The sequence below is a fragment of the Arthrobacter castelli DSM 16402 genome (genome assembly GCF_000430705.1).
Taxonomy (GTDB): Bacteria; Actinomycetota; Actinomycetes; order Actinomycetales; family Micrococcaceae; genus Arthrobacter_C; species Arthrobacter_C castelli.
The window spans coordinates 114270-171088 of record NZ_AUMN01000005.1 but is presented as its reverse complement, the minus strand read 5'-3'; the positions used below and the strand labels follow the sequence as shown (position 1 = coordinate 171088).

Annotated in this window: 58 protein-coding genes, 1 pseudogene and 1 riboswitch (2 of these 60 cut by a window edge); of the genes and pseudogenes, 33 read left to right on the top strand and 26 right to left on the bottom strand. The window is 63.7% G+C overall.

Annotated features, from left to right (window positions below; genetic code table 11):
- From H535_RS24190 to H535_RS0107940, 3 genes are all read left to right on the top strand, one after another.
- On the top strand, positions 1-45 hold the final stretch of the coding sequence (locus H535_RS24190) for a glycoside hydrolase family 3 protein (protein WP_245580221.1). 1824 nt of this gene lie to the left of the window's left edge; the window shows 45 of its 1869 coding nt (coding positions 1825-1869); the start codon falls outside the window, past its left edge; it ends in the stop codon at positions 43-45.
- A gap of 81 nt (positions 46-126) precedes the next feature.
- Positions 127-1401, top strand: coding sequence for an exo-beta-N-acetylmuramidase NamZ family protein (locus tag H535_RS0107945; protein WP_245580219.1), 1275 nt, complete (start codon positions 127-129; stop codon positions 1399-1401).
- A gap of 41 nt (positions 1402-1442) precedes the next feature.
- Positions 1443-3206, top strand: coding sequence for a serine hydrolase domain-containing protein (locus tag H535_RS0107940; protein ID WP_211236552.1), 1764 nt, complete (start codon positions 1443-1445; stop codon positions 3204-3206).
- A 230-nt stretch (positions 3207-3436) separates the two neighbouring features.
- On the opposite strand, the gene H535_RS24185 is transcribed toward H535_RS0107940, so the two are convergent.
- Positions 3437-4681 (bottom strand): acyl-CoA dehydrogenase family protein, encoded by a 1245-nt coding sequence (locus tag H535_RS24185; RefSeq protein ID WP_245580218.1) that lies wholly within the window; start codon positions 4679-4681, stop codon positions 3437-3439.
- Between the two features lie 51 nt (positions 4682-4732).
- A riboswitch (SAM riboswitch) is annotated at positions 4733-4846 on the bottom strand.
- 216 nt (positions 4847-5062) lie between these two features.
- Between H535_RS24185 and H535_RS0107930 the strand changes: the two genes are divergently transcribed.
- From H535_RS0107930 to H535_RS24175, 5 genes and pseudogenes are all read left to right on the top strand, one after another.
- The gene (locus H535_RS0107930; protein WP_211236551.1) at positions 5063-5416 is read left to right on the top strand and encodes an MFS transporter; all 354 of its coding nucleotides are present in this window, start codon (positions 5063-5065) and stop codon (positions 5414-5416) included.
- Between the two features lie 7 nt (positions 5417-5423).
- Positions 5424-5603: pseudogene (locus H535_RS0107925) on the top strand (acyl-CoA dehydrogenase family protein); the annotation flags it as partial.
- 87 nt (positions 5604-5690) lie between these two features.
- Entirely contained in the window at positions 5691-6245 is a 555-nt protein-coding gene (locus H535_RS27695; RefSeq protein ID WP_026819128.1) for a sigma factor-like helix-turn-helix DNA-binding protein, read from the top strand.
- A complete protein-coding gene (locus H535_RS0107915; protein WP_026819127.1) occupies positions 6232-6786 on the top strand; it encodes a DUF6036 family nucleotidyltransferase in 555 nt (184 codons plus the stop codon). The genes H535_RS27695 and H535_RS0107915 overlap by 14 nt, the downstream gene beginning before the upstream one ends.
- A 168-nt stretch (positions 6787-6954) precedes the next feature.
- The gene (locus tag H535_RS24175) at positions 6955-7365 is read left to right on the top strand and encodes a helix-turn-helix domain-containing protein (RefSeq protein WP_051298793.1); all 411 of its coding nucleotides are present in this window, start codon (positions 6955-6957) and stop codon (positions 7363-7365) included.
- A gap of 65 nt (positions 7366-7430) precedes the next feature.
- Here the strand turns inward: H535_RS24175 and H535_RS0107900 are convergent, their stop codons facing one another.
- Both H535_RS0107900 and H535_RS0107895 read right to left on the bottom strand, forming a co-directional pair.
- Positions 7431-8546, bottom strand: coding sequence for a serine hydrolase domain-containing protein (locus H535_RS0107900; RefSeq protein ID WP_051298791.1), 1116 nt, complete (start codon positions 8544-8546; stop codon positions 7431-7433).
- Positions 8527-9447, bottom strand: coding sequence for a LysR family transcriptional regulator (locus H535_RS0107895; RefSeq protein ID WP_035768813.1), 921 nt, complete (start codon positions 9445-9447; stop codon positions 8527-8529). Before H535_RS0107895 ends, H535_RS0107900 begins: the two co-directional genes overlap by 20 nt.
- 138 nt (positions 9448-9585) lie before the next feature.
- On the opposite strand from H535_RS0107895, the gene H535_RS0107890 reads away from it, so the two are divergent.
- The gene (locus H535_RS0107890; RefSeq protein WP_026819123.1) at positions 9586-10971 is read left to right on the top strand and encodes an MFS transporter; all 1386 of its coding nucleotides are present in this window, start codon (positions 9586-9588) and stop codon (positions 10969-10971) included.
- Entirely contained in the window at positions 10968-11738 is a 771-nt protein-coding gene (locus tag H535_RS0107885; protein ID WP_169728264.1) for a 3-hydroxybutyrate dehydrogenase, read from the top strand. The genes H535_RS0107890 and H535_RS0107885 overlap by 4 nt, the downstream gene beginning before the upstream one ends.
- Before the next feature lie 669 nt (positions 11739-12407).
- On the opposite strand, the gene H535_RS0107880 is transcribed toward H535_RS0107885, so the two are convergent.
- On the bottom strand, positions 12408-13151 hold the full coding sequence (locus H535_RS0107880) for an NADPH-dependent F420 reductase (protein ID WP_026819121.1): 744 nt from the start codon (positions 13149-13151) through the stop codon (positions 12408-12410).
- A gap of 90 nt (positions 13152-13241) precedes the next feature.
- Here H535_RS0107880 and H535_RS0107875 point away from each other — a divergent pair, with 90 nt between their 5' ends.
- Positions 13242-13631, top strand: a complete 390-nt coding sequence (locus H535_RS0107875; protein ID WP_026819120.1) for a MerR family transcriptional regulator — start codon at positions 13242-13244, stop codon at positions 13629-13631.
- 426 nt (positions 13632-14057) lie between these two features.
- Here H535_RS0107875 and H535_RS0107870 read toward each other — a convergent pair whose 3' ends face one another.
- Both H535_RS0107870 and H535_RS0107865 read right to left on the bottom strand, forming a co-directional pair.
- Positions 14058-14441, bottom strand: a complete 384-nt coding sequence (locus H535_RS0107870) for a type II toxin-antitoxin system VapC family toxin (RefSeq protein WP_026819119.1) — start codon at positions 14439-14441, stop codon at positions 14058-14060.
- Positions 14438-14677: a FitA-like ribbon-helix-helix domain-containing protein gene (locus H535_RS0107865; protein ID WP_026819118.1), complete on the bottom strand. Its 240-nt coding sequence runs from the start codon at positions 14675-14677 to the stop codon at positions 14438-14440. Before H535_RS0107865 ends, H535_RS0107870 begins: the two co-directional genes overlap by 4 nt.
- A gap of 444 nt (positions 14678-15121) precedes the next feature.
- Here H535_RS0107865 and H535_RS0107860 point away from each other — a divergent pair, with 444 nt between their 5' ends.
- The 4 genes from H535_RS0107860 (at position 15122) to H535_RS0107845 (ending at position 19858) form a co-directional block, all read left to right on the top strand.
- Complete coding sequence (locus H535_RS0107860) at positions 15122-16588, top strand: amidase (RefSeq protein ID WP_026819117.1); 1467 nt, start codon at positions 15122-15124, stop codon at positions 16586-16588.
- A gap of 168 nt (positions 16589-16756) precedes the next feature.
- Complete coding sequence (locus H535_RS29340) at positions 16757-16936, top strand: hypothetical protein (protein WP_211236550.1); 180 nt, start codon at positions 16757-16759, stop codon at positions 16934-16936.
- The gene (locus tag H535_RS0107850; protein WP_026819115.1) at positions 16936-18417 is read left to right on the top strand and encodes a sodium:solute symporter family protein; all 1482 of its coding nucleotides are present in this window, start codon (positions 16936-16938) and stop codon (positions 18415-18417) included. Before H535_RS29340 ends, H535_RS0107850 begins: the two co-directional genes overlap by 1 nt.
- 103 nt (positions 18418-18520) lie before the next feature.
- Positions 18521-19858, top strand: coding sequence for a hemolysin family protein (locus H535_RS0107845; RefSeq protein WP_026819114.1), 1338 nt, complete (start codon positions 18521-18523; stop codon positions 19856-19858).
- Between the two features lie 15 nt (positions 19859-19873).
- Here H535_RS0107845 and H535_RS24170 read toward each other — a convergent pair whose 3' ends face one another.
- Positions 19874-21208: an MFS transporter gene (locus H535_RS24170; RefSeq protein ID WP_035768747.1), complete on the bottom strand. Its 1335-nt coding sequence runs from the start codon at positions 21206-21208 to the stop codon at positions 19874-19876.
- 233 nt (positions 21209-21441) lie between these two features.
- Between H535_RS24170 and H535_RS0107835 the strand changes: the two genes are divergently transcribed.
- From H535_RS0107835 to H535_RS0107820, 4 genes are all read left to right on the top strand, one after another.
- Positions 21442-22323 carry an Lrp/AsnC family transcriptional regulator gene (locus H535_RS0107835; RefSeq protein WP_026819113.1) on the top strand — a complete coding sequence of 294 codons (882 nt, stop codon included), beginning with the start codon at positions 21442-21444 and terminating at the stop codon, positions 22321-22323.
- Positions 22324-22501: 178 nt separating this feature from the next.
- Positions 22502-24088 (top strand): zinc-binding metallopeptidase family protein, encoded by a 1587-nt coding sequence (locus H535_RS0107830; protein WP_035768746.1) that lies wholly within the window; start codon positions 22502-22504, stop codon positions 24086-24088.
- Position 24089: 1 nt separating this feature from the next.
- Positions 24090-25688: a thiamine pyrophosphate-dependent enzyme gene (locus tag H535_RS0107825; protein ID WP_035768743.1), complete on the top strand. Its 1599-nt coding sequence runs from the start codon at positions 24090-24092 to the stop codon at positions 25686-25688.
- 61 nt (positions 25689-25749) lie between these two features.
- Positions 25750-27420: an amidohydrolase gene (locus H535_RS0107820; protein ID WP_026819110.1), complete on the top strand. Its 1671-nt coding sequence runs from the start codon at positions 25750-25752 to the stop codon at positions 27418-27420.
- Here H535_RS0107820 and vapC read toward each other — a convergent pair.
- The 5 genes from vapC to H535_RS0107795 form a co-directional block, all read right to left on the bottom strand.
- A complete protein-coding gene (gene vapC, locus H535_RS0107815) occupies positions 27417-27827 on the bottom strand; it encodes a type II toxin-antitoxin system tRNA(fMet)-specific endonuclease VapC (protein WP_026819109.1) in 411 nt (136 codons plus the stop codon). The genes H535_RS0107820 and vapC overlap by 4 nt on opposite strands.
- Positions 27827-28051, bottom strand: coding sequence for a type II toxin-antitoxin system VapB family antitoxin (vapB, locus tag H535_RS0107810; protein ID WP_026819108.1), 225 nt, complete (start codon positions 28049-28051; stop codon positions 27827-27829). Before vapB ends, vapC begins: the two co-directional genes overlap by 1 nt.
- Positions 28052-28146: 95 nt before the next feature.
- The gene (locus H535_RS0107805; RefSeq protein WP_026819107.1) at positions 28147-28716 is read right to left on the bottom strand and encodes a DapH/DapD/GlmU-related protein; all 570 of its coding nucleotides are present in this window, start codon (positions 28714-28716) and stop codon (positions 28147-28149) included.
- A gap of 44 nt (positions 28717-28760) precedes the next feature.
- Positions 28761-29783, bottom strand: coding sequence for a zinc-dependent alcohol dehydrogenase family protein (locus H535_RS0107800; RefSeq protein WP_026819106.1), 1023 nt, complete (start codon positions 29781-29783; stop codon positions 28761-28763).
- A gap of 107 nt (positions 29784-29890) precedes the next feature.
- Complete coding sequence (locus H535_RS0107795; protein WP_026819105.1) at positions 29891-30790, bottom strand: helix-turn-helix transcriptional regulator; 900 nt, start codon at positions 30788-30790, stop codon at positions 29891-29893.
- Between the two features lie 205 nt (positions 30791-30995).
- On the opposite strand from H535_RS0107795, the gene H535_RS24165 reads away from it, so the two are divergent.
- Positions 30996-31472 carry a UPF0158 family protein gene (locus H535_RS24165; RefSeq protein WP_051298789.1) on the top strand — a complete coding sequence of 159 codons (477 nt, stop codon included), beginning with the start codon at positions 30996-30998 and terminating at the stop codon, positions 31470-31472.
- A gap of 55 nt (positions 31473-31527) precedes the next feature.
- Here H535_RS24165 and H535_RS0107785 read toward each other — a convergent pair whose 3' ends face one another.
- On the bottom strand, positions 31528-32781 hold the full coding sequence (locus tag H535_RS0107785; protein ID WP_162144867.1) for a plasmid pRiA4b ORF-3 family protein: 1254 nt from the start codon (positions 32779-32781) through the stop codon (positions 31528-31530).
- 161 nt (positions 32782-32942) lie between these two features.
- On the opposite strand from H535_RS0107785, the gene H535_RS24160 reads away from it, so the two are divergent.
- Positions 32943-34394 (top strand): APC family permease, encoded by a 1452-nt coding sequence (locus H535_RS24160; RefSeq protein ID WP_051298787.1) that lies wholly within the window; start codon positions 32943-32945, stop codon positions 34392-34394.
- Positions 34395-34418: 24 nt separating this feature from the next.
- On the opposite strand, the gene H535_RS0107775 is transcribed toward H535_RS24160, so the two are convergent.
- From H535_RS0107775 to H535_RS0107745, 7 genes are all read right to left on the bottom strand, one after another.
- On the bottom strand, positions 34419-35063 hold the full coding sequence (locus tag H535_RS0107775) for a hypothetical protein (RefSeq protein WP_035768736.1): 645 nt from the start codon (positions 35061-35063) through the stop codon (positions 34419-34421).
- A gap of 149 nt (positions 35064-35212) precedes the next feature.
- Entirely contained in the window at positions 35213-35647 is a 435-nt protein-coding gene (locus tag H535_RS0107770; RefSeq protein ID WP_026819102.1) for a GreA/GreB family elongation factor, read from the bottom strand.
- Positions 35648-36159: 512 nt separating this feature from the next.
- Positions 36160-36636 carry a hypothetical protein gene (locus H535_RS0107765; RefSeq protein ID WP_026819101.1) on the bottom strand — a complete coding sequence of 159 codons (477 nt, stop codon included), beginning with the start codon at positions 36634-36636 and terminating at the stop codon, positions 36160-36162.
- Positions 36637-36714: 78 nt separating this feature from the next.
- Complete coding sequence (locus tag H535_RS0107760; RefSeq protein ID WP_026819100.1) at positions 36715-39894, bottom strand: glycoside hydrolase family 2 TIM barrel-domain containing protein; 3180 nt, start codon at positions 39892-39894, stop codon at positions 36715-36717.
- Positions 39891-40811, bottom strand: a complete 921-nt coding sequence (locus tag H535_RS0107755; RefSeq protein WP_026819099.1) for a carbohydrate ABC transporter permease — start codon at positions 40809-40811, stop codon at positions 39891-39893. The genes H535_RS0107760 and H535_RS0107755 overlap by 4 nt, the downstream gene beginning before the upstream one ends.
- Entirely contained in the window at positions 40808-41692 is an 885-nt protein-coding gene (locus H535_RS0107750) for a carbohydrate ABC transporter permease (protein WP_026819098.1), read from the bottom strand. Before H535_RS0107750 ends, H535_RS0107755 begins: the two co-directional genes overlap by 4 nt.
- Positions 41689-43029, bottom strand: a complete 1341-nt coding sequence (locus H535_RS0107745; protein ID WP_026819097.1) for an ABC transporter substrate-binding protein — start codon at positions 43027-43029, stop codon at positions 41689-41691. Before H535_RS0107745 ends, H535_RS0107750 begins: the two co-directional genes overlap by 4 nt.
- A 153-nt stretch (positions 43030-43182) precedes the next feature.
- Here H535_RS0107745 and H535_RS24155 point away from each other — a divergent pair, with 153 nt between their 5' ends.
- From H535_RS24155 to H535_RS24145, 9 genes are all read left to right on the top strand, one after another.
- Entirely contained in the window at positions 43183-43803 is a 621-nt protein-coding gene (locus H535_RS24155; RefSeq protein ID WP_035768807.1) for a TetR/AcrR family transcriptional regulator, read from the top strand.
- Positions 43804-43834: 31 nt separating this feature from the next.
- The gene (locus tag H535_RS0107735; protein ID WP_026819096.1) at positions 43835-44668 is read left to right on the top strand and encodes an aldo/keto reductase; all 834 of its coding nucleotides are present in this window, start codon (positions 43835-43837) and stop codon (positions 44666-44668) included.
- Between the two features lie 93 nt (positions 44669-44761).
- Positions 44762-45031 (top strand): type II toxin-antitoxin system Phd/YefM family antitoxin, encoded by a 270-nt coding sequence (locus H535_RS0107730; RefSeq protein WP_026819095.1) that lies wholly within the window; start codon positions 44762-44764, stop codon positions 45029-45031.
- Between the two features lie 8 nt (positions 45032-45039).
- Positions 45040-45423, top strand: coding sequence for a type II toxin-antitoxin system VapC family toxin (locus H535_RS0107725; RefSeq protein ID WP_245580216.1), 384 nt, complete (start codon positions 45040-45042; stop codon positions 45421-45423).
- A 12-nt stretch (positions 45424-45435) separates the two neighbouring features.
- Positions 45436-45759: a PIN domain-containing protein gene (locus tag H535_RS30280; protein ID WP_342667722.1), complete on the top strand. Its 324-nt coding sequence runs from the start codon at positions 45436-45438 to the stop codon at positions 45757-45759.
- A gap of 78 nt (positions 45760-45837) precedes the next feature.
- Positions 45838-46407, top strand: a complete 570-nt coding sequence (locus H535_RS0107715) for a dihydrofolate reductase family protein (protein ID WP_026819093.1) — start codon at positions 45838-45840, stop codon at positions 46405-46407.
- A 123-nt stretch (positions 46408-46530) separates the two neighbouring features.
- Entirely contained in the window at positions 46531-46932 is a 402-nt protein-coding gene (locus H535_RS24150; protein ID WP_035768734.1) for a glyoxalase superfamily protein, read from the top strand.
- A gap of 31 nt (positions 46933-46963) precedes the next feature.
- Complete coding sequence (locus H535_RS0107705; protein WP_051298785.1) at positions 46964-48493, top strand: flavin-containing monooxygenase; 1530 nt, start codon at positions 46964-46966, stop codon at positions 48491-48493.
- Positions 48490-49368, top strand: a complete 879-nt coding sequence (locus H535_RS24145; protein WP_035768732.1) for an alpha/beta fold hydrolase — start codon at positions 48490-48492, stop codon at positions 49366-49368. The genes H535_RS0107705 and H535_RS24145 overlap by 4 nt, the downstream gene beginning before the upstream one ends.
- 3 nt (positions 49369-49371) lie before the next feature.
- On the opposite strand, the gene H535_RS0107695 is transcribed toward H535_RS24145, so the two are convergent.
- From H535_RS0107695 to H535_RS0107680, 4 genes are all read right to left on the bottom strand, one after another.
- Positions 49372-49917, bottom strand: a complete 546-nt coding sequence (locus H535_RS0107695; protein ID WP_026819091.1) for a dihydrofolate reductase family protein — start codon at positions 49915-49917, stop codon at positions 49372-49374.
- A gap of 9 nt (positions 49918-49926) precedes the next feature.
- Positions 49927-50901: a D-isomer specific 2-hydroxyacid dehydrogenase family protein gene (locus H535_RS0107690; protein WP_245580215.1), complete on the bottom strand. Its 975-nt coding sequence runs from the start codon at positions 50899-50901 to the stop codon at positions 49927-49929.
- A gap of 55 nt (positions 50902-50956) precedes the next feature.
- On the bottom strand, positions 50957-51277 hold the full coding sequence (locus H535_RS0107685; protein ID WP_026819089.1) for a putative quinol monooxygenase: 321 nt from the start codon (positions 51275-51277) through the stop codon (positions 50957-50959).
- A gap of 179 nt (positions 51278-51456) precedes the next feature.
- Entirely contained in the window at positions 51457-52296 is an 840-nt protein-coding gene (locus H535_RS0107680; protein WP_026819088.1) for a helix-turn-helix transcriptional regulator, read from the bottom strand.
- A 189-nt stretch (positions 52297-52485) separates the two neighbouring features.
- Between H535_RS0107680 and H535_RS0107675 the strand changes: the two genes are divergently transcribed.
- The 3 genes from H535_RS0107675 (at position 52486) to H535_RS0107665 (ending at position 55790) form a co-directional block, all read left to right on the top strand.
- Positions 52486-53229 (top strand): SDR family oxidoreductase, encoded by a 744-nt coding sequence (locus tag H535_RS0107675; protein WP_026819087.1) that lies wholly within the window; start codon positions 52486-52488, stop codon positions 53227-53229.
- Positions 53230-53411: 182 nt separating this feature from the next.
- Entirely contained in the window at positions 53412-55187 is a 1776-nt protein-coding gene (locus H535_RS0107670; RefSeq protein ID WP_026819086.1) for an HNH endonuclease, read from the top strand.
- A gap of 159 nt (positions 55188-55346) precedes the next feature.
- Positions 55347-55790: a DoxX family protein gene (locus H535_RS0107665; RefSeq protein WP_051298783.1), complete on the top strand. Its 444-nt coding sequence runs from the start codon at positions 55347-55349 to the stop codon at positions 55788-55790.
- A gap of 29 nt (positions 55791-55819) precedes the next feature.
- On the opposite strand, the gene H535_RS0107660 is transcribed toward H535_RS0107665, so the two are convergent.
- Positions 55820-56308 (bottom strand): acyl-CoA thioesterase, encoded by a 489-nt coding sequence (locus H535_RS0107660; RefSeq protein ID WP_051298781.1) that lies wholly within the window; start codon positions 56306-56308, stop codon positions 55820-55822.
- A gap of 116 nt (positions 56309-56424) precedes the next feature.
- A protein-coding gene (narI, locus tag H535_RS0107655; RefSeq protein WP_026819083.1) for a respiratory nitrate reductase subunit gamma crosses the window boundary here: on the bottom strand, positions 56425-56819 show its 3' portion. 358 nt of this gene lie beyond the right edge of the window; 395 of the gene's 753 nt are visible here — the last part of the coding sequence; its start codon lies beyond the right edge, outside the window — the gene reads right to left on this strand; its stop codon occupies positions 56425-56427.

Sequence of the window (56819 nt, the reverse complement as noted above, 5' to 3'; positions counted from 1 at the left end):
ACCACCAGCTGGTCCTACACGTTCACCACCGGTCTCCCGGGTTAGCATTCCCCACCCGGACCTGCCTCGTTCCACTCATCCATGTCTGGAAAGGCGCTTTCGATGGTTTTTAACCGTAGAGATCTAATGACCGCGACTGGGCTTGGTGCTGCCGCCGCGGTGGCTGCACCCCTCGCATCCGGAGCCGCCGCACATACGCCTGGCCGGAAGAACCGGGGCAACGGACGGGGGCTGACCAATGGCGCTGATGTGGCAGCGGCGGATAACTGGAGAATCTTCGACGGGCGCAACGTCGGCATCATCACCAACCCGACCGGTGTATTGGAGAATTTCCGCTCGATCGTTGACGACATGGCCAACCAAGCAGTAGACGTACACGCGGTCTTTGGCCCGGAGCATGGATTCCGGGGAACGGCTCAGGCTGGAGACAGCGAAGAAACGTACGTGGATCCGCGGACGAGGATCACTGTTTATGACGCTTACGGCGCGGACGCGGCTGACTTTGCTGCCTTCTACCGGGAGGCCGGCGTCGACACGGTGTGCTTCGACATTCAGGACGTCGGCGCGCGTTTCTACACCTATATCTGGACGATGTGGGAAGCCATGCAAGCCGCGTCGCAAACCGGAGCGCGCTTTGTGGTGCTTGACCGGGCCAATCCAATTGGCGGCCAGGCGCGCGGGCCGGTGCTGCAGGATGGGTTCGAATCCGGGGTTGGGAAACTCGGGATAGCACTGCAGCATGGCATGACTGTCGGCGAACTGGCGAAGTACTTCAACGCCATACATTTGCCCGAGGCCGGCCTCGCACCGATCAGAGAACTGCAAGTCGTTGAGGTACAGGGTTGGCACCGCGAAATGACCGGACCCAGTCAGCGCGAAACGTGGGTGATGCCGAGCCCCAACATGCCGACGCCGGAAACCGCGACGGTGTACCCGGGAACGGCGCTGTTTGAAGCGACGAACATGTCAGAAGGGCGCGGGACCACCCGTCCATTTGAACTGATCGGTGCGCCGTACATCGACTACCGCTGGGCCCAGGCGCTGAACGCCAAGGGACTGGCGGGAGTGGAATTCCGCGAAGCGTACTTCACACCCACCATGTCGAAGAATCAGGGCCTTGTATGCGGCGGCGTGCAGGTACATCTCTTGGAACCGGACAAAGTCGAGGCGGTTGAGCTCGGTACGCACATGATGGTCGAGGCGAAACGGCTGTATCCGGAATTCGATTGGCGTGGCGATGAGGGGCGCTGGATGGACCTGCTCAGCGGATCCGCCCGCTTCCAGGAGCAGCTCGATGCCGGCGAAGGCGCCGGGACCATCATTGGTTCTTGGCAGGATGAACTGCTGCAGTTCGTGCGCGATACCCGGGCGTTCCTCGTCTACGGCGGGCCGCGGTCTTGAGGCGGCTTCTCACCAGCGTAGTAGCTGTAACGATCGTAGGTGTGGTGCTGAGCGGAGCCGGCGGAATGGCGCGCGCCGCCGAGCCTGCTGACGGTTCCAGCCAACAAGATAGTGGGCGTGCAATGGGCGCCGAACGGAGCGCCGCCGGGAAATTCGACATGCCTCTCGACGGCTTTTCGCCGTCAAACACACGGCTGAAGGAGGCAAACCCAGGTTCAGTGGGATTAGATGAGTCGGTAATTAGTGCTGCCTGGGAACAATTGGACGCGTACGCGGACCCCGTGGCTTCTGATACCAAACCACTGTATGCGTCCGCCGTCGGCCTCATGGCACACCAAGGTCGGATCGTCTCAACGCACGCACATGGATTCTCCCGGCTGTACGCCGATGGAGATGGTACGAAGTTGCCCGAAGCCGAGCGGATCAGGGCAACCGAGGACACCATTTATGACATGGCGTCCGTGACGAAACTTTTCACGTCTCTATTGGTCATGCAACTGGTCGAAGAGGGAGAAATTGACCTTGATCAACCGTATTCCAGCTACGTCCCTGAGTTCGGGAATAACGGTAAAGAAGACATCACCCTCCGCCAGATGCTCACCCATACCTCCGGACTAAAGCCGTGGCTGCCGCTCTGGAGTGCGTATGACACGGAAGAGGAACGCATTCAGGCAGTGATGGAAACAACGCCGGACAACGAACCTGGGTCCGCCTACGGTTACAGCGACCTTAATCTGATCGCGCTGGGCCTTTTGGTTGAGAAGGTCACTGGGAAGCCTCTCGACCGCGCCCTCGAGAACAGGATCACGGGCCCGCTCAAGCTGGTCGATACCGAATTCAATCCACCGCCTCATAAGCTGCGTCGGATCGCCGCGACCGAGGATCAATCAGCCGCTGGTCGTGGCATGGTGTGGGGCGAAGTTCACGACGAGAACGCGTGGAGTCTCGGGGGCGTCGCCGGGCACGCGGGGATTTTCTCGACTGTAAGCGATATGGCGATCTTGTCGCAGACGTTGCTGAACGGTGGCATCTATGATGGCCAGCGCATTTTGGAGCAGAGAACTGTTGAGTTCCTGCTTGAGAATCAGAACGAGGCCTTCCCCGGAAATGCTCACGGTCTCGGGTTCGAGCTGGATCAGATGTGGTACATGGGCGGTCTTGCGAATGAAGACGCTGCCGGCCACACCGGCTATACCGGAACGTCGATTGTCATCGACTACAAATCGCGTTCCTTCGCGATTCTGTTGACGAACGCGGTGCATCCCAGCCGTAGCTGGGGTTCGACCAATCCAGCCCGCAGGACCGTAGCTGATGGATTAGCGGGCGCCCTCGGAGTCTTTCCCCAAAAGGGCAGCACGGAGTGGTCCGGCGGGGCCGACAATAACTCGGAGAATACCTTGCAGACCAGCGTTGCCGTCCCGGGTGGTGCGGCATTGTCTTTCGACGTTTTCGCCGACAATGAGGAAACGGATACTTTCGCTGTTGAGACGTCTGCTGATGGCGGTAAGACGTGGACGTTATTGCCGTACACGGTACGGACCGGTTCCAAGGACCATGGGGAGACGGTCCGCACAAACGGCACCTATAACAACCGCGGTGATCGGACGTGGGGCAAGGCGACTGCGGAGATACCTGCAAGTGGCCAGCACCTGATCCGGTGGCGGTACACTACGGACGCGAATACCCTGGGACGTGGTGTTTTCGTGGACAACATTCAAGTGAAGACCGGGAAGAGGACCGTTCTCAATGGGGAAAAGGGGTCCTCTGCTTTCATCGCTGACGGGTTCATTGAAGTGCGCCGCTGATATGACTCGAAATCGAAAGTGAATACCTCGATATCATCGAAGCCCTTGCAATGCGGGGCGCGCATGCCATTGAGGAGCACCCCTCCGACCCGGCACCCCCATGGCGGGGCATGATCCCGGCGAATGCCCCGGCGTGGGCGGAGTGCGACCGCGCCGCCGGCAGCCGGGTTGACTGGCAAATGAACCAGCCTCATTTCAAATAGCGGACCGCTTTATATGAGTGAGCCGATTCAGCAGGCGGTTTGACCTGCGACCACTGGGACCCCGCCTTCGTCGGTCTCCTCTTGTTGCTTCTTCTGCACGCCAATGCTCCACACATAGGGCGGTTTGGCGCCGTTGATCACCCAGTCGCCGATCACCCGGGCCTTGTAAATGAATGGGTTATGCGTCGCTACGGTGCGGGCATTGCGCCAGTGCCGATCCAATGCCCTCCCGGCGCTGGTGGACGATGCACCAAGCACGTTGAACAGCGCACCGGCCACCTCGGGAATGAGGTTGCTGAGAACAATCTGCCCCTGACCTGACTCCAGTTCAGCGGCGATCTTGCCGTCCACTTGAGCTTCGTCGTCGAGAAGCCGGGTTTGGTAGGCATGTTCCAGGCTCTCGGCAACCCGGATCGTTGTCGCTTCTGCTGCATAAACCTTGGCGGTAATTTCCCCTACCACCTGCTGGACCTGCGCGTCGTACCGGACGAGATCGGCGTTGCCATGACTGAACGCCCGCTTGCGCTCACGGACTGCATCAGCGACGTCACGTTGGACCGCTTTACCGATCCCGGCCAGAGTAATGAGAAGGATCTGCTGAAACAGCGCCGTCTGATATGGGAAACGCGTCTCGAAGTCCGAAACGTGCTCCGGTTCAACGTGGGCCGAATCGAATATTGTGGTGCCGCTGCCCGTCAGCCGCTGGCCAAAGCCATCCCAGTCGTCGAAGGTCGTCACGCCGTCTGCTTTGGTGGACACAGTGACGGAGACAGTGGAGCCGTCGGGCCGTTGAGCCGTGGCGTCAATCCAGTCCGCGAAAATTGTGCCGGTGGTGTAAAACTTGCGTCCGGTCAACCTCAGTCCCTCGGCGGTTTCCTCGAGCACCGTTGCTGTGCCGCCGACGCCGGGTTCGGTCCACGCGTTGCCGGCGATCTGCCCTGCTGCGAAACGCTCAAACCACACCGAGCGGTCGTGTTTGCTGTGATGGAAGAGATGCTCTTCGACCAGCGCGGTGTGTGCACGCAACGCCTGGGGAATGTTGCTGTCCGCTGTACCGAGTTCGATCAGCAAGCGGCTGAATTGCGGCCACGAAAGACCATCTCCGCCGAATTCCACGGGAATGCGTGCGGCGCCGAATCCGGCATCCTTGAGCCAGCCGATTTGCTCGTATGGCAGCATCCTGTCCTGCTCGCGTTGCACGGCCGATTCTGCAATGCGATCGAAGATCGGGCGGTACTTGGCGGCAACTGTTTCGTAGTCGACCTGCGTCATGGGCATGCTCCTTGCTTCGGTGGACGGGAAGCCGCGGAGCCCGGCGTTAGAGAGCCGTACTTGCCGCAGCATCCCTGCGCGGCCGGATCGTCATCTGGGGCACCCCACTACGTCGACGAGGGTTGCCGCCCAATCAGCCAGAGCTTCGCATTGGGTCTCATGATCCTTGCGTCCAATATGAACAAAGGAATTGGCGTCAGGGAAAGTCGTGACTTTTTATTTCGCCGCTAAATACCGGGTGGAACGCGGCCACCGCAATACATCGACGCCAAAATTCGTAACCCTTTCATTTTTGTTCATACGGTTGCCCACATTCACAGCACCGGGTTCTCCTTTAGGCATCCCACATAACCGTGACCGCTCATGCCCGAGGAGAATTTCGTGAACACTCAATCACCGGAGAGTCACTCCCCCATTCGGGTGTGGCTTGAGCGGCAAGGCATCGTCAAACCACTCGGATGGGGCTACGTCGGTTTGGCCCTGTTTATGGTCGGCGACGGCATTGAGCTTGGGTTCCTGGCAATATTCCTGGAAGGGAGGGGCTTCTCCCCGGCGAGTATTGCCACGCTGATGAGCGTCTACGGCATTGTGGTGGCCATTTCGGCATGGCTCTCGGGAGCTTTAGCGGAAGCGTGGGGACCACGGCGCATCATGATGACGGGATTCATCGTTTGGGCCGTGTTCGAGGTCATTTTCCTGTGGCCAGGGGTCGCCGGGGAGAACTACCGCCGCTGACAGGGCCGTGGCCAATCGAATTTTCGAAGTGACTGGCGCCAGCTCAACGAACAACTCCGTGGGGTTGGATCTGTTCTGGCGGAATATCCGGACACACTCGCTCCACGACCCAGTGGACTACAAAAAGGTCGAGGTCGGGGCCAACTACCTGCTGGGCGAAGTACAGCCGATCTCGCTGTATACCTGACGGCTGATTTGGGTCCTTGCCGATTATAATTCGAGCCGCACCCAAGCGGGGCTTCAGAAGAATCCTGTATGGGGGTACCATACAGCTATGGAGACAAGCCAGGATGCAGTTGAACGGCTCATCGAAGAAGCACGGAATCAGGGCGAGGCGAGCGACAGACACCGTCATGCCATGATGGCCGCTTCGCGGCGTCGCCAGGAAGCCATTCTTTCTCTTCACGCTCTGGGACTATCAGTCCGTCAGATCGCGAAACGGCTCGGCTGTAGTGCAGGAGTAGTTCAGTCCGCGTTGAAGACAGCTAAGTCGCGCCGTCCCGTATTGGAACGGCGGGAGGAACGCATCCCGTACGAGCTCCATGTGGAGCTGGTCCGCGCCCTATCGAATGAGGGGGAGCGCTTACGGAAGTTGGGGATTGAAAATCTGAAACGGATGCGCGCTCAGCAGCGAAATCCCGTTGCTGAGCATTGGCTTGCTGAGTGGGATAGAGTTCTGCAGCTTCCCATTGAGGAGTGGGAAGACAATCTGCTCGCCGCCAATGAACTGGGCAGTGAGATGCGCCAGATGAGTCCTTTCGCGGGCGCGCTGAGTGATGAGGAACGGATAATCGCAATTCGGAAGGCAAAGACCCTTGCGCCGAAGTGATCTCGAACATTCCATTCGGGCGGCGACGGAAATTATTCGCCAGGATCGCGTCATAATCATCGGTAGCCAAGCCGTCCTGGGCAGTTGGGGGGAGGACGAGTTGCCAGCCACAGCGACCATGTCTGATGAGGTAGACATATGCCCACTCAACGACGACGATGCCGAGTCATTGGCTGACGAGTTGGATGCCGCCATCGGAGAATGGTCCAGCTTCCATACGACTCATGGCTTCTATATACAAGGTGTTGGCAGGAACACGGCGGAGCTGCCGCAGGGATGGGAGGATCGACTTGTTCGGGTGCGAAATGAGAACACGAACAACGCGACCGGGCTTTGTCTGGATCCCTATGATCTCTGCGCCGCAAAGCTGATCGCAGGCCGCGAGAAAGACTACGCTTTCGTCATGGCGCTCTTGGAGCATGACTTCGTAAATCCCGACGTGCTGATCGCTCGGATCGAGCTCTTCGAACCACATGTCGCTCGGAGCGACGCTGCAGCTTCATGGGTTCGAAGCACCGACGTGCCAGATGCAGAGCTCTAAGGAGGTGGGTGAGATGACCATAAGCGAAGTCCTGGCCCCGTATCACGTGAGCGAGGAAGACTTCACCGCAGAACTGGCCCGTCACCTGCAGAAAGGTCCGCAGCCGGGATCTGCCGCCCTGACACGCGGTCAAGAAGACATACTGTCTCAGCACAGCGGCGTGCCCCGGTGGGCGATTCCGACGTCGGCCGGCAGATGGTGACATCCGCACAAGCCGACCTCGCCGAGCAGATCCGCAACTCAAACTCTGTCGAAGAGACAGCAACCCTGCTGCAGATAGACCCCTCTCGTGTCCGTCGCCGGCTCCGGGATCATGCCTTGTACGGATTCAAGCTTGGGGCCGCGACAAGAATCCCACGCTGGCAATTCACATCCCAAGGAACACCGCTGCCGAGGCTGCGTGCAGTGCTTGAGGCACTGCCCAACGATCTGCATCCGCTCGAAGTGGCAGGCTTTATGACCACGGCAGATCCTGACCTGACCGTCGGAAACGAGCAAGTATCACCGCGCGAATGGCTGGAAGCCGGGGCAAACGCGGCCCCCATCTTGGAACTTGCAGATGCCATTGACACATGGTGAAACTGCCGCAGCCGCCGCGCAGCTCCTCGACGGTCCCCTGATCCCGGTCAATAGAGCGTGCCCGGCTACCCGGATCCGGCCAGCTCGGCGACGGCGGCATGCACGGGTTGCACGTCCGTGTCGCGGAAGGGGTGGACGCGGTTGGTCAGCAGCACCACGGACAGGCGTCGCGTCCGGTCCACCAGCAGGGACGTACCCGTAAATCCGCCGTGGCCTCGTGCTTCACCGCCGGATCGGCCAACCCAGGCCAGATGGCCGATTCGCAGGCCGAGTCCCTGGCCATAGTCCGGCCGGGAGGCCTGCGGGTCCAGCACATGCGGTAGCTGGTCCCGCCAGAGTTCGTCCTGCAATTGCGCGGGCAACAGTCCGCCCATCCCGGTGCGCAGCCACTCCCCGACGCTGAGCAATGCGCTGGCGGTACTGAACAGCCCCGCATTTCCTGCCGCTCCGCCGAGCGTCCACGCCGTCTCGTCGTGCACCGCGCCGCGCACCATTCCGCGGTCAGGCTGGTACTCGGTCGCCGCGCAGGCTCCCGGGTCCGGAAAGTACGTCAACGCAGCGCTGGCGGGATCGTCCCGCTCCAGCGGTGTGAGCAGCCGGTCGTGCACCAGGTGGGACCACTCTGTTCCGGTGAGCTGTTCGGCAAGGTGCATCAGAACGTTGTACCCGACGCACGAATAGATGAACCGGCTCCCGGGGTCCGCTTCAAGTTCGAGGCCAGCGAGCCGTTCCAGCAGTTCAGACCGGTCGAATGGCTGGCCGCCGGGCACATCTTCCCATTCCGCCGGCAGTCCGGAGGTGTGGGTGAGCAACTGTCGCACGGTGATTGCCCGCTTCGCTCCTGCGCTAAAGGCAGCAAGCCTGCCGAAAACGGGTTCGTCCAGGCCAAGCACTCCGTCCCGCACGAGGGTCAATATCGTCACCGCCGTAAACACCTTGGTGATCGAGGCGATGTCATAGACCGTCGCGGGACTGGCTGGTACCCGTGCAGCGGGAGCCAGTTCGACGCCGTCGGGCCCATAGCGGACGGCGTCGCCGACGACCACGGGTTCGATCCGGCGCCCGTCTCGAGCAACCGCGCACACCGCCGACGGCGTGAGCCCGTCTGCCACCGCCTCGGTCAATACGTCGCGGATGGCCGACCGCCACGCGCGCGGCTCATCATTGTGCATATCGCTCATTTCGCCACCTCCTCCCCAACAACGCATCCTCGAATTCCACCGTCCCCTGCCGCAAGGCCTCCACGACGGCGGAGACAGCCGGTTGCCGGAGCGAATCGGGGCGGGCCACCAGCCAGTACCCCAGCCGCTCCGCCACTTCGTCGGGGAGCAGCCGGACCAGGTCGCTGTGCTGGTCGGCCATGAAGCATGGAAGCAATCCGATCCCGGCTCCGGCCCGAGTCGCTTCCACGTGCACAAAGACGTTGGTCGAACTCAGCGAGTCCCGCATTCCCGGCAACAACCTTCGTGGCGCATCGAGGCTGTCCACCTGGAGCATGGAGTCGATGAAGTAAACCAGCGGGTGGACCATCACCTCGTCCAAGGTTTCCGGCATTCCGTGCTCGGCGAGATAAGCACGCGATCCGTACAGTCCCAGCACGTACTCCCCCAGCCTGATCGCTTCCGCCCGATGCACCTGCGGCTCACCAACCACCACCTCAAGGTCCAGCCCGCTGCGTACCTGCGATGGTCGGCGGGTGGCGGCGACGATCTCCACACTCAGATCCGGATGATCCCGGCGCAGCCGTGCCACAGCCGGCGCGGCAACGAATGCGCTGAATCCGTCAGTGGCACTCATCCGCACGATGCCGGACAGCTGGCTCGCGCCGTCGTCGTCATCCTCCAAGGTGGCCATGGCGGCGGCGACATTTTCCGCCGCAGCCACCGCCCGCTTGCCCAGTTCGGTCAGTTCCCACCCGCCTCGGCCGCGGACCAGCACGTGGCCGCCCAGGCTCTTCTCCAGGTCGCCGATCCGCCGGGCCACCGTGGTGTGGTTCAGGCCCAGACCCTCCGCCGCGGAAATGAACCGGCCGGTGCGCGACACCTCGAGCAGGATCAACAGGTCATCGGGCTTGGACAGCATATCTGCATTTTCGCAGATTTCATCTGCACAACTGGTCATTGAGGAAACAAAATTCTGCAGCAATACTCGATGGAGTTGTCCAGACCGTGACAGCGGTCACGCGAAAGGGTCTCAAGGTCGAGACAGAAGGAGCAGGATATGAGCGCCAATAACCGCTCGGGCACGACGGCGGAAGAGGCCGGCAAGTCCGGTGGGCTGAAGAAGGTCGTCGCCGCCTCCATGGTGGGCACCGTCGTCGAATGGTACGAATTCTTCCTCTACGCCACCGCTGCGTCGCTGATCTTCGGCAAGTTCTTTTTCCCCAACAGCGACACCGCTCTGGACGGGATCATCGCCGCGTTCGTGACCTACGCCGTCGGCTTTGTCGCGCGGCCATTGGGTGGGATCTTCTTCGGCCAGGTCGGTGACAAGCTGGGCCGCAAGCACACCCTGCAGGTCACCATCATCATGGTTGGCGCCGCTACCTTCCTGATGGGCTGCCTGCCCGGATTCAACGTGATCGGCTATGCCGCTCCGGCGTTGCTGGTGATCCTGCGGTTCATCCAGGGCTTCGCCCTCGGCGGCGAGTGGGGCGGCGCGGTGCTGCTGGTGGCCGAGCACAGCCCGAACAAGTCCCGCGGTTTCTGGTCCAGCTGGCCCCAGGCGGCGGTGCCGATCGGCAACCTGCTGGCCACCGCGGTGCTGCTGACCATGTCCGCGGTGCTGTCCAATGCCGCGTTTGAAAGCTGGGGCTGGCGCGTGGCGTTCTGGCTCTCCGCCGTCGTCGTTGTCATCGGTTACTACATCCGCACCCACGTCTCGGAAGCACCCATCTTCGTCGAGGCCCGGGAGAAAGCCGAGAAGGACCAGGCCCAGAGTTACGGCGTGTTCGAGGTCGTGAAGAAGTACCCTCGCGGCATTCTCGGCGCCATGGGGCTGCGGTTTGCGGAGAACATCATCTACTACATCATCGTCAGCTTCTCGATCGTGTACTTGTCGCAGGTGCACGACTACAACACCTCCAGTCTGCTGTTCGCCTTGCTGGTCGCCCACGTGATCCACTTCCTGGTCATCCCGCAGGTGGGGCGGCTGTCCGACCGACTCGGACGCAAGAAGGTGTACCTGTCGGGCGCGGTGCTCAGCGCAACCTGGGCGTTCTTCGCCTTCCCCATGTTCGACACCCAGAACGCAGTCATCATCGTCGCCGCGATCACCATTGGGCTGTGCTTCCACGCGCTGATGTATGCGGGCCAGCCGGCGATCATGGCCGAAATGTTCCCCACCCGGATGCGGTATTCCGGCGTCTCGCTCGGTTATCAGGTCACCTCCATCTTCGCCGGTTCGCTGGCACCGATCATCGCGACTGCGATCCTGCAGGAAACCGGTTCGTGGGTCGGGGTGGCGCTGTACATAGTCGGGGCGTGCATCATCACCGGCATCGCCGTTGTCACCCTGCGTGAAACTGCGGGGGTCGGATTGCGCGACGTGGATACTGCCGACGCTGAGCGCCACGGGCTGACGACCACCCAGGAAGCCGGGCGATGAACGGACGGCAGATGAACGACGACGGCAGACTGACAGTGCGGACCGCCCTGGTCACCGGCGGTGCCAGCGGAATCGGAGCCGCCTGTGCCAGAGAGCTCGCCGCGTCAGGCGCGAAGGTGATCGTCGCCGACCGCGACAGTGAAGGTGCCGCCGTCGTCGCCGCCGAAACCGGTGGCGAGGCATGGACCATCGACCTGCTCGACACCGCGGCCCTTGAGGACCTGCAGCTCGACGTCGACATCCTGGTGAACAACGCCGGCGTCCAATCGGTGCGGCCTATCGAGGAGTTCGTTCCCGACGACTTCCGGCGGATCCACCGGCTGATGCTCGAAGCGCCGTTTCTGCTAATCCGGGCAGCCTTGCCGGCCATGTACCGAAAGGGATTTGGTCGCATCATTAACCTCTCCTCCGTGCACGGGATCCGGGCCTCACCCTTCAAATCCGCCTACGTCTCCGCCAAGCACGGGTTGGAAGGGCTGTCCAAAGTGACTGCCCTCGAAGGCGGGAAGCACGGAGTCACCAGCAACTGCATCAATCCCGGCTACGTCCGCACCCCGCTGATGGAGAACCAGATCGCCGACCAGGCACAGGCGCACAACATCAGCGAGGACGAAGTACTGGCCAGCATCATGCTGACCGAGAGCGCGATCAAACGCCTGGTCGAACCGGAGGAAGTTGCCTCGCTGGTTGGCTGGCTCGCCTCGGACCACGCGGGGATGGTGACCGGTTCTTCGTATGTGATGGACGGCGGCTGGTCGGCGCGGTAACTGCGCGGAATACCCCGTCCTCGCGAAAATGTCAGTGGCAGGTGTTCTACTAAGATTGTCCGGGCCGGCAGGGGATATTGAGGGTACGCCGGCCCGGGCACCAGAGTTCTCACTTGGTTGTAGCGTCGCCTGTAGGTTCCGCATTTTCGTGTCCTTTTCACAGCGTTTCATGGCCCAAGGATCACCCTGGGCAGCGTGAAGTGGACTGTATAAGTATGTGTCCTGTTGAGTGGGTACACACTGATTGACGCAGGCTCGTTCCGTTATCGGCGGGGCTGGGCCGGCATGGCGATGTGGGTACGACCGACTTCTTGGGGTGTTGCATCAGGTGTGTCGTATAGGGCCCGTCGCCGGACAGGGTGTCCGGACCACCTATTCGGGACGAGCGAAACCAGGAGCTGTATCGTCCCAGGTCAGGGGTGGGTGTGACCGGTGGAGGTTGGTCTTGCGGATCGTACGGACACCGCTGGAAGTGACGCCGCCGCGGAGTGATCAAGTCCATAAGGAGGGGCGCCGGGATCTCGTGAGACCTCCCGTCGAACTGTTGCAATTCAAGGCGACTGCCTGCATTCGCAGCCGGGAATCCAGCGGGAGCGCCCGCAGTTTATGCGAAGGGCGCTCCCGCTGGGTCGGCAGCTATCTAACCGAGGAAAGTGGCGATGAGTGTCGTTAGCTGGAGAGGCCTCGGTTGAGCTCGACCAGATCGTCGGATATGAGGGTCTCGCCCTTCTCGATCTTCTCCATGATCGCGGCGTACGCGAGGTCCCTTCGCTGCGGGAGCAGGTCCTTCCTGGCGGCTGCAAGGGCATCAGGAATTTCATCGCGCGTGAGATCGGTGCAGTACGCAGGGGCTCCGGGCTGCTGGCGCCATGAATCGGCCAGGGGACCGGAGTCGATGGCATCGAAGCCGGTGTCTTCCACCAGGCGCATTGCTATAGCCTTGTCGGCCTCGCGGTCCGCGGCGACGGGAATTGCGATCCGATCGGGGTCTCCTGGTGCTGTGCCCTTGGCCTCGAAAGACCCCGCTCCGATGGCGTTCCAGGCCTTCGTGACGGGACGTCCGAGCTGCTCGGTGACCCACACGCTTTCGACCTGTCCCTCATCGAGTGCCTGAATCTGCCCATCGCGCATGGGGTAGTAGTTCGAGGTATCGAGGATGGCCGCATCGCTTGGAAGGTTCGCAATGAGTGGTCTAATGGCGGGGATACGACTCAGCGGTACGGAGATGATGAGGGCTTCGATGTCTGTGACGACGTCTGCGGCCTCTACTGCCCGGGCGCCCGCTGCCACGATCTCTGAATCGATGGTCTCCGGGCCACGGGAATTGGCGATTTTGACCTCGTGTCCTGCTCGGCTGAGCTTGGTGGCCAGCGTTGCTCCAATGGATCCTGCTCCGAGGATGCCGATCTTCATATGAATCCTTTCGTTGAAGTTGTGGTTAACTCCAGTGTGAACCTTTCCATTAGTGTGAAGGTCAAATCATCGTCACGAAGGGGGCCCCTTATGCGCATTGGTGAACTGTCCGAACGGTCCGGTATTCCGTCTCGGATGTTGCGGTATTACGAGGAGCAGGGGCTGGTGGCGCCGCGCCGGCTCGATAACGGCTACCGGTCCTACGACGAATATCTCGTGGACCGCGTTCTCAAGATCCGTGGTCTGATCGAGGCGGGCATACCGACCCGGGTTATCGGAGACATCCTGCCCTGCTTGGATCGCCCGCAAGCCATCGTCGTTACCGATCCGGATCCAGAGCTGCGGGAGATACTTCTTCGGGAACGCGACCGGATGACCCAGAGGATCGACCTGCTCGTCCAAAACCGTGACTCCATCAACCGCTACATCGAGGCAATGGACTCAGCCCTGAATGTTGCCGCCGAGAAGACCGCCAGTTAACCACATCCCATTTGTGTGAAGGTTGCACGATAAGTCCATGACCTCACCAAAAATCGAGACTGCGCCATTCCGGACGCCAATAAAGTTGCCTATCGGCAGTCTGCTGGCCCTTGCTGCCGCGGGTTTCCTCACTGCAATGCCGGAGACACTTCCCGCCGGCATCCTGCCGGCCCCAAGTGCGGATCTGGGCGTGACTGAAGCTACTGCGGGGCAGACAGTAACTGTCTACGCGATCGGTTCGAGTGCCGGCGCCATCCCGATCATCAATGCGACGAGGGGCTGGCCCCGCCGGCGCCTGCCCGTCATGGCTCTTAGCGGATATACGGTCACGAGCCTGCTGGTTGGTGGCTGTGTCACCGCTTTATGCCCTCACCCTAGTGATTCGCTTCGTGACGGGTGTCTTCGCTGGCGTCCTGTGGGGGATCCTTATCGAACGGGGATCAGCCCGCCGGCGGCCCTGCGGAGACGATCATCTGTGGTCAGCAGCTCAGCGTCGAGAACTTCGGCGAGGGCGACGTAGAAGGCGCCATAGGCCGAACAACGATTGCGAAGCTCCCAGACCCGGCGGCGCAATCCGGCGTGGCGGTGGCACACGAGGGACAGCTCCCCTAGCTCTTCCACCGCCCGCCTGCCATGTTCGGCTGGGAGCCAGCCGCGAAGCGTCCAGCGGCGAACCACGCTCATTATCTCGGGTTCGATGAGTTCTGGCGCATGTATTTCGCCCACGGTGCTCAAAGCCTGCCCAACGGCGCCTGCGCGATCAGTGCTCAGCAGCAGGTCGACTGCCGCCGAAGCGTCGATCACAATCACCGCAGGTCGTCCTCAGCCCGTTCCTGAGCCAGGGCCTCTGCCGATGATTCGGGCACGTCCAGCCTCGGACGGCTCGCCAACCGATCGAGCATCTCGGCCATCGTCGGGCGGCGGGCCAGCTCGACGGCTTCAGCGCGCAGCAACTCCGACAAGGAGCGGCGCTCCTCGGTCGCGCGCGCGGTGAGCCGCCGATGAACGTCATCGGGCACGTCGCGGATCTGGATCGTCTTGGTCATGACATCATGATACACCCACAGTGCATGCAAACGGGTGTTTCTAAGCTTTAGACGTCCCGGTAGAGGATCCTCATGCAGAACTCATCCCTGCCCTTTGGACGCATTTGCTGCTTGGGCCCAGGCGACGGCATATGCCACGAATGTTCGCGTTTTGTCGGCCTCGCCTGGACGGGGCGGGCGGTGGCCTTTGAAGACGTCTGCCGCCGGATTTACGCGGGGGAGCCGCATTCGGATCATATTTATCGATCCGAGGCGCCGGAATAATCAATTGGACGAATGTGACGCCGGACACTAATACTGGCAGGCATGACTACCAGCGATTCGACGGGTGACGCGTTCCTGACAGACTTTCACCACGTCGCCGCCATCGGCGCGACGGCGAACAACGGCGCTGACCGAGGTGGCATTCGCCATGGCTAATGGGGAGCTGGAGGGGCGCCGGGCATGACCGAGCCGTTTGAACTCAGCGCCACGGCCGCGCTCGGCATGTTCCGCAGCAAAGCGCTCTCGCCCGTGGAAATGATGACGTCGGTGATTGACCGCATCGGCGATGTGAACAGCGATATTAACGCGCTGACGGAAACCATGTTCGACGACGCGATGGCCGCGGCGAAGGCTGCTGAAGACCACTATGTGCGTGGCGAGTACGACGGCGGCACGGCCGTCGGACGGGCACCCCGCCAGGCGGCGGGGCGTGCAGGTGCGGGTCAGGCATCCGGCGACGCGTTGCTGGGCCTGCCGGTCGCGGTCAAGGAGAAGCACGGGATCGCCGGGCACACGTTGTCCCAGGGGCTGCTGGCCCACGCCGATTATGTGGCCGACCGGGACCATCCGCTGGTGGAACGGATCCGCCGCGGCGGCGGCATCATCCACGCTCGGACGACGTCGCCGGAGTTCAGCTGCGCCACGGTGACCCAGAGCCCGATCTGGGGTGTGACGCGCAACCCGTGGAACCGGGACTGCTCCCCCGGCGGTTCGTCGGGTGGCTCCGCCGCGGCCCTGGCCGCAGGCATGACGCCACTGGCAACGGCCTCGGACATTGCCGGCTCCACCAGGATCCCGGCAGCGTTCACCGGAACCGTCGGCTACAAGGGTCCGTATGGGCGGATACCGGGAATGCCGCCGCTGTCGATGGATCCTTACCGTGGCGATGGTCCGATGGCGCGGACGGTTGCGGACACCGCGCTGCTGACCAACGTGATGGCGGGAACGCATCCGCTGGACCACAGCTCCGTGCCTGCGCCGGAACTCTTGCCGTTGGAATTCGGCCCCGTCGAGGGCATGCGGATCGCGCTGTGCATCCGGTTGGGCGACTATCCGGTGGAGCCGGAGATCGAGCGCAATACCCGCCGCGTTGCTGCGGCGCTGAAGGCGACCGGCGTCGTCGTCGAAGAAGTTGAACTGCCGTGGTCCACGCAGACCATCCGGGAGGTCACGATGACCCACTTCGGGAACATCCTCGGGCCCGCGATGGAAGAACTGACGGCCGGAACCCGCGACCAGCTGGCGCCCTACACCCGCCGGTTCATGGCCGACGCCAAATCGGCGGCCGAACGCCACACCTTTTGGGAGGGCTTCGCCGCGGAGGCGAAAATGCAGGCTGAACTGGCCGCCGCCATGGCCGGCTTTGATGCTTTGCTCTGCCCGACGTCGGCCGTTGCCTCCCTCGATGCCGAGGGCGAGTACCTGGACGGAATCCAGGTTGGCGGCACCCATCTGCAGCATTATTGGGAAGCGCATATGACGCTTCCGTTCAATGTGGCCAACCGGTGTCCGGTCCTCGCCGTGCCCGGCGGCTTCACCGACCACGGCATGCCCACCGGAGTGCAGATTGTGGGCCACCCGTATGACGACCACACGGTGTTCCGGGTTGGTGCCGCTATTGAACAGGCAGCACCGTGGCCGCTGTGAGCCGGTTCCGGTGCGGAGGCATGACATGGCACTTCTTGCCCGGGAGGAAGGAACCGGATGGGTAGACGCTTGATCGGCAGCTGAGGCGATTTTCGAGAACAACGTTAGACAGCGGGTGCAATCTTGAAGCAACGAAGTTTTAAAACTCTCTACATTGTCATAACGGTATTGGCATTTCTCCCAGTCATTTTCCCCCTCTATGGATTGGCGAACAGCGCACGGCCGTTCGTGCTGGGCCTTCCTTTCAGCTTCTTTTGGGTCTTGTTGTGGGTGGCCATCGTGTGCGTGGCCGTCATTTGGCTCTACTTAATCGATCCGGAGAACAAGCGTAAAGGGGATGATTCCTAATGCAGGACTGGCAATATGCGCTAATTATTATGCTCGCCTACCTGGTCATTGCGCTGTTCGTCGGGATCCTCGCCGGCAAGGGGCGCAAGGCGTCAGTGAGCGAATTCGCCGTAGCGGGCCGGACCCTGGGTTTTGTCGTCACGGCATGCCTGATGGGCGGAGCCGTGTTCAGCGCCTTCTCTTTCCTGGGCGCGCCCGGCTGGGCCTTCGACCGTGGCGCACCGGCGTACTACATCATCGTCTACACCGCCTTCGGCATTCTGCCGTGGTACATCCTCGGCCCCAAGATCGGAAAGATCGGGCGCAAACTCAATCTCTACACTCTCTCCGGCTTCCTGCACGCCAGGTTCCGGAATAAGACAATTCCCATCCTGATCGCCATCATCGCGCTGCTGGCCTTCATCCAGTACCTCGCCACCCAGATGAAGGGCATGGCGTACGTTTTCAACATCATGACCGACGGAGCGATCCCCTTCTGGCTCGGCGCCCTGATCGCTTACGGCATCGTGGTGGTCTACGTGGCAACGGGCGGCTTGCGCGCCGCCGCCTGGTCCGACGTCTTCCAGGCGGTCCTGATGGTTGTGGTTTCCTGGGTGGTCGGCATTACAGTGGTCCGCCAACTGCATGGCAGCACCTCCGAAATGTTCACGAACATCTCCGACACCATGCCGGGCTTCCTGGAGATCGGCGGCCAGAATTCCACCATGAGTCCGACGTCGTACACGACGACGATCCTGGTCTCGCTGATCGGCATCCTGATGTGGCCGCACCTCTTCTCGAAGTCGTACTCGTCCAGGCCAATCACCATTAAGCGGACCGTCATTGTTTATCCGGTCTTCGCGCTGTTCCTGATTCCGCTGCTGCTGGCCGGCTTCGCCGCCGTCGGCGTCGTTGACACCGGTGCAGTGGTCCCTGACGAAATATTGCCGTACCTGATCACCACGGTGATGGAGATGCCGGGCTGGTTGTACGGCCTGGTGGGTGCCGGCGCGCTGGCAGCGGCGATGTCCTCGGCGGACGCCATCACGCACAGTGCCTCTATGGAATTCACCAACGGCTTTGTGCACCAGATCAAGCCGGATATGGCCGAGCAGAAGACGCTGAAGATCATGCGCATCGCCGTCGTCGTCATCGGCGGCGCCGCGTACCTCATCACTATTTTCGGCGGCCAGGGACTGATCGCGCTGCTGCTTGGCGCATACGGCTCCATCGTGCAGTTCGCCCCCGGCGTCTACAGCGCCCTGTATTGGCGCCGTGCCACCGCACCCGGCGTCATGGCCGGGCTGATCGTTGGCGCGGTGGTCAACTACTACTACCAGTACGCCGCCGACCCGCTGTTCGACATCAACCCGGGCATCCTCGGATTGATCGCCAACGTCATCGTGATGGTGGGCATCAGTTACGCGACCAAGCCGCCCGCGGACGACGCCGTCAGGGACTTTGTCGACGCCCATCGCCGTGAGCCGGCGTTGGAGGGGTAGATAACTGCCGACGTCGACACCCTCCAGCGCTACCGGGCTGGAGGGCCACTGTCCTGAGCCGCTGGCCGCTCAACTGTTGAGCCGCCCCTTGTAATGTCGAACTATGGATACCGGTACGTTGCTCAACTTCCTCCTGGTTCTCCTGTTCGTGCTGATCGGGGGCGTGTTCGCCGGCACGGAAATGGCCCTGGTCTCGCTGCGGCAAAGCCAGATCCGCGAGATTGAATCAAGCGGGCGGGGCGGCGCGAAGATTGCTGCACTGGCGCGCAACCCAAACCGGTTCCTCTCCGCCGTCCAGATCGGCGTTACCGTATCCGGGTTCTTTTCAGCGGCCTTCGGCGCCTCCGCCATCGCGCCGGACGTGGCACCGATTCTTGAGAGCCTCGGGATAGCGGCCGGCACCGCCTCGACGGTGGCCTTCATTGGAACGACGGTCCTGGTCGCTTACCTGTCCCTGGTGTTGGGTGAGCTGGTGCCCAAAAGGTTGGCGATGCAATCCGCCGTCGGCTTCACCAAGGTGTTGGCCCCGCCGTTGAATGTGTTCTCCCAACTGATGCGCCCGGTGATCTGGTTGCTGTCCGCATCCACCAATGGTGTGGTCCGCATACTCGGCGGCGACCCGCATGCCCACAATGAAACGGTCACCGCTGACGAACTGCGTTATATGGTGGCGGACAACGAATCCCTCAGCGAGACCAGCCGCGGCATCCTGACCGACGTTTTCGGCGCCAGCGATCGACTGTTGCAGGAAGTCATGCGCCCCCGCACCGACGTCACGTTCATCGACAGCACCATGACGCTGTCCGAGGCCCGCGACTTCACCCGAGGACACCCGTATTCCCGCTATCCGGTAGTCAGGGACTCGCCCGACGACGTCGTCGGCTTCATCCACATGCGCGACCTGATGCCCACACGCGACGGGAATGACGGCGGCGCCACGGTGGCCGACATCGGCCGGGACATCATCGCCCTTCCGGGGACAAGCCAGGTGCTGCCTGCGTTTTCCCGGATGCGTGCCGAAGGCCAGCACATTGTCCTGGTGGTGGACGAATATGGCGGCACCGACGGCATCGTCACCATGGAGGACCTGGTCGAAGAACTCGTCGGGGAGATCTACGACGAATATGACACCGGGCGGGAGCCCGAAGACCGGGTGCGGCGGACAGGGGACGCGGTGGAAATCGACGGTGGCTTGATCCTGCAGGAAGTCGACTCACTCGTCGGAATCACCCTGCCCGAAGGTCCCTACGAGACAGTCGGCGGCTTTATCACTGAGCGCCTGGGCCGACTTCCCAAGGTCGGCGACGTGGTGGAGGCAGAAGGCAATACGTTAACGGTACTGACCATCGCCCGACGACGGATCGGCCGTATACGGGTCCGCACGTTGGAACCGGAAGTGCCGAACGACGGCGGCGATGGGACTGGTCACCACGACCATTAGAGCGCCGTCGGGCCGCTATGCCCGCTGCTGCACTGCGCCTTCTTCGGCGTCCGGCTCCACCTTGTCCTTATGCTGTGGCGCGATGGCGGTGCAGAAGATGCCCAGTATGGCCATCCCGAAGAACATGACCAGCACAGACCAGATCGTGCCCGTCCAGTCGTACAGGGCGGTCGCGGCGATCGGCGAGAGCCCGGCCCAGAACGCGGCGGCCACGCCGTAGGACAGCGAGATGCTGGTATAACGGGCCTGCGGCACGAACAGCTGGGCGAGGATCGTCGCCACGGGTGCGTAGGTGAAGGACATCATCAGCCGGATCGCACCGAAGGCCAGGAAGATGAGGACCTCTGCGCCGCCGCCGGCCATCAGCAGGAACTGCGGCATGATCAGGAAGATGGAACCCACCAGGCCGATCTGCATGATCTTCTTCCGACCGAACTTGTCACCCAGCCATGCGATGGGAAGCGTACACAGCAGCTCCAGCGCCGAGGCAAAGGACATGGCATTGAGAATCAGCGTCTCGTCCAGACCAATATCGGGGCCGGTACCGTAGGCCGTTGCGAACGTTGTGACAAGGTAGTACCCGCCGGTGGACACAGGCAGCAGGCCAATACCGATCAGGATGGGCTTCCAGTTGGTACGGAGCGCAAACTTCAACGGCAGCGATTGCCGTTCCTCCTGGCTCTCCTGGGCGAAGACCGGCGATTCCTCCACCTTGTACCGCACATAGAACCCCACGCCGACCAGGATGATGGAGAGCAGGAACGGAATCCGCCACCCGCCGTTGACCAGGAAGTCATCCCCCTGGGCTGAGAGCAGTCCGAAGATCGACGACGCCAGCAGCGCCCCTGCCGGGTTGCCCAGCTGCGGGAAGCCGCCGTAGAAGGTCTTGTACTTCTCGGGGGCGTGTTCCACCGACATCAGCACGGCGCCGCCCCATTCACCGCCGACGGCGAGACCCTGCAGTGCGCGCAGCAAGACCAGGATGACCGGAGCCCAGGTACCGATCGATTCGTAGGTGGGCATCAGCCCCACCATGAACGTCGACAGCCCCATCACCAGCAGCGTGATCACCAGCGACGGCCGGCGTCCGAACTTGTCGCCGATGTGCCCGAAGACGATGCCGCCGAGCGGCCGGACCAGAAAGCCCACGGCGTAGGTGGCAAATGCCGCTGCCACCCCGGCCAGGTAATCCTGCTGGGGAAAGAACAGCGGCCCGAAGACCAGCGCGGCCGCGGTGGCATAGACGTAGAAGTCGTACCATTCAATGGTGGTGCCGACGAACGCGGCGAACCCTGCCTTCCGTGCCTTGGCATGGTTGAACTGTGGCTGGCTGGTGGCCGGCTGGGTCATCAGAGTACCTAACTATCGCCTGGGTCACTGGGATGAAGTGTGAGCGAGACTACACCGCAATTCCCGCGACAGCAACATCAGAAACACTACTGAATGGTTCGATAACTTTGTCTTTGTTCCATCGTGTCACCACATAGTGCACTGACAAGTTAGTACTTCGGCGTATATACTTTTCTTTTGTTGAAGGGCTGACATCCTTCGCAGGATTCCACACGTTTCACAGGAGCGCACCTATGGACATTGACGCACAATTGGTCCGGACACTGCAGCACGACGGGCGTGCAACGTATCAACAGATAGCCCGCGCCCTGGATCTTCCGCGCGCCATGGTCTCGTCCCGGATGCGCGAGTTGCTCTCCAGCGACACGGTCCGGGTGATCGCCGCCGTCGATCCCGGGTTCCTGGGCCAGTACGTCATCGCCCACGTGTCCATCGCGGCATCCGGTCCGGTGCAGCGCCTGGCCGACGCACTCAAGGAAACCAGCGAGGCAGTGCTGGTCTCGGCCATCGGGGGCAGCCATGCGCTGATCGCCGAAGTGCGGGTCGGCTCCCACGATGAGCTGTACACCCTGCTGGCCTGGATCCGCCGCCAGAGCGGAGTTGCTTCCATCGAAACGCTGATCTACACCGACGTCGTCAAGGGCCTGTTTATCTCCCGGTACCAGGGCGGGGCGACTATTGACGACGTCGACATCCAGCTGATTGAGATTCTGCAGCGGGACGGCCGGGCCAGCTACAGGGATTTAGCGCACGACGTCGGCCTCTCCGCCACCGCGGTGCGGAGCCGGGTGCAGCGGTTGCTGGATCTGCGGATCATCAAGATCAGCGCCGTCGAAGCCCGCGGCGCCGGCGGCCGGCAGATTTCCATGGGCATCGGCGTGAACCTGGTTGGCGACGACCGGGAAGTCGTCGACCTGCTGCACGGCTCGCCGAATGTCGAGTTCATTACCCGCACGGTGGGGCGGTTCGACCTGGTCGCCACCTTGGCTTCCGAAACCCCCAGCGGATTGCTGAACCAGCTCGAACACCTGAAGTCACTGGCGAGCGTCAACCACGCGGAAGGCTGGCTGCACCTGGAGGTCATCAAGGAGGATTACGCCCGGCGGATGGCGTGAAACGACGGGCCGCGAGCTGTCATAGGCTGCGCGCCATGGGCCGTTGTTCGCTTATCATCCGCTCGAATACCTCCCCCATTTTGATACACATCCAAAGTGCCACCGTCTTGCTAATTGTTTTTCGTTCGCTATAGTCTGAATCTCCCACCACATCGACGGCGGCAGGAAGGCGTGCATCATGGCAGAGGCGAAGACCACCGCCCTGGGCTGGATCGACAGCCACATGGAGGAGCTTTCGAGGTGGCACAGCCATATCTGGGACCTCGCCGAACCGGCCTGGCGTGAGCACCGCTCCAGCCAGTGGTACGTCGAGACGCTGCGCGAGTACGGCTTCGAGGTGGAAGCCGGAAGCGCCGGCATGCCCACCGCGTTTTCCGCCACGTGGTCCAACGGCGACGGCCCCACGCTGCTCACCTACGCCGAGTACGACGCGGTGCCCGGCAACTGCCAGGCCGCCGAACCGACTGAAACCCCGCGCGGCGGCTTATCCGCCTTCGCCCCCGGCCACACCGACCCGCACTCGGCGCTTGGCATCTCCACTCTCGCCGGACTGCTCGCCACCCAGGAGGCGATGAAGCAGCACAATATTGGCGGCACCCTGCGCTATACCGGTGAACCGGCCGAGAAGATGCAGGGGTCCAAGCTGGTGCATGGGCTGCGCGGCTACTACGACGACGTCGACACCATCGTCAGTTTCCACCCCTTCTACATGCTGCCGCTGTGCAATACCGCCCGCTGGGACACCCAGTGCGGGGCCTACTTCAGCAAGGTGTACACCTTCGTCTGCGACGAGCCGCAGACCTGGCAGCAGACCGACGCGACCAGTCCGATCCCGGCGTCGCACTCGGCCGCCCGGGCGCCTGGCGCCAATGCCGCGCTGATGACCATGTACACCACGTCCAAGTCGATGCAGGATTCGATGCTGCCGGCCAACGGCGGCTGGTCGCTGTCCGAGGCAATCAACACCTACGGGCAGGCGACGGCGGACAACCTGCCGGCCCGGTATGCGCAGATCCAGTACTCCTGGCGGTGCCCCACGGTGGAAATGGCCAACCACATCACCGAGGTGCTGGACCGCAACGCCGCCGCCGCTGCCGCCGTCGCGCACTGCCAGGTGCACGAAAGCTGGGTGAGCAAGACACGGCCCGGCATCACCAACCATGTCCTCGCCGATACCCTCTACGGTGAACTGGCCGGCGTCGGCGCCCCGACGTACGGCGACGACGCGGTCGCCTTCGCCCGCCAGATCCAGCAAAACCTCGGCCAAACTCCCGCCGAGGACCCGTTCCTTCCCGAATGCAGCCAACTCATCTCCCCGCAGCAGGCCGAGGCGAAGCTGCGCGAGCACATGCCCGCGTGGCAGACGAACTGGACCAGTGACGACTACGTCGAAATGACGCACTACGCCCCCACCGTCCGGTTCTACATTTCCCGACCGGCCCTGGCCGCGGGCGCGGACAGATTTGCCTACCCCGGCTGGGTGATGAACGCGCTCGGCGGCCATCCCGCCGCCATCGACCCGACCATCGAAGTGGCGTCCAGGACCATCGCGGCGACCTTCCTGCGACTGCTGGCCGAACCGGACCTGTTGACTCAGGCCCGGGCGGAATTCGACGAGCGGCGCGCCGCCAATCCGGTGCCGCCGCTGCTGGAGCCGGACTTCCAACCACCTGTCGACCTGGCGTGGCCGGACTACGGAACCAACGACGACGGTGCCCGCACGTGGATGGTGCCGCAGACTTTCTCAACGAATGCGAGGACCTGAGATGCCGACGAACACCGTCGCCGAAGCGATCATGACCACCGTGGCGAACTACGGCATCGACACCGTGTTCGGCATTCCCGGCACCCACAACGTCGAGCTGTACCGGCCGCTCAAGCCCCTCGGTCTGACCGCCGTCACCACGCGGCACGAGCAGGGCGCGGGGTATGCCGCCGACGCGTGGTCGCAGCGCACCGGGCTGCCCGGAACGGTCATCACCACCTCGGGTCCGGGTCTGCTCAACGCGCTCTCGGCCGCCGCGACCGCCTACTGCGAGTCCCGGCCGATGCTGGTCCTCTCCCCCGGAGCCCCCACCGGTTCAGAGAACAGCGACGTCGGCGCGCTGCACGAAACCCGCAACCCCACCGGTGCCGTCGGCGCGCTGATCGTCGAAAGCCACCGGGCCGCGAGCGCCGCCGACGCGGTGGTGCAGATCCACGCCGCCTTCGAACTGTTCGCCACCCGGCGTCCGCGGCCATTCCACCTCGAGGTTCCGCTGGACATCCTGGATTCGTCTCAGGTGTTTGACGAGCCCGCGCTGGCGGCGCGGGAGTTCGTTCCGCCACGTGCCGCGGCGCCTGGCGACATTTTCGCCGCCGGCGACGCGCTGGCCGGAGCGGCTTCCCCGATGATCATCGCCGGGGGCGGCGCGACCTCGGCCACCGTCGAAGTGCGGGCGCTGGCCGAGAAGCTGCAGGCGCCCGTGGCCACCTCCGTCAACGGGAAGGGGACCCTGCCCGAGGACCACCCACTAAGCCTGGGTGCCAGCCTGCGCTTCGGGCCGGTGCTGACGTGGTGCAACGAGGCCGATGTGCTGCTGGTGGTTGGTTCCAAGGTGGGCGAATCCGAGCTCTGGGGCGGCACCATTGAACGGACCGGACCCACCATCCGCATCGATATCGATCCCGGGCAACTGGATATGAACATCGCCGGCGATATCCACCTGCACGGCGACTCCGCCTGGGCCCTGGGCGAGCTGCTGGCCGGATTGGAAAAGGAGCACCCGGAGCTAACACGCGCGCCCGTCGACCTGGCCGAGCAAAAGCGCACCGTCCGCGAGTGCGCCCTGGCCGAGTCCCCCGCCTCCGCCGGCATCGTCCAGGCGATCGCGCAGGCGTTGCCATCCGAAACCTTGATCGCCGGCGACTCCTCCCAGGTCACCTACCTGGCCACGGTGAACCTGATCCCCGCGGTCGAACCGGGACAACTGCTCTACATGCCCGCCTACGCCACCCTCGGCTACGGCCTGCCCGCTGCCATCGGCGGCAAGGTCGCGGACCCGGACCGGCCGGTGTGCTGCATCGTCGGGGACGGGGCGTTAATGTTCTCGCTGCAGGAAATGATGACGGCGGTCGAGCAGCAGCTGGCCATCACGCTGATCTGCGTGGACAACGGCGGCTACGGCGAAATCCGCACCAACATGCTGGAGGCCGATATTGAGCCGGTCGGCGTCGACCTCGCCCAGCCCGACTGGGCGAAACTCGCCGAATCCTTCGGCTTCACCGCCACCTCGGTGACCTCCACCGCGGACCTGCCCGCCGTCGTCGGCCGCCACATCGCGATGACCGGACCCAACTTCATCCACGTCAAGACCGGCAACTAAGACCATCCCCGGATCCGGTCTCCAGCCGGGATCGGGCGCCGAAGCACACGAAAGAGACGCGATGCGCACTTTGCACCACCTCGAATCCAACCCGCTCGATGCCACCACCACGCTGATCACCGGCGCCACCATCCACACCATGGAACCCGGCCCTGCGCCCGAAGCGGTGCTGGTCCACGCCGGCCGGATTGCCGCCGTCGGCTCCGTCGCCGCCTGCCGCGACACTGCCGCCAGGCTCACCCCCACAGCGCCCGACGTCGTCGATCTCACCGGACGCGTACTGGTCCCCGGTTTCATCGACCCGCATGCCCACCCGCTGATGCTGGGCCAGATGATGACCTGGGTGGATTGCGGTCCGGACCAGGCCGCCGACATAGGCGCCATCGTCGCCCTGCTCTCGGAAGCAGCGGCCAAAGCACCCGCCCGCCGGCCGGTCCGCGGGTACGGCTATGAGCAGCGCAATCTCGCCGAGCAACGCCACCCCACCCGGGGTGAACTCGACCAGGTCGCCACCGACCGCGAGGTCTACTTGATGAACGCGTCGGGCCACGGCGGCGTCGTCAACAGCTACACGCTCCAGGCCAACGGGATCACCAAAACCACCCCCAACCCCGCCGGTGGCGAGTTCTTCAAGGACGACGACGGCGAACTCACCGGCGAGCTGTCCGATGCGGCCTGCAATATCCTCACCGGGATTTCCGGGGTGAAGATCGGCCACCACGGCCCCAACTTCCACCTCGAGGACGAACCCGCCGAGCACCTCCGCCAGCTCGACGCCGCCCAGGATGCTTTCCTCGCGGGCGGCGTCACCGCCATCGGCGACTGCCAGGTCACCAAGCGCGAATTCGACACCTACCTGCGGTTCGCCGACGCCGGTTCCCTGAAGACGCGGGTGAACATGTACCTGCTCTCCCATCTGCTCGACTCCGCCCTCGACATGGGCCTGAACGGGGCCTTCGGCAACGCCATGCTCTCGTTCGCTGGCATCAAGTTCTACGCCGACGGCACCCTCGGCGGCTGGACCGCGTACTTCCCCGAAGGCTACATCGACGATCCCTGCCGCACCGGCCAGCTGTACCACGAACCGCGCGAATACAGCGCGCTGATCCGCAAGGCCCACGCCGCCGGATTGCAGACCGCCACCCATGCCCAGTCCCCCACCGCCATCGGCATGGTCCTCGACGCGCTCGACGCCGCCCAACAGGACCGGCCCGACGCCGACGCCCGGCATCGGATCGAGCACTGCGGACTGCCCTCGGTTGAGCAGATCGGCCGGATGAAGCAGCTCGGCGTCTATCCCGTGAACCAGACCCAGCACTACTACAACTGGGGCGAAGGCGTGAAAGACGCCATCGGCACCGAAGGCGAGCGCTTCAACCCGCTCGGAGAATTCGTCGACGGCGGCGTGCCCATCACACTCAGTTCAGATGCACCCGTCGCCGACCCGCGGCCGCTCGAAGCGATCGGTGCCGCCGTCACGCGCATCACCCGCAACGGCCACCGGCTCGGGCCGGACTCGCTGCGGATCACCGCAGCCGAGGCCCTGGCCGGACACACCATCAACGGGGCCCGCGTGCTGGGCAGGGAGACCGAACTGGGGTCCATCGCCGTCGGCAAACGCGCCGACTTCGCCGTCCTCGACGGCGACCCCCTCGCCGTCGACCCCTCCGCCATCTCCTCGATCAAGGTGCTCCAGACCTGGGTCGACGGGCAGATGGTGTACGGGGATTAGCGGCCGCCTATTGTCCAGTCCTCCACCTGCAACCCTGGCACCCGCTCAAACTCCCGGACGTTGTTGGTCACCACCGTCAGCCCCATGGAGCGACCATGACCGGCAATCATCGCATCGTAGGGGCCAATCGGGGCACCATTTCGCCGCAAATGGGCACGGATTCTGCCCGTGTGATGTGCTGCTGAATCGTCGAACGGAAGGACATCGAGACGGGCGGCAAATCCTTCGATGGTCCGCAGATTGGCGTCGACTTTCGCGGAGTTCTCTGCCCCGTACACCAACTCCGAGAGCACCACCGACGATATACATAAGCGCCCGTGCTGTTCGTTAAACCGCTTCCGCAGGAACTCCGGCTTGTTCTTGAGCACGAATATGACCGTGTTGGTGTCCAGCATGTATTCCAGCATCACAAAGCTTCGCGGTCCTGCTCCGGGGGCTGTTCACGTGCTAAGTCGTCGGACACCACTGGCTCGTCAAACCAGCTGTCCCACACCATGTCGACCGGAGCCAGTACCCGCGTCTCGCCAATTGCAAATATGGCCACCTCGCTGACTGCAGCGGGCATTTCCAGTGATTTCGGCAGGCGTACAGCCTGCGACTGGTTACTCCTGAACAACTTGGCCGTCATCATGGCTTCCTCCTTCGCGGATATGTTCATTGTATATCCATTGGAAGTGCGCGGAAAGCCCCGGGGCAGCGGCCCGCCCGGCAGCAGGCGTACGGCCGTCAGTCGGTCACGGACCGCACCACCCGCGCCGGCGATCCCACCACGACGGTGTTTTCCGGTACGTCCTTCGTGACCACGGAGGCCGCAGCGACGACGGCATTGTCACCAATCGTCACGCCCGGCAGGACTGTCACGTTGGAACCGAGCCACACGTTGCGGCCGATGACGACGGGCGCCGGGTGCATATCCGCACGGCGGCTGGGTGCGAGGTCGTGGTTGAGCGTGGCGATCACCGTGTTGTGCCCGATCAGGCAGTCATCGCCGATGACCACACCACCCTGGTCCTGGAACTTGCACCCCGAATTGATGAAGATCCGTTCCCCGAGGGTAATGTTCTTCCCGAAGTCGGAGTACAAGGGCGGGAACACCGTCACCGATTCGGCCACCGGCTTGCCGGTCAGCTGAGCCAACAGCTGTCGCACCCGCGCCGGTTCCTGATATCCGCCGTTGAGCTCCCCGGTAATGCGCAGGGCTTCCTGGCTGGTCCGGTGCATCACCTCGTGCAACGGCGAGTCCCCGGTGATGGTCTGTCCGGCGTTCATCGCCTCAAGGAGATCGTCGAGTTCCATGGTGTCCTTTCAAGTGGATCGGCCGGTGCAGGATTCGCCAGGAGTTACGGCTGGAGCAAGACCTTAATGGCCTCGCGCTTGTCCATCGCCTCATAGCCCTGAGCGGCCTGCTCCAGCGGCAGGGTCTTGTCGAAGACCTTGCCCGGATCGATCTTCCGGTCCCAGATCAGGTCGATCAGCTCGGGGAGGAACCGCCGCACCGGGGCCGGTCCGCCGTGCAGATGCACGAGCCCGAAGAACAGTTCCCCGCCGGGCAATTCGACGTCGTGGGACACCCCGACGTAGCCCACATGCCCGCCGGGACGGGTCGAACGGATCGCCTGCATCATCGACTCCTGGGAGCCCACGGCCTCGATCACACTGTGCGCGCCCAGTCCGCCGGTCAGTTCGGTGATCTTCTCGACCCCGGCATCGCCGCGCTCTTCGACGATGTCGGTCGCGCCGAACTCCCGCGCCAGCTTCTGCCGATCCGGGTGGCGGCTCACCGCGATGATCTGTTCGGCGCCCATTTGCTTGGCGGCCAGCACTCCCATCAGCCCCACGGCCCCGTCGCCGACGACGGCCACCGACTTGCCCGGGCCGACGTCAGCCGCATCAGCAGCGAACCAGCCGGTGCCCAGCACATCGGAGGCAGCCAGCAGGGACGGAATCAAGTCGTCGTCGGGCTTACCCGGCGTAGCGACCAGGGTGCCATCCGCATGCGGGATCCGGGCGTACTCGGCCTGGGTGCCGATGCCGCCGTCGACGAAGATGCCATTGACACACCGGGACTGGTAGCCCGCCTGACAGATCGGGCAAGTGTTATCCGAAATCACGAAAGATCCGACGACGTAGTCGCCCGCCTTGACGGTTGTGACCTCGTCGCCGATGCGCTCGACCACGCCAACGTATTCGTGGCCCATCAGCTGCCGATCCGGGATATCCGCGCCACGGTACGGCCACAGGTCGGAGCCGCACACGCAGGCGGCAACGATCTTGATCACCGCATCAGTGGGGTCTGCGATCTGCGGATCTTCGCGCTCTTCCACCCGGACATCGCCGGGGCCGTGCATAATCACACCACGCATATTTTGGTCCTTTCTTACGGTTCTTACGGTTTGGTTGAGAGTTGATTCCGCCGACGACGTCACCCCGCGCTGAACAGGGCGACACCGCTGGTCGGTCAGGTGCGGCGTCAGGCCCTTCGCCCGGGAAGCGCCGAGTCGGCAGCGTAGTCGGGCTGGTTCGGCTTGTTCCATGAACCGAGCAGTTGAAGCTTCTGGTACGACTCAGATCCCGGTTCGGCCGTGTAAATGATCAGGGCCAGGCCCTTCTCCGCGGTGATCGCCAATTCGTCGTAGGCCAGGTTCAATTCCCCCACCTGAGGATGGTTGAATCTCTTGGTCCCCGTGCCGTGGGTCCTCACATCGTGGGCAGCCCACAGCCTGCGGAAGGTCTCGCTCTGGGTGGACAGCTCCCCGGCGAGGTCCTGGATCCCGCGGTGCTGCGGGTCTTTGCCGGCCTCGGTGCGGATAATTGCCACACACATCTGCGCGAATAATTCCCAGTCCGGATAAAAATCCCTGGAGGCAGGGTCCAGGAACTGGAACCGGGCCAGGTTGGGCGTGCGACCGCCGTCGCCGATCACCGGTGAGTAGAACGCACGGCCGAGCTCATTGACGGCGAGCAGATCCTGGACCTCGTTGCGCACGAACGCCACCGAATCCTTCATCGAATCCAAGGCCCACTGCAGGCTTTCGCCCGGCGGCCTGGCCGGGGACGCCGGGCGGCGGTGCCGCCCGGATGTGGGGATGCCGTCGGCGGCCCGGGCGAGATCGAACAGATGCGCGCGCTCGGTCCCGTTGAGCATCAGTGCGCGCGCCAGCGCTTCCAACACCGACGCCGATGCCCCGCCGATCGCGCCGCGCTCAAGCTTCGAGTAGTACTCCACGCTCACCCCGGCAAGGCTTGCCACCTCGCCGCGGCGCAGGCCCGGCACCCGCCGGTGACCACTCGCAGGCATCCCGGCACGCTCGGGCGTGACCTTCGCCCGCCGCGACATCAAGAACTCGCGCACCTCTGACCGGTTGTCCATGTTCTTAACCGTACGGTTTACCGTGGGAATCCGGGATACCCTCTCAGGGCACCTCTCACGGGGGCTCTCGCCAGCGCCCGGCGTGCGCGTCATTGCCGTGTGCTGTACGAGATCCATCCGGACCGGCGGGTCGTGATCGTTTTGGACATACATCCAACATCGCGCCGCGGCATACAGGACACGTTGAGAAGATAGGAGAACGCACATGATCAGTCTTGACGCAATAGATCTGGAATTCCTGATGATGGCGCTGGAACATCAAACCGACTTCTACGACTCGTTCTGGTGGTTCGATCCGGATACGGGCGAGATTGGTTTCTGGCTGCGCGGCGCCGCAGAAGAGTCCGTTGAGGAGCTGGAAGAGCGAGGCGTCATCACCATCGACCCCATATCCTCTCGTGACGGTTACCGGGAGATGGAGGATTTCATTTCGACCGTAAGCGATGACCGGTCCAGAGACTTGCTGCAGCAGGCCATCGACAGGAAACGCCCGTTCCGGCGGTTCAAGGACACGCTCATCGATCTGCCGGAACTGGGCGATCAGTGGTTTACGTTCCACGACCGGACCGTGCGCACCCACGCCATCGAGTGGCTGGTCGATGCCGGAGTTGTCGACCGCGCCGAGGCGGAGCAGGCACTTGCCCAAGGGCCCGACGCCGGCAGGAAGTCATCTGACGGATGAATTCCGGCAGCTTTGGCCCCGGAACAACGACGACGATGGCATCTAGCCGCCCTGTCTACCCGTCGCTGCCGCCGACGTGTTGATGCCGTCGAACGTCCATCAGGAACTTGAGCCCTCCCGGCGACGGGACTCTCGGCGCCAACACCCCGCACTCGGGACCGAAGACACCGAGCGACACCAGACCCCCGCGGACGGCATGGAAGAGATCGAGGCCGGCCGCCTCAGACACCGGGCCGCCATCGGGACTGCCGAATCCCTCCGCCATCAGCACCTGCGCCACCGCGTCACCGACCGAGCGCCATGGCGGCAGCTGGTCTGCCAGCAGCCACGCCACCACCACCCGGGAAGTCGCCTCCACCGCCGGGTGTTTTTCAGTGGCCACAGCGCTGGCAAGGTGATCCCAGAGCGCCGCATCGTCGTCGGCGATTTTGCGGGCGGCCGGGGTGCGCAGCAGCTTCCCCTTGTACTTGCGCAGCAATTTCCACTGCTGCATCCGGGTGCGCAGCTCCCACACCGGCAGTGTCTGCGTTTCCCGATTGTGCTTTCCCGGCCACTGCCGTTCCCACCCGAGTCCGCTCATGATTTCGGCGACCACTGCCGGTTTCAGGTAGCCATCCTTGGTCAACTCCAGACCTTCTGTGCCCACCCGCTGCAACAGCCACCGCGCGGGGCGGACGACGGCGGATATCTCCTCCGGCGTCGGCTTCGCACCGTTGACCTGAAGACTGAGCCGCTCCAACTTGCCGTTGACCTGTTCAATGTCGAACTCTGACGGGTCAAAGGAAAAAGCGGAATGGCCGGTGACGAACGTATACCAGTCAGCCATCTGCCGGTACTGGGGGTGGGTGACGTCGGCGAGGATTTCGCACAGCTGCCGGTAGCCGCCGATACCACCGGAATCCTCCACCGGTCCGCGGTTTGCTCCATCCAGGCAGCTAAACTGCCCTGCCGGCGCCACAGCGTCGCCGGTGACGGTAATCTGATGATCCCAGCCGTCACCGAAATCGTACTCATAGCTGACCACGCTGCCGGGGCCGTCGGTGATGTCGCCGATGGCGACGGCCGTATCGAACTCCATCTGAAGCTCCATGACGGTTTCTTCGTCTGTGGTGAAGCTGCGCCGCCGGCCCGTCGGATCCGTCACGGTGAATGCGTGCAAGTGGCGGTCCTCCCAGCCGAACGCCCGCTGGATAGCACGGTGCAGATCGCTCAGGGCGGCCGACGCAGGCACGCGTAGATCACATCGGATTTCCGGCTCTGTTCCGACGATAGTGATGCTCAGGTCCAAGGATTTTCCGGCGTCTCCCATGGCCGCCATTATGCCAGTGCCGTATTACGATCCTCGAACACTCATCCCACGACCCACCTCACCCCTTGAGACCCTCCGGGCGCTGCTGTAGTCTCACAACCATTCCGCCCGGCGGATGTGCCGCACGGACGCGTTTCAACTCAACGAAGAGGTGTCGGGTCATGGCAGCAGCTAAGGACAACAGTCTCTCGCGGAGCATGGGGTTGCCGGGGGCCATCGCCACCGTCATTGCCGGCACCCTCGGCGCCGGCCTGTTTGTGACGATCGGAACGGCCAGTGGCACCACCGGCCCGAGCGTCATTCTCGGAGTGGCAGCAACGGGCATTATTGCCATGGCGCTGGCCACCAACTACAGCTGGCTGGCGACCATCTTCCCCGGCGCGGGAGGGGCATACACCTTCATTTCGCGCTCATTCAACAACCGGTTGCTCGGATTCGTCGTCACGTGGACCAAATGGCTCGGCTACATCGCCGCCGACGCCGTCCTGGCCATCGGATTCGGCGCCTACCTGGAAGTATTCGTTCCCGCTCTTGACCCAGTCTGGTCCGGCTTCGGCATACTAACGGTCCTCTTCCTGATCAACTTGTTCGGGACAAAGGGGTACAGCCGGGCGCAAACAGCAATGTTATGGGTGCTTATTGCCTCGCTCATCGTCCTCATCATCCCGGGGCTGTTCAACATCGACACCGCCAGCTACACGCCCTTCTTCACCGGCGAATTCAGCGGGTTCATGGCCGCCACCGTGCCGCTGTTCTACGCCTTCATCGGTATCGAAGTCGCCGCACAGTTCGGCGCCGAAGTGAAGAACCCCAGCCGCAACCTTCCCCTGGCCATCCTCGGCGGCACCGGGATCCTGATCGTCTTGTACATGATCACAGCGATAGTGATTTACGGCGTAGTGGACAGCTACACGGTCCTCGCCGAGTCGGCCAAGCCTCTCTCGACGGCGGCCGAAACCTTCCTCGGCACCTTCGGCACAGTGGTGGTGGCCCTTGGCGGGTTGCTGGCTACTGCCACGAGTACCCACGCCATAATGGCAGCCGCTATCAAGATCCCGTACTCATGGTCCTGGGACGGAATCTTCCCCAAGTGGTTCTCCGCGGTCAACCGGAGGTTCAGGACGCCTCACTGGTCACTGCTGACGCTGTACGTGGCAGCATCGATGCTGCTCTTCTGGTCAGCCGGTCTCGACCAGGCCATTGCCATCGCGACCTTCAGCTACCTGATCGCCTACCTGACGGTGTCCATCGCGACCGGCTACCTTTATGCCAAAGGCGGGGTACTGGCCTCGCGTGCCGCTTATAACCCTGGACGGTGGTTTTATATTGCCGTCGTCGTCGCCGCACTTGGATCGTTGATCCTCATTACACAGGCGGCCAACTGGCCGGCGCTGTTCGCGGGCAACTTTGGCGACTTGTCCACCCTTGCGATCTTCTTCCCCTGGCTGGCTATCGGCCTCATCGTGTTCACCATCTACTGGTACCTGGACAAGAAACGCGGCACCGACGTCGCCGCCGTCCTCGATACCATTCCCGGCGTTCGCGTGGACCCGGCACCACCGGCCGATCCGGAAGCACCGGCTGATCCGCCGGAGCAAGCCGGCCGTACCTGAACCGGGCCGACGCCGTCAGGCCGGCTATGAGGAGGCGAAGGTCAGGGCATCGTTCAGCTTGCCAACGGCCTCGTCGGCAGGCACTTCAGACTTGGCCAGCTCACCCTGCTCGTTCCGCGGCTCCGCAGCAAGGTGCCACCGCCCATCGGAGTCGGCCAGCATACTGGCGGTCACTGAATCCTGCTCGGCCCCGTGGCGGGTGATGTTTACGGCCACCGGCTTTTCGGTGCCTTCATCGGTCAATGCGTTGCGCGCGATGCCCATCCCGACATCGAGCAATTCCGTCCTTGGGTCAAGCGGCAGCAGTTCGTGAACCCCAAGCCGGTTCATGCTGGCCAGGACATTGCCGACGGCCGAGGCGGCGGCGAAGTAGACGTGGCTGTGCTCGTTGGTGACAATGCCAATCTCCAGCCATTCACCCGCCGTCGTCAGCACGGACGCTACTGAGCGGGCCACGCCCTGGGCGCTGACGTTGTCTTCTTCGACAGTTGCGTGGCCGCGGACCAGCAGGGTGGTGATTCCCGCCCGCATGTAGTCGGACTCGTCGTCGACCTCCGGCAGGTGCAGCACCGTGCGGCTGCGTCGTGCAGGTTCAGTGTCGTTCAGGGTCAGCAGCGCCAGAATTTCGTGCTCGGTCAGCAGCAGCGGTTCCGGGTCGTTTTCAGGCATCGTCAGTCCTCGGCATCGTCCGGTCAGGGCGGTCGGCGTTCCCGCCATCCTAATTCACCCGAAACCCCCTGGACTGGGATCCTGCCACCCTGTGGTCAGGCCACGGTCTCTGCTCCGGCAGTCAATCAGCTGGCCCTGCCACCCTGTGGTCAGGCCACCGCGTCCATAAAGGGCGTGGCCGACAAGACAACGACGTCGATCGCGCGTCCACTGGGTGCGGTGTATGTGGCCCGCTCCCCGGGCTTCTTGCCATAAATAGCGGCCCCGAGCGGGCTCTTTTCGCTGAAGACGTCGATGTCGCCGTGGTCGGAGATTTCCCGGCTGCCCATTAGGAAACGCACGGTGTCGCCGGCGATTTCCACCTCAACCAGCATTCCCGGCTCCACCACGCCGTCGTCGTCGGGCGAGTGGACGCGGGAGTTCTTCAGCAGGGAGGTGAGCTGGCGGATCCGGCCTTCAAGCGCCTCCGGCCCCAAAGCGAGGGCTTCGTCGCTTCGCTTATCGAGCAGCACGTCCAGCTCCGCCTTCAAGCGGTCATAAGACTGCTGAGTGAGCCAGGAAATGGGTGCGTTTTTCGAAAGCATTTTCCTCATCCTTCATGTGAGTAAATACCAAGGGGAGCTGTCCCCTTGGCCAAAAGGCAAAAGAGACAAGTACTGTCGGTAAATATTAACCTTAGCCCAAGGAGTTTTTTTAGCAACTTTTTGGGGAAACCGCCCGAAAGTTCCAGCGATTCCGCCGGTGGCCCGTGCTCACGGGGCGGCGAGCCAGCGGGGCCCCGTGCTCACGGGGCGGAATCTGCCACTGGATTTTATTGTTTTTTAGCGTATGGTTCTGAGTATCCACCCTGAAAGGCAGTGATCGAGTTGTCTGGAAAATCTCCACGTGGTTCCAACTCTAAAAAGACCGGAAAGTCCATTCTGGAAAAAAGAGCCGACAAAAAGGCGAAGTCTGCGTCAAGTGATCCGGAGTTCACGAAACCCCGCAAGGCGCGCAAGTCCTGATCGACCCGAAAGAAACTTAAAAAAACACCCAGCTGTAAAGACGGCGGCGCCCAAAGCGCCGCCGTCTTTCAAGGTCTTTCACCGCCGCTGGCCTACACGGCAGCCACTTCCCTTTCCGGAACGCTTCCACCCGTGAGCCCATCCACCTGTTCATCAGTGAGATAGGTCAGCGCAACAAGGATGTCCGTCAACCGGTCCCGCTGCGCGGCGGTGAACCGGGTGGGATCCAGGATGTCGCTGACCCACAACCCGTCCATCGCCAGACGCACCAGAATTCGCATCGCCCGCGAGGACTTCCTGGACGGACGGACGGCACCATCCAGCCAGCGGTTCAAATACAGCAGGGATTCGGCCAGGTTTGGCCTGTTTACTGCGGCAGTCAGCAGCGCAGCCTGATCCTTATCGCTGTTCGCACGAACATCCGAGAATGCCTTTATATATGCACGTTCGTCCGCACCATGCTCAACGGGATCGTCATCGGCCAACGTACCCAACTCGTGGACCAGCTCAACGATAATTGACTCGACATCGCGCTCAATCTCATCGATCGGCGCACCGGGCCTGAACATCGCTCCTCCGTACCCTCATGCAGCCAGTAAGGCAACCACCAAGTCTATCCGAGTTCGCCGGGGAAGTCCCTTCGGCGATTACTCCAACCCGGAAGGGAACGCGACGCGGAACTCGAGGTTGCGGGCCACCGGCGACAGCGCGAAGTCCGGCCACACGTCCGGCCCGCAGGCGCGGCTGCCGACTCCGTGCTGGGCGGCGTCCAGGTATAAATAGGTGTGCGCGCTGGCAGGGAGTTCATGCTGGTGTCCGGCCGTGGCCATGTCCTCGGCGGTGTTGCGGGCGAGGGTGAAGCCGGGGAGCCTGCCGGAGGTGTCGCGCTGCGCGATGAGATCCATCCGTGGCTTGCCTTCGTCCAGCAGCCGGAGCCATCGCATGTCACTGCGGTGTCCGCTTTCCTGCGGCCGTGCGTAGCCGAAGGTGAGTTCCTCGATGCCGGCCTGGAACCGGCCGGTGCCGGCCGCGTTCCTGCTGTCCGGGTAAGACTCATGCGGGCCGGTGCCGAACCAATCGGCTCCCGATATCGTCGAGGGCAGGTCGAATCGGACACCGAGCCGCGGCCACAGGATGTCCCACCCGGTCGTTGGCATCATCTCGATCCGCAGCAGCAACTCCGGCTCATCCGAACCGGGGCTGTCCACCAGCGTCCAGGTGGTTTGCGTCCACACAGCCCGGGCCTCGCTGGCAGCACCGGACCGGATCCGGGTGCGCAGCTGCGTGGGGCTTGCCTCGACGCTGTCCACGCGGTGCTCCAGGCGATCCAGCCCGGCGGCGCGCCACTGTTCTTCCAGCGACGGTTCCGGGTGCCCGTGTCCGAGGTCAGCCCTCGGATCGATGCGGTGGTAGCTGCCAAAGGCGGATCGGCGGTCATTATCAATGGGTGCGCGCCACAGCTGCAGGCGGGGGCCCTTCACAGGCACGCCACCCAGCTCGGTGAGCCTGCCGCCGTCGAACGTTGCCGGTCCCAGCTGCAGAGTCCCGTTGGAGGGTTCCAGCCGACCCGATGCCGGTCCGGGAACCATAGCGCCGGCAGCGCTGCGGTCGACGCCGGGGTTGCGGCCGCCGGCGGTCTGCTCGACGACGGCGGGCCGCGCCGGCGTGACAAGCCGCATCCGCACAGCAGGATGGGTGACGTCGCGTTGCGCCGATGCCACCACGTGCCCTTTCGGCGCCCAGGCCGTATCTTCGCGCAGCTCCGCCGTGAGGGTGAGCCAGCTTTCGGCGTTATCGGCCGGCTGGAACGCGGGAAGTTCCACCCGGGAGCTCTCCCCTGCCGCCGGCTTGCCCGAAGCGACGTCAAGTTCACCGCCGTCGGCTGCATCACCGTCGTACTCCAGCGTCCAGCGGAACACCAGATGGGAGGTGTCGGCACTGTGCTGTTCGTTGGTGATCAGCACCGAGGCGTCGCCGAATTCGAAGCGGACCGGCTGCACGACGGCCTTGAACTCGTGCAAACCGGGTGACGGCGTGTCATCGCTGAGCACCAGCCCGTCCATCACGAAGTTCCCGTCGTGCAGCACCTCGCCGAAGTCTCCGCCGTAGCCGAAGTACTCGGTCCCCTCACGCGTGGTGGTGCGAATGCCGTGGTCGCGCCATTCCCAGACGAACCCGCCGTGCAGCCGCGGATACCGGTGGACCAGGTCCTCGTACTGGTCCAGGCCGCCGGGACCGTTGCCCATGGCGTGGGCGTATTCGCAGAGGATGAAGGGCTTGCTGCGCTGCCGTGCCGACTCGGCCGCATTGCAGGCCAGCAGCAGTTCGGAGGAGTCATCCCGGCCGATCGATTCCGTTTCCGGCACGGAGGAGTACATCCGCGAGTAGACGTCGGTGTACGCTCCGGTGTAGTCGCCTTCGTAATGCACCGGCCGTTCCGGGTCACGCTGGTGCGCCCAGCCGGAGGCCGCGGCCAGGTTCATCCCGGTGCCGGATTCGTTGCCCAGCGACCACATGATGATGCTGGGGTGGTTCTTGTCCCGCTCGATAGTGCGTTCGATCCGGTCGATATACGCCTCGCGCCAGGCGGGGTCGTCGCTGGGGTTGTCGATCCACCCGTTCGCCTCGAAGCCGTGGGTTTCCAGGTCGCATTCGTCGATCACCCAGAACCCGATTTCGTCGGCCAGGTCGAGCAGCTTCGGGTGGGGCGGATAGTGGCTGGTGCGGATGGCGTTGACGTTGAACTGCTTCATCCGGCACAGGTCCGCCCGGGCATGCTGCTCGTCGAACACCCGCCCCCGGTCCGGGTGCGCCTCGTGCCGGTTCACGCCGTGGAACACCACCCGCCGGCCATTGACCAGGAACCGGTCGCCGATGATCTCGACAGTGCGGAAACCCACCCGCAGTTTCACCGTTTCGGCGGACGAAGCCACCTCCGCCTCGTACAGCCGCGGGGTATCGGCAGTCCACGGTTCCACGTGCCCAATGCTGACGGGCTCGACGTCGCCGGGCCGCTGCCACGTCTGTTCGATCCCAAGTTCCGGCACCCGCAGGGTCACCGGGTACGCGTGCTCACCGGCGGTGATTTCGGGCGACAGCAGCCCCTGCCCGTCCCGGTAGCCGGTGCTCAGCCAGACGTCGTCGAGCCCGCCGTGCGGCCGGGCCTCGAGGGTGACGTCGCGGAAGATCCCGGGCAGCCACCACTGGTCCTGGTCTTCGAGGTAGCTCGCGTCCGACCATTGGTGCACGCGGACCACGATGAGATTCTCCCCGGGTGCGACGTCGTCGGTGACGTCGAATTCCTGCACCAGCCGGCTGCCTTTTCCGACCCCGACTTCCCGGCCGTTGAGCCAGACCCGGTAGGTCGACTCCACCCCGTCGAAACGCAGCACCACCCGTTCTGCGGTGGCCCAGTCGCCGGGAACGTCAAAGCGACGCCGGTAGTCGCCGGTCGGGTTCTCGTCCGGCACATGGGGCGGATCCACCGGGAAGGGGTAGCGGACGTTGGTGTAGATGGGCTGCCCCCACTGGCCGTCGCCCTGCAGTACCCAGTGTCCGGGCACCTGGATGTGCTCCCACCCGGAGTCGTCAAAGGCGACGGCGCCGACGTCGTCGGGCCCCTCAGTGTCCGCGTCTCCTGCCACGCCGCTTCCCCCGCGGTCCAGCGTCCCGTAGCTCAGCCCGGGCGCATGATCCAGCAGCCGGAACCGCCACTGGCCATTCAACGACAGCCGCGGCGCGTCCGAGTCCAGCTGGGACCTGGCCGGAAGCCGTTGGCCGCTGCCCGGCCCGCGGTCGGTGAGGTAGTTCTGAATTGCCGGACTCATTTGACCGCTCCTTCTGTGAGTCCCCCGCGCCAGAACCGCTGCAGCACGATCATTGCGATTCCCAGGGGAATGACCGACAGCAGCACGCCGCCGGTGGTGAGTTCGTAGAATTCGGGCAGCCGCTCCACTTGGCTGCTCCAATTGTTCAGGCCGAGGGTAATGGGATACAGGCTTGAATCGGCCAGCATCACCAACGGCAGGAAGTAGTTGTTCCAGATACTGACCAGCTGGAACAGGAAGACGGTGACCAGGGCCGGGGTGAGGATCTTCAGCCCGAGGGTATGGAAGATCCGCAGTTCGCTGGCCCCGTCCAGGCGCGCCGCTTCCATCAACGAGGTGTCCATCGAGGCACTGGCGTAGATCCGGCAGAGGAACAGTCCGAACGGCGAGACCAGCGAAGGCAACAGCACACTCCAGTAGGTGTTCGCCAGCCCCAGCTGGCTGAACAGCAGGAACAGCGGTAGCGCGATGGCGGTACCGGGAACCAGCACGCCGCCAAGGACGGTGCCAAAGATCGCGTTCCGGCCACGGAACTCGTACTTGGCCAGCGCATACCCGCCCGCGGCGGCGAAGTAGGTGGCACCCACTGCGCCCACCCCTGCGTAGAGCACCGAGTTGGCGAACCAGCGGACGAAGACGCCGCCGTCGTACGTCAACACCTGCACCACGTTGGTCCAGAGATTAAAGGAGCTGCCGAACCAGAACCCGTTGGAGGCGAAGAGGTCTTCGGTGGTCTTGGTCGCCGCCAACACCACCCAGTAAACCGGCACCAGGAAGTACAGGGCGACGACGACAAGTATCCCGGTGGTGATGATGGTCGACGCCTTGGAGCGGCCCGCCGAGCGATCCCTGCTGTTGGGCGCCGCGCGCCTGGTCCTGGCCGGTTGGTGGTCGAGGCGAGTCTGCGTGGCGGTCATACGGACTTCCTATTGGTCAGGCGCAGGAACGCGAACGAGAGGATGAATGCGGCAAGCGCGATCAGCACCGCTTGAGCGGCGGCAGCGTTGTACGCGTTGTACGCAAAGGCCGTCGTGTAGGCGCTGAGGTTCGGGGTGTACTGGCTGTCGATGGCGGTCGACGACGTCGACAGCACCTGGGGCTCGGCGAAAAGCTGCATGGTGCCGATAATCGAGAACACGGTGGTCAGTACCAGCGCCGGGCGGATCAGCGGCAGCTGGATCTTCCACGCCACCTGCCAGCCGCTGGCGCCGTCCACCCTGGCGGCTTCGTACAGCTCCCCCGGGATGGACTTGAGCTGGGCGATGATGATCATCATGTTGTAGCCGGTATAGGTCCAGGTCACGATATTGGCGATGGACCACAGCACTGTGGACGGGCCGAGGAAGTTCAGTTCGATACCGACGACGGCGGCCGCATCGATGATCGGGCTCAGCCCCGGCACGTAGAGGAAGGACCACAGGATGGTGGCGATGACCCCCGGAATGCCGTACGGGAGGAAATAGGCCGCCCGGAAGAAGCCGGGCCACCGGGCAGAGGCCGATTCCAGCAGGATGGCCAGCACCGTGGCCAGCAGCATCATGACGGGCACCTGGACCAGCCCGAACAGCACCATCCGGCCGATCGAGGCGATGAATCCGCCGTCGGCCAGCGCCTGGGCGTAGTTTTCGAACCACGCGAATTCGGACACTATGCCTTCCTCGCCGAACAACCCCTCGCGACGGACTTTGGTGAAGCTGCTGCCCACGGCCGCGAGGATCGGCAGGATGAAGGTGAGCAGGAACAATGCCAGGAACGGTGCCATCAACACCCACGGGGTGTACTTCAAGTGCTTAGTCATGAATGGTCCGCCTTTCGAATGCTCAGACCTTTCTGCCGGAACGCGGTCATGATTTCGCCTTCTGCCCGGGCCACGGCGTCCACCAGGGTGCCGCCGGAGGCCTGCTTGCGAAATTGGTCGGACAGGATGTTGAACGTCTGCTGGGTGAGCGGTCCCCACGTCCAGTCGGGGTTCTGCTGCTTCACCGCCGGGGCGAAGACTTCTTCGTTGTAGCTTTGGCCGCTGAAGAATTCGGAAGGGCCTTTCCGGGATTCGCCGATGATGTCCGGGCACGGGGACCAGCCGATGCCGCAATGCTCGATCAGCGTGTTGATGCCTTCTTGGGACGTCGTCATCCAGGTGGCGAACTGGAGCGCCTCGTGGGGATGCTGGCTGTTGGCCAGCACTGCCGCCGTCGAACCGCCCATATAAGTGGAGCCGTATCCCGCATTGCCCCATCGGGGCATATCGGCCACCCGCCACTTCCCCTTGGCGCCACTGACGCCCTTGATCAAGGCGTCGGCCCAGCTCGCGCTGGTGATTGATGCGAGCTTGCCATTGGCCGCCGCAGAGAACCATGCCGGCGAGAACGGTTCATACGCCGTCGTCACCAGGTCCTTCTTGATCGCATTGTCGAAGAAGCGCGCGACCCGCATGGTGGCGTCGCCGGTCATATCGATGGACCAGCCGTCGTCGTGCGTCTTCAGCCACGTCGCGCCGGACTGGGTGGCGTAGGCGGTGAAGATACTCGGGTCGGAGAGCGGGAAGCAGTCGAGGTACGCCTTGGCGCGCCGCAGCTCGCCGGCCAGCGCCGCCCAGTCGTCCCACGTTTCGGGCGGTTCCGCTCCCACCTGCTCCAGCAGCTCGTCCTGGTAGAAGAAGCCGACCGGCCCGGAATCCTGCGGGATCCCGAACACGCCGCCGTTGTAGCTGACCTGGTTCCACAGCGTCGGGTCATAACGGCCGGCGTGGTCATCCGCCCCGTAGCGGGACAGGTCCACCAGGCCGTTGACGAGGATGAACGCCGGCAGTTTCCGCATTTCGATCTGGGCCAGGTCCGGTCCGCTGTGGGCGGCGAGCGCGGAGAAGAGCTTTTGGTAGCCGCCGTCGTTGCTTGCCGGGATCCATACCGTTTCCACCTGCACATTGGGATTCTTCGCGTTCCAAATGTCGGCGACCTTTTGCAGGTTCTTCAGCCAGGACCAATAGGTCAACGTGACCTTCCCGCCCGCCGGCGGGATGGTTGGAGCGGCATTGACGGCGGTGCTTCCGGGCGACGCGCACCCCGCAATCGAAGCCATGACGGCGGCGCCCAAGCCATATCCGAGCAGTTGCCGCCGGCTCACCGGTGCTGTCATAAAGTCCCACCTCTCAGTGCCGGCGAAATCGTGATCTGCAGCACACTAACACAAATCTCGAGCACTCACTCTAATTTCAGATTCGATTACGGTATCCTGCTGAACACGAGCAATTCGGCGCCGATGAAGCCGAACCAGCGCAAGGGGGTGCCAGTGGCCACACAACGTGCCGAACGCGGCGGAGCACGGGGGCCGTACGCGAAGTCATCGGCAAAACGCCGCGCCATTGTCGACGCCGCCCACGAGGTCTTCTCCCAGCGCGGCTACCGCGCCGCCTCGTTGAAGAACATCACCGATCACGCCGGGATCAGTGAAACCAGCCTCTTCCACTATTTCGGCACCAAGCAGGACCTGCTGGTCGCCGTGCTGGACCACCGCGACCACCTCGGCATCCGGGCACGGCCGGACGCCGATGGTTGTGTCGATCTCTACACCGAACTTCGGCAGCAGGCCGAGTGGAATGAAGACGTTCCCGGCGTAATCCAGCTGTACTCAGTGCTGGTCAGCGAAGCGACGACCGAGGATCATCCCGGTCGGCAATACTTCGCCGACCGCTTTACCGAACTGCGCCAGCGGTACGCCCGGGAATTCGCCCTGCTGCAGGAGCAGGGCCGGCTGCGGCCGGGAAGCGATCCGGACATGCTGGCCGCGTCGCTTGTGGCATTGTGGGACGGGATCCAGGTGCAGTGGCTGCACGACCCGGCCAGCGTCGACGTCCCGGCCACCCTGAAGTCCTTCCTCGACCTGGCCATCCTGCCCGATCCCCCTGCCTGACCTGTCGTGAACACATGAAAGGAACCTCCTCATGACCACCATCCCCACCGTTTCGCTATCATCCGGAGGCACCATGCCGGCCCTCGGCCTGGGAACCTCGGGGCTGCAGGGCCCTGAAGGCGCCGCAATCGTCTCCCAGGCGCTGGCCGACGGGTACCGACTGATCGACACCGCGGCCCAGTACAACAACGAGACAGCAGTCGGCGCCGGACTGCGCGACTCAGGCGTGGCCCGCGACGAGGTTGTCATCACCTCCAAGGTCGCCGGCGGCTCCCAGGGACGCGAGGCCACGCGCACCGGCGTCAACGAATCGCTGCGCCGCCTCGGCGTCGACTACGTGGACCTGATGCTGATCCACTGGCCCAACCCGTCGCGCGGACTGGCGACCGAGACGTGGAAGACGCTGCTCGACATCCAGTCGGAAGGGCTGGTGCGCACCGTCGGCGTCTCCAATTTCCGGCCCGAACAACTCGCCGGATTGCACCAGGCGACGGGAGTCTGGCCGGCAGTGAACCAGATCCAGCTCTCCCCCGCACTGGCGCGCCGGGATGCCGTCGCGTTCAATGCGGAGCACGGCATCGTCACCGAGGCCTGGGGGCCGCTGGGCACGCGCGAGGGCCTGCTGGACCAGTTTGTGCTGCGCAAGATCGCCGCGAAACACTGCACGACGCCGGCCACCGTCGCCCTGCACTGGGGCATCCTGCAGGGGTACGTGGTGATCCCCAAGTCCAAAAATGCCGACCGACTGCGGCAGAACCTGTCCGTAACCGACATCGAGCTGGATTCCGAAGACCTGTCGGCGATTGCGACTCTGGATCTCGGCGAGGACGCCGCCTGGGATGCCCGCACCCACGAGGAGTGGTGACCCGGCACTTTCCTTCCATCCACGTGCAAGCCGGTGCTACACTTGCTACAGCATCTTTCGTCAGGAAGGTGCTGTAGCAAGGAGGCGTCAGGAGTGTCGACCATCCCGCACCGTGAATTACGCAACGAGAGCAGCAGAATCCTCCAACGCGTCAAAAACGGGGAAACAATCGAGGTGACAAACAACGGCGAAATCGCAGCCACCCTGGTTCCTCCGAATGCCTCGCCTTTTGAAATGCGCGTGCGGGCCGGACGGGTTCGGGTGGCCGCGCCTGCCGGCACCGTTGACTTGGTCCATTTGGAACGGGCCCGCTCGGATGAAAGCACGGCCGAAATCCTGGCCGACCTCCGCGGCGACCGATGATTATCTACGTGGACACCTCAGCCGCGCTGAAGCTTGCAATCCAGGAATCCCAATCTGATGCGCTCGCTCGATATCTCACCGACCTGCAGCACAATGGCGATACCCTGGCAGCCTCGATGCTGTTATACACGGAATTGCACTGCGCCGCGAAACGACGACCAACTCCACCTCCCGCCAAAACCATCAACAGCATCCTCAGCGCCATGAGCCTGGATGACGTTGAACGCAGCGATCTCACGTATGCGGCCGCCATGGCCGGGAAATTGCGCAGCGCCGACGCCATCCATCTGGCATGCGCACTGCGCCTGAACGCAAACCTGCTCGTTGCCTACGACATCGAACTCCTCACCGCCGCCGAAGACGCCGGGCTCAACGTGCATAGTCCCGCCTGACTTCGACGTCAGGTGTATTTCCGCACTGGCCGTGATCGAGCCAGTCATCGTGGAACTTGTTGTGGTGCCCGCAGTGACGTCCACGAGCGCGACCTCCGGCGCCTGCTGCTAAGGTTCCGCTTTTCACCCTTCGATCCGGCTTCGGACCTTGACTCGGCCGCACTGATATACCGCACCTCCCGTCGCACCGGCATCACGTCTCGAGGCATGCTGGACTGCATGATTGCCGCAGTCGCCTGGCGCTCGGGAACGGTGCCCCTTGCCGGCGACGGCGATATGGCGCGGATTGCGAAGGTCTTCGACATTGAGCTTGACCGTGCCTCAGTGAGTGCGTAGCGGTGCCGGCCCGTCCCCCGCTGTATCCGAGTATCGCGGGTCGGCCATTTTGTCAGACCGCGATAATACGCTGACACCATGCCAAAAGTTATCTTCAACACTGCCACATCGCTGAATGGATTCATCGCCGACACGGACAACTCCCTGGGGTGGCTGTTCGCCGTGGAGGATCCGCCGGAAGAACAGATCGACCAGTTCATGAACAACGTGGGTGTGCTGGTCGAGGGCTCCACCACGTACGAATGGGTCCTGGAACAGGAACGGCTCATGGAACATCCGGAGAAGTGGCAGGAGTCGTTCGGAACCAAACCAACCTACGTCTTCACCAGCCGCCAACTGCCCACGCCCGACGGCGCCGACGTCCGCTTCGTCGACGGGGACCCGGCGGACTTTTTCGACGACATCGCACAGGCGGCCGGAGGCAAAAACATCTGGGTCGTCGGCGGAGGCGACCTGGTCGGACAGTTCTTCGACGTCGGCCTGCTGGACGAGGTGCAGACTTCAATAGCGCCGGTCACGCTCGACGGCGGTGCTCCCCTGCTGCCGCGGCTCATTGGTTCCGACGCCCTCAAGCTGCGCAGCGTGGAGAAGATGGGCCAGTTCGCTCACCTGATCTTCGACGTAAGGCGGCCCGGCGCGCCGGATTGACGGGGCATCGGCGACCAGATCAACAAACAGTTCGTGATCCAGGTCCGAAGATGTCCTCAATGCTGTCTAGGCTCTACAGCACAGCCACACTTCCAGTGGTTGACCCAGCTGAAGGAGATTCAAGTGAACTGGAAAATCGAAGTAGTGTCCATGCCGGTGACCGACGTCGACCGCGCCAAAGCCTTCTATGTGGACCAGACGGGCTTTAATGCCGACCACGATCAGCGGGTGGATGAGAATATCCGGTTCGTTCAGCTCACCCCGCCGGGATCCGCGTGTTCGATTGTGATGGGCGAAGGCGTCGTCGACATGGAACCGGGAACCCAGAGAGGGCTGATGGCGGTGATCCCCAAGGCGGAGGATGCCCGCCGGCACCTGCTGGACAACGGCGTCGAATGCAGCGAAATCGACGAACAGCCGTGGGGCCGCTTCGTCCACTTCGCCGATCCGGACGGCAACACGTGGACTTTGCAGGAGCTGCCGGATTACGCGAAGAAACTGACGCCGGAAGAGACAACGCCCTGACCCAGGGAACCAAGCGTCCCATAATGGAGGTATGTTCCTCGCCGAAGAAGCAACCCTGCCGACGCCGGGCTCCGGTCCGGAACATCTCGACGTCGTCATAGTGGGTGCGGGGCTGTCCGGCATCGGTGCCGCCTACCGGGTGCAGACCGAATGCCCGTCCAAGAGCTACGCCATTCTCGAGGCCCGCGACGCTGTCGGCGGCACTTGGGACCTCTTCCGCTACCCGGGGGTGCGTTCGGACTCGGATATGTTCACCCTCGGCTACCCGTTCCGCCCCTGGACGGAGCCGGACGCCATCGCCGGCGGAGGAAGCATTCTCGAGTACCTCCGCCGGACCGCCGAGGACACCGGCGCAATGGATCGGATCCGCTTCAACACCCGGCTGGTCAGCGCCGGCTGGACGTCCGCGGAGGCCCGCTGGAGCCTGGACCTTGAGGAGACCGACGACGGCGGCAGCACCCGGCGCCGCACCGTGACCTGTTCGTTCCTCTACTGCTGCACCGGCTACTACAGCTACGATCACGCCCACCAGCCGGATTTTCCCGGCATGGCGGACTTCGGCGGCGAGGTTGTGCATCCCCAATTCTGGCCGCAAGAGTTGGATTACCGGAACCGGCGGGTCGTCGTCATCGGCAGCGGGGCGACGGCGGTGACGCTGGTTCCCGCAATGGCCAACGACGCCGCGCACGTCACCATGCTGCAGCGCTCCCCCGGCTACGTCACCGCGCTGCCGCATCGGGACCGGTTTGCCGACGCCGTTCGGAGGCGCCTTCCGCCGGCAGCCGCGCACGCACTCGCCCGGGCGAAGAACGTGCTGGTCGGCCAGGCGTTCCACCAGTTCTGCCGCCGGTGTCCCGGACTCGCCGCCGGTTTCCTGCGCAACCGCGTCGCGTCCATCCTCGGCGAGGGCCATGCACGGGAGCACTTCACGCCCGACTACGATCCATGGGATCAACGGCTCTGCGTGGCACCCGGCGCTGATCTCTTCCACGCGCTGGAATCCGGCGACGCCTCGATCGTCACCGACCGGGTCGCCAGCTTCACCAGCACCGGGATCGACCTGGCCTCCGGCACCCGGCTCGATGCCGACGTCGTCGTCACAGCCACCGGCCTGACTATGCTGCCGCTCGGCGGGATTCAATTCAGCGTGGACGGAGAGCCTGTCGACCTCGGCAACACCTGGGCCTACCGCGGAGTCATGCTCACCGGGCTGCCGAACCTGGCCGTTTGCGTCGGCTACACCAACGCATCCTGGACGCTGCGCGCCGACCTCGCCTCCCGGTACGTGTGCCGGCTGCTCAAGTTCATGGACAGGCACGGCCACCGCTGTGCCGTTCCCACCGCCGAGCCGCGGATGGGGACCAGGCCGCTGCTGGACCTGACCTCCGGCTATGTGAAACGCGCCGCGGAATACTTCCCCAAGCAAGGCGACCGCCGCCCCTGGACCATGCCGCACAACTACCTGCTCGACGCGCCGCTGCTGGCGCTGGCCAACCTGCGGAGCAAAATGATGTTCGACGCCGGTCACGTCGTTCAGCCACCCCGGAGGCTGCGATCATGACCGCCGAAACACCAGGCACCGTCGGAGGCAGGGACAGGCTCGACGTCGACGGCGTCCGCGTCCGCTATCGCCTCGCCGGCGACCCTGCGGCCCGTCCGGTCGTGCTGCTGCATGGCATCGCGCGCAGCCTGGAAGACTGGGACCCGATGTTCGACCGCCTCACCGCCGAGCACCGCGTGCTGTCCCTCGACCTGCCCGGGTTCGGGCTCTCCGAACGCACCGGCGGCGCATACTCCCTGAGGTCCCTCGCCCGCTTCATCCTCAATGCCCTGGACACCATCGGCGAGGACCGCCCGGTCCACCTCATGGGCAATTCACTCGGCGGGGCCATCGCCATGAAAATCAGCACCATCGCCCCCGAACGGGTGCGCACGCTGGTGCTGGCCAACAGCGCCGGATTCGGCCACGAGATCCCGCTCGGACTGCGTGTCCTCGGCCTCGGCCCGCTCGGGCCGTGGCTGCTCAAATTCAAGACCCGCAAAGGCGCCTACCGGGCCGAACGAGGGCTCTTCCACGACCCGGAATTCGTCACTGCAGAACGCGTCAACCACGCCATGCGAGTGGGCCGCAACCCCGTGCACGACGACGTCCTGCTCTCGGTCGCCGGCCATCTCGGCAACTTCCACGGCGTCCATCCACACTGGCGCAAGCACCTGCTCAAAGACGTCGCCGCGCAGCGCAAACCCACCCTCCTCATCTGGGGAGGAACAGACCGCATCCTGCCAGCCAGCAACCTCGAAGCCGCCCGCCGCGCCTTCCCGCACGCCCAGTATCACCTGTTCGCCGAATGCGGCCACATGCCGCAGATCGAAAAAGAAGAAGAGTTCGACGCCCTCGTGCGGGAGTTCCTGGCCGGGCACGACCACGGCGGGTGAGCGCTACCGCACGACGCGGAACCACAGGTTCGTGGCCAGTTCGGCCTCTGCCACGCTGATCCGCTCCAGCTTCACATGCGCTCCGCCGGGATGGTCGAACAGCCGGGTGCCGTCTCCGAGCATCACCGGCGCAATGCACACCAGGACCTCGTCGAGTTCACCCGCCTCGAGGCACTCGCGGGCCACCGTCGCACCGAGGACATTGACGTACTTGTCCCCCGCGGCCGCCTTCGCACGGGCGATGCCGTCGTCGAAATCCCCCACGAAGGTGACGCTCGGAACCGGTTTCTCAGGCGGATGGTGTGTCAGGACGAACTGCGGGCCGCTCCAACCACCGCCGAAAGCCTCGCCCTCGCTGCCGTCAACACCTTCATACGGGTCATTGCCTCCAAAGGTGCGATGACCAACCAAGAGCGAGCCGACGTCGTCGATCAACCCATCGATCGTCGGATTGGGCCCCAAATACTCAGTCAGCCACGACATGTCGTTATTGGGGCCCGCGATGAAACCATCCAACGACATCGTGACCGAATACAGCACTGTGCTCATTGGCTCAGCCTAGTAACCGGCCTCCACATCGACCAGACCTTCGAGCTCCTCACCGGCCGCCCAGCGCCGGACGTTCTCCCGGATCCTCGCCGAAATCAGCGGCCGGACCATGGCTTCAGTGTCGGCAGTATGCGGCGTGATCAGACACCGCGGCTCGTCCCATAACGGGTGTCCGTCCGGCAGCGGCTCGGGCTCCGTCACATCCAGCGCCGCACCGGCCAGCCGCTCGCCGCGCAGCGCGGCCAGCAACGCCTCCGTGTCCACGAGCTTGCCGCGGGCGATATTGACCAGCACGCTCGACGGCTTCAACAGGGCCAACTGCTCCGCGCCCATCAGACCCTCCGTACCTTCGGTCAGGGCAGCGGCAATCACGACGACGTCGGCATCCGGCAGGACTGTGTCCAGCTCAGCCGTGGTCACCGTCCGGTCGGCGGAGGCAACCGGTTCCTGCCGCCGTCGCACCACCGTGATATCCGTGTTGAAGGCACGAAACAGCCGGACAGCCTCAACACCAATCCCGCCAGCACCGACGATCACGACCTTGGAGCCGTAGAGCGGAGACCCAACCTCCGGACCCCAGGTTTTCGTGGCGGCCAGCTGTGGAAGACGCCGCAACGATGCCAGGGTCAGCGCCAGAATGTGCTCGGCCACCGGAGGCGCGTACGCACCCTTCGCGCTCGTCCACGTGCGGTCCCGATGGGCGGCGATAACGTCGGCATAGCGCTCGATGCCGGCCGAGGGCAGCTGGATCCAACCAATGCCGGGGCGGCCAGTCAACAGCCGGGACAGATCGTCCACGTCGACACGCCCGGCAATCACCAGCCCGCCCGTTTCGTCCGATACCGCTCCCGTGAGGCCACCGCCGTCGTGCACTGACTCGATAAAATAGTCCGGAGGGGCATCGCCGTCATCGCCAGGCCGGGGCAGCACGGCAATCTGCGGGGCATCCGCACGCTGTGGCGCCGCCGTCGTCGTACTCGTCATCATTCTCCAGTCGTCAAGTCAGCTCGCCCATCCGGCCCTCTCTCCAGTCAGCCAGTCAGTCGACCGTCAGCTCGCCCATCCGGCCCCAGCCATCGGCCTCAATCTGCTCGCTGATGATGTGGGGCGTTTCGACCAGCGCCTGAGGCATATCCTTCATCGCCTGCTGGAAATGGTCGCTGTTCACATGGGCCTCCGCGGCATCATCCTCGAATGCTTCGACCAGGACGAACTCGTTCGGATTCTCCACATTCCGCGACCAGTCGAACCACAAATTCCCCGGTTCCTGCCGCGTCGTCTCCGTGAAGCTGCAGGTCAGGTCGAGCCAACTGTCGCTCCAGTCCGGCTTCACGTTGAATTTCACCACGATAAAGATCATTCTGTTGCTACCTTTCACCCGACCGGCCGCGGGACGCAACGGCCACCTCCCACTGTAGCCCGGCGACGTGTATGTTACCTGCGGTATGCCATGAGGCGGCAATCGCGGTCCGGGGGCTTTCAGAAGGGTGGTTCTGCGGAGGCTGGTTCTCAGGAGGGTGGTTCTGCGGAGGCGAGTTCTCAGGAAGTGAATTGCTCGTGGCCGAGGACGCTGAGCAGCGCCAGCTTCTCGGCAGCTTCCGTGCGAGGGGCGGCAGTCAGGACCAACAGCGCCTGGGACTGATCCTCCGTCAGCAGCGCCTGGCAGTCGACTTCGATGGCGCCAACCTCAGGATGCATCAGCGTCTTGTGGTCCTCGAACCGGGCCGCCGCCTCATGCTGCTCCCACACTTCCGCGAACTCAGCACTTTCCTTGAGCAGCACACGGACAAGCCGGTCCGCCCGTGAGCCGGCACCACCCTGGCCATAGGCAACGCGAAGACTCGCAACGTGCGCCCGGCCCTGCCGTGGATGATCCGCAGTCGGATATACGCCACGGGACTGCGGGTCGGTGAACCAGCGGTAGATGCCCGACCGGGCCCACCCGGTGGAGCCGGAGGGATCGCCGAAGATGGCCGTTGCCAGGCGGTTCTGCACCAGCGTCTCCGCGAGGCTGGAGATCACCAGGGCGGGGGTATCGTCCAGCCTGTCCAGGACCCGTTGCAGTGCGGGTGCTACGTGAGTATCGAGAGGAGTGCGATCCGGCGCGTAGTGGCCGGCGAGCCGGTAGAGATGGTCGCGTTCATCGATCGTCAACCGCAAAGCCCTCGCCATCGCGGACAACATCTGTTCCGAAGGCTGCGGCCCCCGCGCCTGTTCCAGCCGGGTGTAGTAGTCCGCGGACATTCCGACCAGATCAGCCACCTCGTTGCGTCGCAAACCGGCAACCCGCCTGCGGGGGCCGGCGTGGAGGCCGACGTCGTCGGGGCGCAGTTTTTCGCGTCGGTGGCGGAGGAAATCGGCAAGTTGCTGGCGGTCCATGCCACCCATCATCCACCGAATCCACTCTCGAAGGGAGGGACTGCCGGTCCTACGACAAACGGTCCTCTCGTGCACTCGGCCGGGGCGGGGCAATGTGGATGGCGACCGATTGACCCGCTGGCCGGCTGAATCGCTGGTCCGCTGACCCGCTGACCCGCTGAATCACTGAATCACTGGAAGGAACGTGACATGGAACTGTCCGGAAACACCATCTTCATCCCCGGCGCCACCTCCGGCATCGGGCTGGCCCTCGCCCTCAGCCGGAAAGATGCAGGCAACACCGTCGTCGTCGGCGGCCGCCGCGCCGAGCTGCTCGAACAAATCAGCGCAGAGCACGGCCTCGACACCGTCGCCATCGACATCACCGACGGCGGCTCAGTGCTGAATGCCCGCGATTCGGTCCTCTCCGATCACCCGGATTTGAACGTACTGATCCCGATGGCCGGCATCATGGTCGCCGAGGATGTGACTACGGCCGGCTACCTTGAGACCGCCGAACGCACCGTTGACACCAATGTGCTCGGACCCCTGCGGCTGATCTCCGCCTTCGTTGAGCACCTGCAGAGCCGCCCGGCTTCCACCATCGTGACCGTCTCGTCCGGCTTGGCGCACACCCCGCTGCAGATGACGCCGACGTACAACGCCTCCAAGGCGTTCATTCATATGTTCAGTGAGACCATCCGGCTCCAGCTCGCCGGCACATCGGTCGAGGTTGTTGAGCTCTGCCCGCCGGGCCTGCGCACCGAGCTGATGCGCGGACAATCGCAGGTGGAGGCGTTCCTGCCCTTGGAAGACTTCATCGACGAGACCATGAAGCTCCTCGCCGACCAGCCCGACGCGTCCGAAATTCTGGTCGAGCGGGTCAAACCCCTGCGGTACTCGGAGGCGAATGGAACATACGGGCAGACGATTGCCGCCCTGAACTCCCACTGACGGACCGGGCGTGATTACCACTCGCCGCACGGGCGCCGGAGCTTTGCCAGAGTTCCGGCGCCTGCCGCGTAAGGCGGATGGGCATACTGCCGCGAATATTTAGCATCCGCTTAGGCACTGCTGTACTAATCTTTTCGGTATCATCTATTGTATTAGAATATCAGTTCGAGTAGAATTGATTCATGAAGGTCATGGAGCTCGACGGCGGACTCACCGGGGAAGTGCACCCGGCCACCGAGCGTGTCCTCATCGCCCGCGAACAGTTCGGGCCCAAAACCGCCACGGGCCGGATTTTCGGGTGGCCCGAGTCGGGTCGCGGTTCAGGGTGGAAAGTCTTCCCGCTGGGGGAACCGGCGTGGCGCAACCCGTTCGACGCCGCCTCACCCAGTGAGGAATACTTCGCCGAGGGCCTCTACTACCACTACCGGCGCTACATGCTCCATGGTGACGCCCTGCTCGCGTTGGGGGACCTTGCCTGGCTGGTGCCGTTCTACCGGGCCGAACACACCAAGAAAGCCCGGCTGGCCCGGAAGAAGAAGATGCCCGCGGCCCGCCCGCCGCAACGACGTCACGGATCCGACGGATCAGGTAGCCCGGCGACCGGCGGCGACACGGACGATGGCGCACCAACCCACGACGAGGAACCCCTCAGCGAAGCCGCGCTGGTCAGCGACCGGGCCGCGCACTGGGCCAGGGCGACCGGAGGAGATCTGGCGGCACTAATCGCCGACATCGACCCCGCCACCCTCGACGACGGCGAAACCGTCGAATATCTCAAGGCAACCGCCCGGATGGTGTCCTGGGCAGAGTCCAAGCGCGTCGGCGCCCTGCACCGGTTCACCGAACACCGCCCCAACCCCGGCGAACCCGGCAACCACCAGCCATGGAGCCGCTACGCGGCCACCGAAGTCGCCGCGGCACTGAGCATCTCCCACGGCAGTGCGGCCACCCAACTGGTCAAGGCCCACTGCCTCTGCTCCTACATGCCCCACACCTACGCCGCCCTGGGCGAAGGCACCATCGACATGGCCCGGGCGAACAAGATGATGCTCCACCTGCCACCGTTGCACGGCGACGAGCCCGCCCAATACGAGAGGCAACTGCTCGACATCGCCGCCGGCCTCAGCCCCGCCCAACTTGAGAAGCAGGCCATGCGCGTTGCCAACGAGATCCATCCGGTCAGCGCCGAAGAGCGCCACGAAAGCGCGGCTCAAGACCGCACCATCTCCTTCGCCCCCATGCCCGACGCCATGGTCGAGATGTACGCCTACCTACCGGCCGCCGAGGCAACAGCCATCGAAGCTCTACTGGAACAAACCGCCCGCTCCCTGCAAGGCCCGGCCGAGACCCGCACGCTGGCCCAGCTCAAGACCGATGTCTTCACCGACCTGGCCCTGGGCGGCCACACAGCAGACGCAGCAAACGCAGGCAAGGTCAACACCGAAGTGCTGATCACCATCCCCGCCCTGACGCTGATGGGCCACACCGACCAGCCCGGCGACCTTGAAGGCTACGGCCCCATCCCGGCAGACATCGCCCGCCAACTCGCCGGCGACTCCAACAGCTGGTACCGCGTCCTGACCGATCCCTGGAAAGGATCAGTCCTGGCCCACGGACGCAAACACAAAAAGCCGCCCAAAGACCTCAAACGTCTCCTCCGCGCCAGAGACGGCCGATGTCGGTTTCCAGGATGCAACCGACGACCGGCCGGATGCGACATCGACCACACCACAGCCCGCGAACACGGCGGACGCACCGACCATGACAACCTCTGTCACTTGTGCCCCCTCCACCACAAGGCGAAGCACGAAGGCGACTGGAGAGTCAAACAGCTCGACGGCGGCATCATGCGCTGGACCGCGCCCACCGGCCACGTCTACGACACAGCACCCGACTACACCTCCGCGCCCGTGCCCCAAGACGTCCTGGACAAAATCGAAGAACCACCACCCTTCTAAAAACCCCGGACACCTCACCAAGAAAGTTCTGCCATTCGGCGTGGCCGAATCCTGTGTTACGCAGATAACAGTTCGATGAGGAACAGGCAGGCCCCGAAACCCTGTTTCCGCGGCCGAGGCGCGTCTGCGTTTCGTGACGTCCATCAACTGAAGGAATCTATGAAGAACGCCCCGAATAACACTCTTGGCCAGCTCGGTTTGGCAGTGCTGCGCGTCGTCGTCGGCATTGTTGCTGCGATGCATGGCTGGCAGAAGATCGGCCAAAACACCATCGCGGGCACCACCAAGGGATTTGCCCAAATGGGGATTCCGGCGGCGGATATCATCGCGCCGATCGTGGCTTACTTGGAGCTCTTCGGCGGGATTGCACTGATCATCGGGCTGCTGACCAGGCCGGTGGCACTTTTACTGACGATCGTGATGGCGGGCGCGCTGTTCCTCGTTCACTTGCCGGCCGGCTTCTACGCGGCCAATGGCGGATACGAGTTGGTGCTGATGATTGGTGCTGCCGCGTTGGCCCTGGCGTTGACCGGTCCGGGCAGGATCTCGATCGATCGGGCATTCTTTGGCCGGCGTCGTTCCAAGGCATCTGCACTGGCTTAAGAAATCGTCGGTTGGTTGGCACCGGCTCACTATCCAAAGATTGGTTCGCCGACGTAGGGTGCGACGAGTTTTTTCTGATCTGGCGTGATCCGTACGAGCGAACCGGAGTCGGCCGAGACGAAGGCTATCGCCGTTTGGGCCTTCACGCAGTGGGTGCCGGTGACGGGGTCGACGATCTGGTAGTTGATGGTGAGGCTGGCGGCCTTCAGCGCACTGATCCAGACATGCACCTTGAGTGGCATGTTCCGGTATTCGACTGATGCCAGATACTTGATCCGGTGTTCCACGACCAATGCTTGAGTGCCAACGGGCAGGTCGGAAAAGAATGGGATTCGGGGCTCCTGTCCGGGTCGTCCTGTGCCGCCTGGCGGGCCGAATGCGGCGATGCGTCCTTCCTCGAGGAGCCGAACGATTTCAACGTTGTTGATATGCCCGTATGCGTCCATGTCGCCCCAGCGCGTGGCAACTTCGCAGTCCAGGTGCTGGCAGGCGTCGACGGGGTTGGCGGTATCAGTCATGCCTCTTTTCTTATCATCTTGAGCTGCCGGGGGCCTGCAGCGTGGCCGGTGGGAGCGCGGCTGGAGGCCTGCAGCGCGGCTGGTGGGCAAGCCGCGAGCGGGCAGCCCAGTCCAACTCATCTGTGTTGGGTGTCGCGGTCCTCGGTGCCGACGGGTGCCCAGCCGCGGCGGGTTGGAGAGCTGGAGGTGGCCGTCTTATCGCGGGAACGGTAGACGATGTAGGGGCGGAAGAAGTAGTGCAGGGGCGCGGTGAACGCATGCACCAGCCGGGTGAATGGCCAGATGACGAAAAGCACCATGCCGATGAGGGTGTGCAGGTGGAATGAGAAGGGGGCCGCTGCCATGGAGGCGATGTCGGGCTGGAAGATGAACAGCGACCGGAACCAGGGGGAGACCGTCTCGCGGTAGTTGTGTCCGTGACCGCCGAAGAAGACGCTGGCCAGGGTGGTCCACAGGCCGAAGATGATGGCGGCGGTGAGCACGACGTACATGAGTTTGTCGTTCCTGGTGG

Bases quoted from the DNA above. Each gene is read 5' to 3' on its own strand.
- H535_RS0107945 (WP_245580219.1), top strand. From the start codon at position 127: ATGACCGCGACTGGGCTTGGTGCTGCCGCCGCGGTGGCTGCACCCCTC.
- H535_RS24185 (WP_245580218.1), bottom strand. From the start codon at position 4,681: ATGACGCAGGTCGACTACGAAACAGTTGCCGCCAAGTACCGCCCGATC.
- H535_RS27695 (WP_026819128.1), top strand. From the start codon at position 5,691: ATGGAGACAAGCCAGGATGCAGTTGAACGGCTCATCGAAGAAGCACGG.
- H535_RS0107900 (WP_051298791.1), bottom strand. From the start codon at position 8,546: ATGAGCGATATGCACAATGATGAGCCGCGCGCGTGGCGGTCGGCCATC.
- H535_RS0107895 (WP_035768813.1), bottom strand. From the start codon at position 9,447: ATGCTGTCCAAGCCCGATGACCTGTTGATCCTGCTCGAGGTGTCGCGC.
- H535_RS0107890 (WP_026819123.1), top strand. From the start codon at position 9,586: ATGAGCGCCAATAACCGCTCGGGCACGACGGCGGAAGAGGCCGGCAAG.
- H535_RS0107885 (WP_169728264.1), top strand. From the start codon at position 10,968: ATGAACGGACGGCAGATGAACGACGACGGCAGACTGACAGTGCGGACC.
- H535_RS0107880 (WP_026819121.1), bottom strand. From the start codon at position 13,151: ATGAAGATCGGCATCCTCGGAGCAGGATCCATTGGAGCAACGCTGGCC.
- H535_RS0107875 (WP_026819120.1), top strand. From the start codon at position 13,242: ATGCGCATTGGTGAACTGTCCGAACGGTCCGGTATTCCGTCTCGGATG.
- H535_RS0107865 (WP_026819118.1), bottom strand. From the start codon at position 14,677: ATGACCAAGACGATCCAGATCCGCGACGTGCCCGATGACGTTCATCGG.
- H535_RS0107860 (WP_026819117.1), top strand. From the start codon at position 15,122: ATGACCGAGCCGTTTGAACTCAGCGCCACGGCCGCGCTCGGCATGTTC.
- H535_RS0107850 (WP_026819115.1), top strand. From the start codon at position 16,936: ATGCAGGACTGGCAATATGCGCTAATTATTATGCTCGCCTACCTGGTC.
- H535_RS0107845 (WP_026819114.1), top strand. From the start codon at position 18,521: ATGGATACCGGTACGTTGCTCAACTTCCTCCTGGTTCTCCTGTTCGTG.
- H535_RS24170 (WP_035768747.1), bottom strand. From the start codon at position 21,208: ATGACCCAGCCGGCCACCAGCCAGCCACAGTTCAACCATGCCAAGGCA.
- H535_RS0107835 (WP_026819113.1), top strand. From the start codon at position 21,442: ATGGACATTGACGCACAATTGGTCCGGACACTGCAGCACGACGGGCGT.
- H535_RS0107830 (WP_035768746.1), top strand. From the start codon at position 22,502: ATGGCAGAGGCGAAGACCACCGCCCTGGGCTGGATCGACAGCCACATG.
- H535_RS0107825 (WP_035768743.1), top strand. From the start codon at position 24,090: ATGCCGACGAACACCGTCGCCGAAGCGATCATGACCACCGTGGCGAAC.
- H535_RS0107820 (WP_026819110.1), top strand. From the start codon at position 25,750: ATGCGCACTTTGCACCACCTCGAATCCAACCCGCTCGATGCCACCACC.
- vapC (WP_026819109.1), bottom strand. From the start codon at position 27,827: ATGCTGGAATACATGCTGGACACCAACACGGTCATATTCGTGCTCAAG.
- vapB (WP_026819108.1), bottom strand. From the start codon at position 28,051: ATGATGACGGCCAAGTTGTTCAGGAGTAACCAGTCGCAGGCTGTACGC.
- H535_RS0107805 (WP_026819107.1), bottom strand. From the start codon at position 28,716: ATGGAACTCGACGATCTCCTTGAGGCGATGAACGCCGGACAGACCATC.
- H535_RS0107800 (WP_026819106.1), bottom strand. From the start codon at position 29,783: ATGCGTGGTGTGATTATGCACGGCCCCGGCGATGTCCGGGTGGAAGAG.
- H535_RS0107795 (WP_026819105.1), bottom strand. From the start codon at position 30,790: ATGGACAACCGGTCAGAGGTGCGCGAGTTCTTGATGTCGCGGCGGGCG.
- H535_RS24165 (WP_051298789.1), top strand. From the start codon at position 30,996: ATGATCAGTCTTGACGCAATAGATCTGGAATTCCTGATGATGGCGCTG.
- H535_RS0107785 (WP_162144867.1), bottom strand. From the start codon at position 32,781: ATGGGAGACGCCGGAAAATCCTTGGACCTGAGCATCACTATCGTCGGA.
- H535_RS24160 (WP_051298787.1), top strand. From the start codon at position 32,943: ATGGCAGCAGCTAAGGACAACAGTCTCTCGCGGAGCATGGGGTTGCCG.
- H535_RS0107775 (WP_035768736.1), bottom strand. From the start codon at position 35,063: ATGCCTGAAAACGACCCGGAACCGCTGCTGCTGACCGAGCACGAAATT.
- H535_RS0107770 (WP_026819102.1), bottom strand. From the start codon at position 35,647: ATGCTTTCGAAAAACGCACCCATTTCCTGGCTCACTCAGCAGTCTTAT.
- H535_RS0107765 (WP_026819101.1), bottom strand. From the start codon at position 36,636: ATGTTCAGGCCCGGTGCGCCGATCGATGAGATTGAGCGCGATGTCGAG.
- H535_RS0107760 (WP_026819100.1), bottom strand. From the start codon at position 39,894: ATGAGTCCGGCAATTCAGAACTACCTCACCGACCGCGGGCCGGGCAGC.
- H535_RS0107755 (WP_026819099.1), bottom strand. From the start codon at position 40,811: ATGACCGCCACGCAGACTCGCCTCGACCACCAACCGGCCAGGACCAGG.
- H535_RS0107750 (WP_026819098.1), bottom strand. From the start codon at position 41,692: ATGACTAAGCACTTGAAGTACACCCCGTGGGTGTTGATGGCACCGTTC.
- H535_RS0107745 (WP_026819097.1), bottom strand. From the start codon at position 43,029: ATGACAGCACCGGTGAGCCGGCGGCAACTGCTCGGATATGGCTTGGGC.
- H535_RS0107735 (WP_026819096.1), top strand. From the start codon at position 43,835: ATGACCACCATCCCCACCGTTTCGCTATCATCCGGAGGCACCATGCCG.
- H535_RS0107715 (WP_026819093.1), top strand. From the start codon at position 45,838: ATGCCAAAAGTTATCTTCAACACTGCCACATCGCTGAATGGATTCATC.
- H535_RS0107705 (WP_051298785.1), top strand. From the start codon at position 46,964: ATGTTCCTCGCCGAAGAAGCAACCCTGCCGACGCCGGGCTCCGGTCCG.
- H535_RS24145 (WP_035768732.1), top strand. From the start codon at position 48,490: ATGACCGCCGAAACACCAGGCACCGTCGGAGGCAGGGACAGGCTCGAC.
- H535_RS0107695 (WP_026819091.1), bottom strand. From the start codon at position 49,917: ATGAGCACAGTGCTGTATTCGGTCACGATGTCGTTGGATGGTTTCATC.
- H535_RS0107690 (WP_245580215.1), bottom strand. From the start codon at position 50,901: ATGACGAGTACGACGACGGCGGCGCCACAGCGTGCGGATGCCCCGCAG.
- H535_RS0107685 (WP_026819089.1), bottom strand. From the start codon at position 51,277: ATGATCTTTATCGTGGTGAAATTCAACGTGAAGCCGGACTGGAGCGAC.
- H535_RS0107680 (WP_026819088.1), bottom strand. From the start codon at position 52,296: ATGGACCGCCAGCAACTTGCCGATTTCCTCCGCCACCGACGCGAAAAA.
- H535_RS0107675 (WP_026819087.1), top strand. From the start codon at position 52,486: ATGGAACTGTCCGGAAACACCATCTTCATCCCCGGCGCCACCTCCGGC.
- H535_RS0107670 (WP_026819086.1), top strand. From the start codon at position 53,412: ATGAAGGTCATGGAGCTCGACGGCGGACTCACCGGGGAAGTGCACCCG.
- H535_RS0107665 (WP_051298783.1), top strand. From the start codon at position 55,347: ATGAAGAACGCCCCGAATAACACTCTTGGCCAGCTCGGTTTGGCAGTG.
- H535_RS0107660 (WP_051298781.1), bottom strand. From the start codon at position 56,308: ATGACTGATACCGCCAACCCCGTCGACGCCTGCCAGCACCTGGACTGC.